Here is a 57671-nt window from a genome sequence, read left to right as displayed (position 1 = left end):
AACTTCTCAGACAGCGCCATTTCCGGGGAATAAGCTCGGCTATAGCCAGGAGTTGGCGGCGGCAGAGATTCAGATGGCGTTTCATTCGGCTGTACAATACCCACCTGTTTGACCGGCCAACCCTCAACCTTCTGCTCCCAGCGATCAAGTGCCCACACACCATAACCGAGCCATACGGCCAACAAACAACAGACCGAAACCTGCACTGGGGTAGATACACTTTTTATCTGTCCAGACGAGCCCGTGCCATAACGCTTGTGCAGCAACATGAAAAAAAACACATTGATTAAGGCAATGACAAAATCCAGGCTTGCAACACCAAAAAACTCAGTCGCCTGCAGCGCTACAAGGAACTGACTCTGACTCTCGCCAAGTTGAACGGTAAACAGCATGGGGAAATAGCTATAGATTACAGCACAGAGCACTGGAAAGACGTACAACCCAGAGATACCAGAGTTGTGACAAATCCAGCGATACAGCATCATTAAGCAGGCCGGCAGCTGCGCACAACACACCCAGAAAACCACAGCCCCCGCAACAAGCCCAACACCGTCCAGACCCTTATACAATTCAATAAAATCAATAATCCAAAACGCTGCGGTTAGGTACATTACCAAACCAGAACACAAGCCCAGCGCATAGGCCTTAGCAGGAGAAGCCTCTCTTGCAACCCAAAGCAGAGGAACAAATGCAATCCAGGTCAGCAGGTATAATGAAGGGTAGTTATACGGCAGCGCCAGAAGGAACCCCGTCAGCACGGCCCCCAGAAAAGATTGAAGCCAACCGGGTACGACAGCAGAGACCCGCGCAGACTGTTTCACTTCAGAAGACTCTAGAACATCAGTACTCACCACGGGTCTCCTGGGCAACCGCCGGCCTGAATTCATTCATCAATTGATCTAATCTGTCTTTCCTTTCTTCCGATGTCAGGCTTTTGTCTGACATGATCTCCCATCGATCAAACATATACCAGGTTAACTTGTCGGACTTCTGAAACAGGCGATCACTGGCCACTTTCCCCATACAAGCTTCTCTGACCGCTATTTGCTCACTGTAATTTTTACGTTGAGCGGACAAATTATTCTTTTGTTTTGAAAATTTCTCATCCAGGATTTCTTTCTCTCGGTTATAGCACAAGTAACCCGGCAGGAGATTTGAAAGTGTTTCACCTCTTTTACCGGGCAAACTCTTCACCAACAAGAACTGAAGTCTTTCAACACTCTGATTAGGAAGATCCACATCAGAATCAGACATGGGCCTCGCGATCGCACTCAATAAATCCAGAAGCTCATCCGAGCTTAAAGATTCAACACCGCCTTCACCCTCACTAGGTAGGTCTCTGTCAAAAGTAAGCTTACTGAGCGATTTACTGACGCTATTAAAATTCGTATGCGTAGCATCGGGAGCAATCTCATCAAAAAAAACGCCATCATAATAGCGCTCACGATAAAACTCATTCGCACTGATTTGAATATGATCAGCCTCTACACTGCCAACAAAGTCATGAAAATTCACTAAAGCACTAACAATGAGCAAAGCAAACATCACGAAGAGAGAAATCAAATTTTTCATAATTAATCTACAGAACTGGAACCTGGAGGGATTCCATTTTTTCTCTCTCCTCCTCAGAAAAATAGGATTCCCACAATTTCATCACTTTCTCTTTCTGGACATCGGATAAACCGCCTTCTCCCGCACCCTCTACTAACTTTTCTTTATCACTGACAAATTTTTTGTACCGGCCATCCCAGCCATTGGCAGCCACAACATTATTGACATATTTCGCGGCAATCTCCGCCTTCTGCTTCTGACGCTCTTCACTCGTCAGGTCTTTATTGGAGGCCAACTCAAAATTATCCCGCATAAACTCGCTTTCGGCATCGGACTGTGAAAACAGCTTTTCTGCTACGTCGGAACCCAAGTAGGACTCTCTCAATGCGTCAATACTCTCTTTTCGCGCGTCATAGTCCTGAACCAGGTGGTTGTCCTGATTGAGTTTTTCATATTCGTCTTTGGCTTTCAGGTATTCATAATAATTACCTACCACCAGAGCCACCTGACTTCCCGCCTTGCCGGGCATTGCCACCTGAATCAGGTCTTTGAGTTGCGCCAGAGACAGGGTATCCATATCCAGCCCCTGCTGACCCAGAGCTTCATTTAGGGCGAGCATGGCATCATGATCAAGAATGACGTTTCCATTTTCATCCACACGAACTTTCTGAGTCGCCTCAAAGATTCCTTCCGCATCAAAAATTGGATTCTCTGAAGTAACTTGATCTTGAGTATCATTCGACTGAGCACCGGACCGGACGCCTGAATCAACCTCGGTTTGTGAGGCCGTCGACATATTATTTTTTGTATCGTCCTTATAAATGTTATAACGAACTTCTGATGGCTCTCGATCTGAGGCCAACACGGGCGTCGGCTTCACCGCAACAGGTTGCATTTCGGCCAGTAAGATTGCACCGGCGAAGGCCGCAACCACAACACCCACAGAAGCAAGAACGATCGCTATAATTTTTTTATTATTCACTGGAGCACCCATATGTAAATCATCAATTGATCTGATTTCTAACACCTAACCTGTAGAAATCAGGCCTCCAATTTAAAAACCCCCGCACATTACCGCAATAACCAGCACCCGCCCTCTCATAATATTGTATGAAATGCGCTTGTCCGTCTGACAGGCCTCAGCCTATCATTAACACTATGCACAACAGCACTTATTCAGTGTTCAATGCCAGCTAAAATGCCTCCCTCTCACACAGAGTAAGATAGGCAACAAACAATAATAAATGCGTACCAAGTCCCAATAAAAGATTAGCCACATTAACGGTAAGACTTCAATTTCAGCCAGATAATAACGCTTTTACAACACCCTATTTTCTGTGTCTGACCTTACTCATCTAACTCAAATAATACGGTAGAACAATGGACGTACACTCAAAAGTCATTCCCTTTGAGCTGCATCCAATGGGATTTATTGAGGTATTCACCCGACTGGGCGCCAACACCGAACTACTGCTAAAAGACACGGGCATCCATCGCAGTTTCTTTGGTCGCCGTGGCGACAAAATATCCTACACTCAACAAACCCAACTGTTGAAGAATGGCATCCGGCTCTGCAACACACCAGGCTTGGGCCTGCTGACGGGAATGAAAATGGATTGGGGCTACAACGGCTCAGTTGGCTCAGTGGTCACCTGCAGTCCCAGCCTGAAAAATGCAGGCGCCGCCATGCGCCGCTTTTTACCCATCGCTCAGCCTCACTACAATATGCTGGCAGGGCAGCCCAGTGTCTACGTCGACAAAGACGGGATTATGATCAATCCTCTGCGCATTCTTGCCCCCAAGCATAACCACCCGGAGCTGGATCTGTTTGAAATCGAATATCGTCTGGCAGTCACTCTCAGAATCTACGACCTGTGTGGCAACAAGCAGGTCGACAACACGGAGGTCAACGCACTACTGGCCTACCCTAAACCGGCACACGCTTACCTGTATGACAACCTGCCTTGCAACAAGGTCACCTTTGGCGCCAAACAGTCCGCCGTCTCCTGCCACTACCAATTCCTCATTGAACCCTGGCGGGAATTGCGCTCAGCCACTTACAAACGCATTATTGAGCAGTGTGAAAACGAACTTAATACCTCACACCTGAATGTCAGCGTAGCGTCCAAAGTTCGCTGGCACATCAGCTACCACTTCAATGAACAGGTCACTCTCGAGCAAATTTCCGAACAACTGGGGCTAAGCCCCCGGGCTCTGACCCGCAAACTGGCCAATGAAAATACCAATTTCCGCCATATTGTTCACCAGGTGAGGATGGAGCTCACCGCGCTTCACCTTCAGGCGTCCTCCCTCAGCGTGGATGAAGTGGCCGAACTGATGGGGTTTTCCAGCTCATCCAGCCTGAGGCGAGCCATCAAAAACTGGAGTGGCAAGACCGCAGGTGCGCTGCGGGAAGACCGCACCATCTCGCCGACTCCCGGCGCCGTCTTTGAAGATTCCCGCGCCCTTCCCGCCTGATCCCTACCTCGGCTTTCCGGCTTCCTGACGTCCAGACTCCAATCGGGGCCTGTTCACACAAGCAACAACTGTCGTGTTCTGGACGAGCAAACTCGAGCGGTTTTCCGGATTAAGCGTTGACAAACCGTACTCAAACGGGACACTAGGAGCTATAAACAGGCCTTTTTGGCCTTTGTCGTTACTTTATTATTGGACGGAATCTATCCCCTATGGAAATGACCAAAACCCTCGGTGAATTTATTATCGACTGCCAGGCCGAGCACCCGCAGGCTACCGGCGCCCTGACTTCTATTTTTTCTTCTATTCGTCTGGCCGCCAAAGTGCTGCATCGCGAAATCAACAAAGCGGGTCTGGTCGATATTACCGGCGCCATGGGTTCTGAGAACGTTCAAGGCGAAGAACAACAAAAACTGGATGTCTACGCCAACGAGAAGTTCAAGACGGCCCTGGCCGCTCGCGGTGTCGTCTGCGGCATCGCCTCGGAAGAAGAGGACAAATACGTCAACTTTGAAGAGGGCAACAGCCAGGAAGGCGAGTATGTGGTCTTGATGGATCCACTGGATGGCTCTTCCAATATTGACGTGAACGTCTCTGTGGGCACCATTTTCTCCATCTACCGCCGAGTCTCCCCTGTGGGAGAGCCGGTCACCCAGGCTGACTTTCTGCAACCGGGCCACAAACAGGTCGCTGCCGGCTATGTGATTTACGGTTCATCCACCATGCTGGTCTACACCACCGGTAACGGAGTGAACGGTTTTACACTGGATCCAAGTCTGGGCGTTTTTTGCCTGTCTCACCCGAACATGAAGATGCCCGAAGAGGGCAAGATCTATTCCGTCAACGAGGGTAATTACATCCACTTCCCTGCGGGCGTCAAAAAATACATTAAATACTGTCAGGAAGAAGATGACGCCACCCAGCGCCCTTACACGTCACGCTACATTGGCTCTCTGGTTTCCGACTTTCACCGCAACCTGATCAAAGGCGGGATTTACCTCTATCCCACGGCCCGTAACTACCCCAGTGGCAAATTGCGCCTGCTGTACGAGTGCAATCCCATTGCGTTTCTGGCAGAACAGGCGGGTGGTAAAGCCGTATGCAATCCAGACGAAGCCATTATGGACATCGCACCCGAGGAGCTGCATCAGCGCACGCCGTTTTTCGTAGGATCAAAGAAGATGGTGGAGAAAGTGGAAGAGTTTTTGGCGGCAGAACAGTAAACGTCTCAGCGATCCGGTCGCGCTAATCCATGAACCAATCAATGCAGCGGAAACTCCTGACCTCCGTCGCATTGACGTTCCCGATCCAACGTCGTCTTACAGGGAGCTGAAATACGCCGCCAGATCGGCAATATCTTCATCGCTCAGTGACGACGACATCCCCGCCATAATGGCAGCCTGGCCAGCTTTACGCTCACCGTTTCTGTAGGCTTTCAATGACAATTCCAGGTACTGCGCATTTTGACCGGCCAGATTCGGGTAAGTTGGGATCATCGCTTTTCCATCGACCCCATGGCATGAGGTGCAAACCACCGCTTTGGATTTACCCGCAGCAGCATCACCTGCAGCCTGGGTGGTAACAGACACACTCAATAACAGAGCAACAGATACACACAGACGTAACATCATCAGTTTTCTCCTAACGGGCTTCAATTTATAATTTCCAATTATACGCACGAACCCCGAGGCAATACGACCCAATGATGACCCTCCAAATGCATATTTCCAGACCGGTTTACCCTGCGATCCGTGATGCCTAAAAACGCCAGAACTCCGCCACGGCTTCTTACCGCTCTGCCGCTCTTGCTCACCGCTCTTCTGCTGGCAGAACCAACCCATGGTCAGGAAATCTCGCCGGAACCACCTCAGAACCTGTCTCTGCATCCCTTTACCAGTGACGGCTGCAGCATTTTTCCCAATGGCACACTGGAAGATCAGAAACTGTGGCTCACCTGCTGCCAAAAGCACGATTACGATTACTGGAAAGGTGGTACCGAAACAGAGAGGCTGGCCAGCGACGAGGCGCTTCGACAATGCGTGGTTGCCCTTGGCGAGCCTCGCATCGCCCAACTGATGCTCACCGGCGTACGCCTTGGCGGGAGCCCTTACCTGCCCACAAATTTTCGCTGGGGCTACGGCTGGCCCTATCTCCGAGGCTACAAAGCACTCACCTCAGACGAACAGGCCCAAGTGCACAAACTCAGCCAGGCCATTGAGTGGTAAGATGGGCCCCTTCTACACAAATCAGCAGACACGCAATACAACCGAGGAACTCACGTGGCAACACAACCAACCCCAAAGGCAACAACTGAAATTGAAACCATCACCCCACGTTTTTGCGAAACGGATGCCCTCGGTCATATCAACAACGTCAGCTATGCAGCCTGGCTGGAGCAGGGACGGATGAGCTACTTTATGGCCCATCTGGATAAAGACCGAAATCCGTTTATGATGGTCAAGATTGAAATCAACTACCGTAACGAGACCTTTCACGGCACCGATGTCGAAGTACACACCCACCTCGCCAGACTAGGCAACAGTTCGCTGACACTGTCGCAGAATATCTATCAGAGCGGCAACCATGTGGTCGAATCAGCAACCACACTGGTGAATTACGACTTCACCAATAAATGCAGCCTGCCTTTTAACGACGAACAACGAGCGCAGCTTAGTGCCTTGATGGGTAATTGATGGATAGCGCATTGACTGCTGGCAAACTGCTGGATGAATAAAAATACGCTGACACGGTCAGTGACGACTCTGATACACCCAATTGCGATGCATGTTGTCACACACCCACAGGTCGCGGCTGAGAGCCTGACACCACGACAAGTCCTCAGGCATAGCCTGATCGTAGCGGGGCTTTACTCCAAGGCTCTTCTTGTCGCGCTTGAGAAATTCAAACACGGTCTCCAAGCGAGCGGCAAAGCTTTGCTTCTGCCTCTTGGTGTCTTCCCAAATGTAATAGAATTTGCTGTAACTCATCGTCGACGCGCCCAGGCCAATGGCCAGCATCTTTTCAATATAATGTCGATAACTGGTCGACAGATACTGCTCTGGCGACTGCAAGCGGGAATCAAACTCCGGCAACCGCAGTCGGTTGGCAGCTGACAAGCTGTTACTTGCCAACTGGTGGTTCGGTCGATTGAGGACAAAGTGAAAGGTTTTTTCCTGGCAGCGGATTAACTCCCCAACCAATTGACAGCTGGCCTGATCCAGTGATTCAACCAAATGCTCTCTGGTGGAAACGGAAGTTTTCTTCTGTTTTTCTGAATGCGCCGGAGAGCGCTCTACGGCTTTCGTATCCTCAGCCGATGCGACTGAACTGACGGGGCTAATGGAGATTCCCTCACGGGCCGCCGGTCGCTTTAACAACAACCACTGGGTTTTGGGATCATTGCGACGAAAATCATTCAAAGCCGGCAGCGCAATGCCTTTCCCTCGTAGCTGACAGTAAACCTCTTCCAGCTCGGTTTGCGGCTGGCAACTCCAGGCCAGCGCCGGTAGCAAGAACCATACACCCACACAACGAAGGATATTACGAACACCGTAAAAGAATAAACGGTCTTGATTGTGCACAGTCACACCCAACTAAACACAGCGGCTAAACTTCTGGCAAACGCAACAGACCTTCTACCATCCGTCGCAAGGTCGACGCAGCCAGAGCCCACTGTTCGTCATCTCCGCCCACCAGCAGCAAATTGTATTCAAGATAAAACAAGGTACCCATCGTCACCTGTGCATCGGCAAGCGGACTGGGGGACCCCAACATCGCAAAAAAATCTCGAATCGCTTCCAACTGAAGCCGGTGGGGAACCGCCACCAATTTTGCCAATTCGGTATTTCGCAGAGCCTCATGACGGAAAGCCACTTCCACATGTCGCTCAGAGGCACTATCCACCTGAGACTTAACATGCGCCAACAGAACATCCACAATGCCCTGCCCCAGGCGCCGACGATTCTCTTCTGTCATATCTGTCGTGCCCGCGCCCAAATTCTCTCCGAGAATTGACTTCAGCAACTCAACGCCCTGTTCCTGCAATCGGGCAGAATCAGTACTTAAGTGGGTTTCAACATAATGAACAAACGCATCGTGCAACAGTGAATGAATATCATCGAAGTAATAGGTAGTCGCCGCCAAGGGGACTTCCGCCTCGGCGGCCACTGCCCGATGCTTAACACCGCGGACGCCATCTCGCTCAATCACCCTGAGCGCTGCCTCCAGAATAGCCTTGCGACGTATCCGGCTGTCACTGCGTAAGGCTGAACGTCCCTGATATTGAAGAATATCGTCAAAACGTCCTGCAGACGTCCGACCGGTTTTTTCTTCTGATTTGATTTGCACTGCAATCCCTTCTCAACGAGCCAGTTTTTTAGAAACTTGTTTTTTGTCAGCTTTACGCCTTTATTGTTCAGCCATCATAACGCAACCCGGACTGCTGGGTGAACACGAAGGACAGGATTATCAGAAATCCGGAGAAATAGAGAGGTAATGTCTGCCTGACTGTCAGGTCAGCAAACAAAAAGACCAAAAGTGAAGCGCGCAGGGTGCTATTTTAAAAATGAGACAAACGAGAGAATTGTGGCCGCAAATATTCCGCCTGATCTTCTCGGATACGACTGCCGTTAATCAGAGCCAGATATTCCGCCGCATTGGGACAATATGGTAACGCAATCAATTCCATATTGATCTCTTCAAGCAGCCAGCTGCCTTTGCGTTGATTGCAGCGTTTGCAGGCTGCCACGACGTTAATCCAGCGATCGCGACCACCGCGACTGCGAGGCTGAACATGATCACGCGATAATTCTTTCGCTGAGAAATAACGTCCGCAATACAAACACTGGTGGTTATCCCGCGCAAACAACGCCGGATTGCTCAGCGGCGGCACCTGACGCATCGGAGCCAAACGCCCACCCCCACACGCCAAAATGGCCGGCACTTCGATATAGCTTTGCCGTCCGGTCATCCGGGAACAACCACCGTAAATTTTTCGCACCACCCCGCCCAGACTCCAGGACACCAGATCACGGGCATAGAGACAAACCGCCACCTGCCAGTCAATCCACTCCAGTGGCTGCCCGGCAGCGTTTAATCTGAGAATACGCGCATCCATCATACTGTTCTCCACTCAGAGCGTATGAATAAATCAGGTGGGTTGCTAAAACACAGAGAGAAAGAGGAGCAGGCAAGGCTCAAAGGCTTGCAGCAGGGGTATCGACTCGAAAAAGCTGCGATACGAAGGAAGAAGACGTTATAACAGGTGAAGGCTGAACCTCCTCTGAAACGAACACACGGTTAAAAAGTAACCTTGCGAATCAGTATCCGACGGAGGGGGCGGGGAGTCAAGCTTATATCATCGCCCAAATCGATTAAATTGTGGCAAATAAACAACAGCTTTTTTACACAGAGATGACAAAACCACTGCAAGAAGAAACGACCGGAAAGGAAAGCCTATTGCCATGGCGGGCTCATCGCAAAACGCTCCCCCTAAAACGAAAAAACCCCGACAGCGTCCTGCCGTCGGGGCACATTCTCACAGGATTTTCTTACCCTAAGTCCTTCAATTTTCAGCAAATTCCCTAATCCGTGCTGATTTATTTCCTATTTCCCTATCGCGCTTCCTTACGCATGCATCCAATGCATGAGTAATAATAGCTGATCCCACCATTTAAAATAGTGGCGAATAACTGCAATGTGTGTGAGATATATCGCACACGGTGATGGCAATATCCTCATAGCGTTTTACACGGACGAAGCGACTCATTTTACTGAATCAATGTTTCCGTATTTTTTCAAAACATTTTCTAGAATATTTCGTCCGGCTTAAGCTCAAACAGGTAACCAGGATCCAGGTCCAGATCGCGCATAATATCCTGCCCTTGCTCTTGTAGCAGTTTAATATCCTGCTCCTCAAGCTCCTGATCCAATCCTTGCTGCACCACAATTTCTACGCGGCGATTGCGCGCGCGATTCTCCGCCGTGGAGTTATCCACTAACGCAATCGTATCCGCATGGCCCGACACGGTGAAGCGCCTCGGATTCATATCGCCTTTCATTAATTCCTGAGCAACGGTGACCGCGCGTGCCGATGACAATTCCCAGTTGGAACGGAAACGAGCGGTATAAATCGGCAGATTATCTGTGTGGCCTTCCACCAGAATCTTACCCTGTTTTTCCCGGAGCACTCCGCGCACTTCATCCAGCACATCATAGTAGCCTTCTTGCAAGTCAGCTGAGGCAGTTTCAAAAGAACCCTTTTCCCGAATTCTGATGATAATTTTTCGCCCGCGAGTTTCGACTTCCACTTCGCCATTTACGATTTGATCGTGCAGGGCGGTGGCAATGTCCGAAGCATCCTGTTGAGTTTCGGCAATCAGCTCTTCCAGCTTTTCTTTCACTCGAGCACGAACACCCGCCTCCAGATTTTTCTCGCCCTGCTCTACATCGAACTCCTCTGTACAATTTACTTCGAGAGAATTTTCTGTGAGGTTTTTGGTTTTTTGCCAAATTTCATTAACCGGCGTCGGCTCGGGAATGGACGGACTGAACTCCTGCGCAATCACACTGGTTCCTTTCGGCACATCCACCACATTCAACTGATTTTGCACTCCGAACGCTTGCGCCATGGAGCCGGCCAGACGTTTAAACTTCATTGCATCCATTTCGGAAAACGACAACAGCAACACAAAGAAGCACATCAACAGCGACATCAAATCCGCAAAGGTTGCCATCCAGGGCGGCAACCCTGCTGGACAATCACATTCTTGCTCTTCCTCAACCATCACAATCACTCTGCCTCAGCGAGCTCACGCTTGCCTTCCGGCAGATAGGTGCGCAGCATGGAATCAATGACTCGGGGGTTTTGTCCTCCTTGAATCGCCAGCAAAGCATCCAGCACCAGTTTCTTGATGGTGGCTTCTTCATTGGCCCGCAGTTTCAGCTTGTCCGCCATCGGCTCAAAAATAGCATTGGCCAGTACCGCACCGTACAACGTGGTCAACAGCGCAACGGCCATGGCTGGACCAATGGCCTTGGGGTCATCCATATTGCCAACATGGCCACCAAACCAATCAGGGTGCCGATCATACCCATGGCTGGAGCAACGGTGGCCAGCGAATAAAAAATACTGGCCGCCGTATTGTGCCGACTTTCTGCCAGCGTACGATCCTTGGAGACCATGGTCTTGACGACGTCCGGCTCATGCCCATCGACCAGCAGTTGAATGCCTTTTTGCAGGAACTCATTGCCCACTTCTTTGCCTTCAAGTGCCAGCAGCCCACCCTTTCGAGCAACATCAGACAACTCAACAATCTCATCGATCAGCTCAGCAGGATCCGTGACATTGGCAAAGAAACTTTTTGCTGCCACCTTGCCAGCCCCCAGAAACTGCCCTAATCCAAATTTGGCCATCACCGCAAACAGACTGCCGCCTATCACAATCACCAAGGAAGGGCCGTTGACGAACATCGTCACATCGCCATTCATCAACATGGCGGTGATAATCTGACCGATCGCCCCCAAACTTCCCACAATGGTTGCTAAATCCACAAATACCCCCGTAACACTCACTCAGTTGACCTGCGTGCATCACTGCACTCAGGCGCATGACAGGGACCAGAGAAAACCTCACCTGGTACCCGCTGAAAAGACATATCTTCCTTATCGGCCGGATTGGAAAAATCCCCACCCTTTCTTTTCTATCTCTTTTGTACGGTGCAACATTTCCCCATGAGTAACCTCTCACGTCACCCAGAGGTTGGTATTTACGGGCCTCCAGATTGACCTGATCAGCCCCCTTCGGTAGGGTTGCGCTTCTGTTTATCTTCCATGAGAACCGCACTGTGGCCGCCAAGAAAAAAGCCGTTGATTTCGAAACCTCCCTGCAACAGTTAGAAGCTCTGGTCACAGACATGGAGAAGGGCGACCTGAGTCTGGAAGAGTCTCTGAAAGCCTTTGAAGCGGGTATCAAGCTCACTCGCGAGTGCCAGACCCGCCTGTCTGAAGCCGAGCAAAAAGTACAACTATTGCTAGAGGAACAGGGACAGCTGGTGGCCCAGCCGTTTCCCGACGCCGATGAGCTGTGAGTGACGACCATGACATCTGTAACGAAGATCCCTCTGGCCGAGTTTCTGAGCGAAAGCCAAACTCGCATTGACCGCACACTCGATGCCGCACTCAGCTCTCTCACGACCGGCAGTGAACCTTCCCTGATCGAGGCCATGCGCTACAGCCTGCTCAACGGCGGCAAACGCATACGTCCGGTACTGGCTTACGCCAGCGCCAGAGCCGTGGGAGGCAGTTTTACCCCCGCCATTGATCAGGTAGCCTGCGCGCTGGAATGCATTCACGCCTACAGTCTGATTCACGACGACTTGCCCGCTATGGACGACGACGACCTGCGCCGCGGCAAACCCACCTGCCACATTGCCTTTAACGAAGCGACGGCCATTCTTGCGGGCGACGCGCTGCAGGCACAGGCCTTTCAAAGCCTGTCCAGCGCTCCGGCTCTCGACAGCGACACCCGCCTGCAACTGGTTCAGCAGCTGGCTCAGGCATCGGGCGCACAGGGTATGGTCGGCGGTCAGGCCATAGATCTGGCCTCGGTCAACAGCGCCCTCACCCTCGAACAACTGCAACACATGCACAACCTGAAGACCGGTGCCCTGATTGCCGCCAGCGTGATCATGGGAGCCACCGCCACCGGGCGCGCCAGTCCCGCGCATCTGGCGTCTCTGAAAACCTATGCCGACGCCATCGGTCTGGCGTTTCAGGTGCAGGATGACATCCTTGACGTCACTGCAGACACCGCAACCCTGGGCAAGCAGCAGGGCGCTGATATCGCACTCAACAAGCCGACCTATGTCTCTCTGCTAGGGCTGGAAGGAGCACAACAGAAAGCTCGCGACCTTCACCAGCAAGCCCTGACGGCGCTGGGCGACTTTGACGAACAGGCGGATACTCTGCGGGAACTGTCGGCCTACATAGTCGAGCGAGACAAATAAACCCACAGCCCTTCCTTCAGCCAGTCAACCAGTGCCGTCGTTAGCGCCCGCTTCTAGCTCTCCAGCTCAGCAAAGCAAGTTGCAATAGATGCCAAAAACAGGTCTTTTGGGGCCCTCGTGCCCCATGCGCCACGCCCATCGCAATAAAACTCCTATGCAAGGCCAGCCTATCCCCCTAAAATCCCCCTTTTAGACCAGAGCAATACAACAGCACTCATGTTTGATGAAATCCCACTGTCCCGTCCCCTGACCCCAATGCTGGATCAGGTGAACTCACCCGCCGAACTGCGCCAACTGGATGAAAAAGAGTTGCCGCAACTGGCGCGGGAGCTGCGGGAATACCTGCTCTACACCGTTGGCCAGACCGGCGGCCATTTCGGAGCCGGCTTGGGCGTGGTGGAACTGACAATCGCTCTGCACTACTGCTACAACACACCGGAAGACCGGCTGGTGTGGGACGTGGGTCATCAAACCTACCCCCACAAGATTCTGACCGGTCGCCGCGAACAGATGCACTCCATGCGTCAGGCCGGCGGTTTATCCGGCTTTCCCAAGCGCACCGAAAGCGAGTTCGACACCTTTGGTGTCGGCCATTCCAGTACCTCCATCAGCGCTGCGTTGGGCATGGCACTGGGGGCAGAAATGGATGATAGCGAGCGCAAGAGCGTCGCCATCATCGGCGATGGCGCCATGACCGCCGGCATGGCGTTTGAAGCTCTGACCCACGCCGCGCACACCGAAACCGATATGCTGGTGGTGCTCAACGACAACAACATGTCGATTTCGCGCAACGTCGGTGGACTGGCCAACTATTTCTCCAAAGTCTGGGCGAGCAAGCTGTACACCAACTTCCGCGAAGGCAGCAAAAAGGTGCTTTCGAAGATCCCTCAGGCTTGGGAATTGGCGCGTAAAACCGAAGAACACATGAAAGGCATGGTGTCACCGGGCACCCTGTTTGAAGAGCTGGGCTTTTATTACATCGGCCCAATCGACGGTCACGATCTCGACCGTCTGACCCACGACCTGACCAATCTGCGCAACCTGCCCGGCCCTAAACTGCTGCACATCATTACCCAAAAAGGCAAAGGCTTTTCACCGGCCGAAGCGGACCCGGTGGGCTATCACGCACTGAACAAAATTGAGCCCAAGCCCAAGGTTCAGGAAGCCGCCCCCGCCCCCAAAGCCCCGAAGAAAAAGAAGTATCAGGACATCTTTGGTGACTGGCTCTGCGATATGGCAGCACAGGACAGCAAGCTGGTCGGCATTACCCCTGCGATGTGCGAAGGCTCCGGCATGGTGGACTTTGCCAAACAATTCCCGGACCGTTTTTACGACGTCGCCATTGCCGAGCAACACGCCGTGACGCTGGGTGCCGGACTGGCCTGCGAAGGGCAAAAGCCGGTGGTGGCCATCTATTCCACGTTTTTACAGCGTGCCTACGACCAGCTAATCCACGATGTGGCCATTCAGAATCTGGACGTCACCTTCGCCATCGACCGCGCCGGTCTGGTGGGTGAGGACGGCCCAACCCACGCGGGAAGTTTCGATCTGAGCTTCCTGCGCTGTGTCCCCAATATGCTGATTGCGGCCCCCAGTGATGAAAACGAGTGTCGTCAGCTGCTGACCACCGCCTATGAATTTAACGGCCCCGGTGCGGTGCGCTATCCACGCGGTACCGGCCCCGGCTACCCGATAGATAAAGCCCTGACCGCGTTACCCATCGGCAAAGGCGCCCTCAAGCGCGAAGGCAAAAAAGTGGCCATTCTCAACTTCGGCACCTTGCTGCCTGCGGCTATCACTGCTGCCGAACAGCTCAACGCCAGTGTCTGTGACATGCGTTTCGTCAAACCACTGGACACCGCTCTGATTCAACAGATGGCCGATGAGCACGATCTGCTGGTGACGCTGGAAGAAAACACCGTCTCTGGCGGTGCAGGCAGTGCGGTAATGGAATGGCTGGCCGAACAGGGAATTACCACCCCCTTGCTACCACTGGGGCTGCCCGACACGTTCATCGATCACGGCAAGCACGATGTGTTGCTGGACGAAGCTGGACTCAGCGCCGACAAAATTCTGAAGCGCATTCAGGAACGCCTGATCCCGGCGAAAACCCGGGCATCAGCCGGTTCCTGATGCTGATCTGAAGAAACCTGCTACGGCCGCCGGCTCCTGATCCCAACGACAGACGCCGGCTAACACCAATACCCTCTTACCACTTCAACCGCTGCTGGAAGTCTTATGCCCTGGTTACAACTCCACGTGAATACTGACCGCGCCCACGCCGAAAACCTCGAAGATGCGTTGCTAGCGGCCGGTGCGGTATCGGTTACCCTGCAGGACAGAGCGGATCAACCTATTCTGGAGCCCGCTCTCGGCGAAACTCCGCTGTGGGACAACACTCTGATCACCGGTCTGTTTGATGCCGACATCGACACCAAAACCACAGCCGACAATGCAGCACAGGCTTTTGGCTCCGAGCTGCCAAGCCACCGCTGGGAATTGCTGGAGGACAAGGACTGGGAGCGGGAGTGGATGAAAAACTACCAACCCATCCACTGCGGTCACGATTTATGGATCTGCCCCAGCTGGATCGACACCCCCGATCCGCAGGCCACTAATTTGATGCTGGATCCGGGGCTCGCATTCGGCACCGGCACTCACCCCACCACATTTATGTGCCTGCAATGGCTGGCAGAACAAGGGCCGTTCAGCGGCGAAACCTTCGTCGATTACGGTTGCGGCTCTGGCATATTGGGCATGGCCGCCCTGTTGCTGGGCGGATCCCACGTCACCGGTACCGATATTGACCCGCAGGCTCTGCTGGCCACCCACGACAACGCCGATCGCAACCGCATTGCCCGCGACAACTTCCCGGTTTACCTGCCCAAAGACTGCCCGGAACTGCAGGTGGATGTCATGTTAGCCAACATTCTCGCAGGCCCTCTGGCAGAATTGGCACCCAACCTGAACGCACTGACACGCTCTGGCGGTAAATTGTGCCTGTCCGGGATCCTCGCCACTCAGGCAGAAACCGTAATGACAGCCTACCGCGACTGGTTCGATTTTGATCCGATTCGTCAGCAGGAGGAATGGGTCTGTCTGACCGCCACCAAACGCTAAATCAGGGGCGGAATTGCCGTTTGAAGAGACCGCTAACCTGCGCCTGCTCTGAGCGAGAGAAACTTGCGCCTCTTCAAACATCCAACATCTAACGCCAACCGCTTATTTACCCCCCTCGCGGGAACGACTAAACTCTCCCGCTACCGAAACGCTCCAGGGAATAACAGACGCCATGGCAGACAGGGTGACATGCTGCCCTCATTGCAGCACCTCCTTCCGCATTACCGACGCCCAGCTGCAAACAGCCAAGGGTGCGGTACGCTGTGGCTCATGCTTGCAAATTTTTCGTGCTAAAGAGCATCTTCTTCCTTTGCCGGAAGAACAAAACACCCCGTCAAACGAGCCGTCAGAAACCGCCGCCAACCCAGCGTCAGAGCCTGAGTCTCAACCGGAAAAGTCTGAAAACGAACCTGTAGCCCACGAAGAGCCGGAATCGGTCTCCGAGACAGAGCCCGCCAGCGCAAAGGAAAGCATCTTTTCCAGTGATGAGGATGACTCGGATCTCGACATCAGCAGCGCCAACTACAACCACTCCCTGTTTGACGATGAAAACAGCACTGACACTTCCGACGAAGACGACCTGACGGACGACTTTGACCTTGAAGATGACATGCTGATTTCAGATGACATGAATCAGGACAAGGCCGCCACAGGCTTCAGTCTGGGAGAGCTGAGTGATGATTTCCGCGGTGGCGACAGCTCCAGCTCAGCCAAGAGCTCACTGTTCGATCGCAAGCAAAAGAAAGCCAAAACGCTGGAATCCGAGGCATCCGACGACGAATCCTGGGCCGAACAACTGCTGCATGAGATGGAATCCGATGTCGACTCTGCACCTTCTGACCCTGCACCTTATGAAGAGCAGCCTGCGACAGAACAGGAAGCAGAATCCGACTTTTTCAAATCCTTTGGCGACCAGGCGCTGGATGATCTGGGCGGCGACTTGTCTGGCCAGAGCACGCTGGACTCAGAGTCCTCTGATCCGCTACTCACCGACACCTCGAAAACCCAGGATTATCACAGCGGTGAATATGACCGCATCTCGACAGGCAGTTTCAACGCCCTGGACGACGATACCCTCGACAGCGAACTGGGTGAATCCTTCTCTTCACGCCGCGAGCCACTGTTCAGCGTAACCGGTGAGCGGGACACAACTGATGATGCTGACAGCGAAAACGCTGACGACCGTGAAACCCAAAACGACACACCTCCGGATTATGCACTGGATGAGGCCTATCAGGACGAGCCGCAACAGAGTGAACACGACCTTCTGCTTCACGGTATCGCCCCCGCCCCGGTGGAAATGGACTGGCATGTCGAAAAGTCTCCCTGGCCCAAGCGCCTGCTGTGGGGCAGTTTGAGCCTGCTGGCCTGCCTGGGCATTGTGACTCAGCTGGCGTACTTTAAATTTGACGAATACAGCCGCACCGAACCCTGGCGACAGGGGTATGCCGCAATCTGCCCCATGCTCGGCTGCAGCTTGCCGTCACTGTCCGATCCGCGCCGCGTAAAAGCGTACAATCTGGTGGTACGGAGCAATCCCGAAACTCCAGGCACGCTCATCATCGACAGTATTCTGCTCAATACCGCCAATTTTGAGCAACCGTTCCCCGATTTCGCCCTCACGTTCAGCAATCTGCAGGGCAAACAGGTGGCGTTCCGCCGCTTTACCCCCAAAGAGTATCTGGGCGGAGAACTGGCCGGAGCTACCCGCATGCCCAGTGGGCAACCGGTTCACATCTCCTTGGAAGTGGTAGATCCAGGCCCGGATGCGGTCAACTACACCGCCACCATACCCAGCCACTGATTCGCAGATCCCGGGGCGCGGATAAGGACATTTAGCCCCATCTGTCAACGCCTATTTTTTCAGCAATCTGTGCAATTTGTGCTTCCAAAACCCCGCCCTTCGCAGGTATGATACTCCCCCTTTTGAAAACGACCGGCGGAGCACGGAAACCGCCTGAAAAGCCGGTCACAAGGGACAGTAAGGCGTGAAACTGCAACAGTTTCCGCAGGTGCAAATTGGGGTGAATCTTGTTTCAAATTGGTCCATACCACATCGACAACCCAGTGGTGTTGGCGCCGATGGCCGGTGTAACTGACCAGCCATTCCGACAGCTTTGTCGTCGGTTGGGCGCAGGGCTGGTTGTCTCGGAAATGGTCACCTCTGACTCGCGTCTATGGAACAGCCGCAAATCTCAAACACGTCTGAACCACAGCGGAGAAGCTGAACCTCGTTCCGTCCAGATTGCCGGTGGCGATCCTGAGATGATGGCGACAGCTGCCCGCATGAATGTGGAACGGGGCGCACAAATTATTGACATCTATATGGGCTGCCCCGCCAAAAAGGTTTGCAAAAAGGCCGCTGGCTCCGCCCTGCTGAAGGACGAACCACTGGTCAAAGACATACTCACAGCCGTCACCGACGCCGTCGATGTGCCCGTCACATTGAAGATCCGCACCGGCTGGAGCAGCGACCATCGCAATGGTATTACCATTGCCAGAATGGCCGAAGACACCGGTATTGCTGCCCTCGCAGTCCACGGGCGCACCCGCGCCTGTGGCTACAGCGGCCATGCCGAATACGACACAATCGCCGCCATTGTCGATGCCGTTTCCATCCCGGTGTTCGCCAATGGTGACATTGATGAACCAATCAAGGCCAAGCAGGTGCTGGAGTATACCGGCGCAGCCGCCGTCATGATTGGTCGCGCAGCGCAGGGGCGCCCCTGGATTTTTCAGGAAATTAACCATTTCCTGAACACCGGTGAGCAATTGCCACCGCCACCGGTACACGAAATCCGGGACATCCTGTGCGGACACCTTAATGAGCTGCATCGCTTTTACGGGGATTATATGGGTCTTCGTATCGCCCGTAAGCACGTGGGCTGGTACCTGAAAACGCACGCAGACAGCGAAGCTTTTCGCAAGACCTTTAACCAGATTGAGAACGCTCAAGAGCAACACACCAGTGTTCGAGACTACTTTGAACAACTGATAACGGAAGAGGATAAAGCAGCATGAACACAGCTGAAGCGCTGATGGCTGACGCGCCAATCGAACTGACCAGCACTGTCAACGAGCCGGCTCCCGTAGCCACTCAAAACCAATCTCTGCGGGATTGTGTCGAACAGGCCATGGACAACTACTTCAAACACCTCGACGGCCAGTCCGTCAGTGCCGTCTATGACCTGGTCATGGCCGAAGTCGAAGCCCCCATGCTTGAAATCGTGATGAAGTACACCCGCCACAACCAAACCAAAGCCGCTCAGGTTTTGGGCTTGAACCGCGGCACTCTGCGCAAAAAGCTGAAGCAATACGGATTACTGTAAATTCGTCGCTATACTTCCCTGAAGGGTGAGCTTGCTCACCCTTCTTTGTTTTAATTGTTTGACCCCAGCCGGACATTGCTCAATTGAGGTACCACTCCTCGGTATTTCACGCTCACCCGGCCTCCAACCCATGTAAAACGGAACCACCCATGACCCAACTCGTCCCCACATCACAACCAGTGAAGGTTCAACGCGCTTTAATCAGCGTGTCCGATAAAACCGGAATCGTTGAATTTGCCCAATCCCTGAATGCTCAGGGCGTGGAAATCCTCTCCACCGGCGGCACCTATCGTCTGCTGCAGGAAAACGGCGTTCCTGCCGTCGAAGTCTCTGACTACACCGGCTTCCCTGAAATGATGGACGGACGCGTAAAAACCCTGCACCCCAAAGTCCACGGCGGTATTTTGGGGCGCCGCGGCACCGACGACGCAGTCATGGCGGAACACGGCATCACCCCCATCGACATGGTGGTTGTGAATCTCTACCCTTTCAAAGCCACTGTGGCAGACCCCAACTGCGACCTGCCGACGGCGATTGAAAACATCGACATCGGCGGCCCGACCATGGTTCGCTCCGCCGCGAAAAACCACAAAGACGTGGCTATTGTGGTCAACGCCCACAGCTACGACACGGTTATCGAAGAAATGAACGCCAATGACGGTGCTCTGGGCTACGAAACCCGTTACGACCTGATGGTGCAGGCGTTTGAGCACACCGCTCAGTACGACGGCATGATTGCCAACCACTTCGGCGCCCGTAACACCAGCAACGAATCGCGCCCGTTCCCGAACACCTATAATGTTCAGTACGAGAAAGCCCAGGACATGCGCTACGGTGAGAACCCGCATCAGCAGGCGGCTTTCTACGTAGAATCTGACGCTCAGGAAGCTTCTGTCTCCACCGCCAGCCAGATTCAGGGCAAAGAACTGTCGTTCAATAACGTGGCCGACACCGACGCTGCACTGGAAACCGTCAAGCTGTTCGACGAGCCAGCCTGCGTCATCGTCAAGCACGCCAACCCCTGTGGTGTGGCTGTGGCTACTGACATCAAGACCGCTTACGAGCTCGCATTCGCCACTGACCCTGAATCCGCCTTCGGCGGCATCATCGCCTTCAACCGCGAGCTGGACGCCGAAACCGCACAGCTGATCGTCGACAAGCAGTTCTCCGAAGTAATTATTGCACCGAAAGTTTCTTCCGCTGCCGCTGAAGCAGTCTCCGCCAAGAAAAACGTCCGTTTGCTGGAATGCGGCGAGTGGGGCACCGAGCGCCCGGTTGCTTTCGACTACAAGCGCGTTAACGGCGGCCTGTTAATTCAGGAAAAAGACAACGGCATGGTCAGCAAAGACGAGCTCAAAGTCGTCACCAAGGTACAACCTTCCGACGAGCAGATGGACGAGCTGCTGTTTGCCTGGAAAGTCGCGAAAATGGTCAAGTCCAACGCCATCATCTACGCCAAAGACGGCCGCACCATCGGTGTGGGCGCAGGCCAAATGAGCCGCGTGAACTCAGCCCGTATTGCTGCCATCAAAGCCGAACACGCCAATCTGGAAGTGAAAGGTGCCGTTATGGCATCCGACGCATTCTTCCCGTTCCGCGACGGCATCGACAATGCCGCTAAAGTAGGCATTTCGGCTGTGATCCAGCCCGGTGGCTCCATGCGCGACGAGGAAGTGATTGCCGCTGCCGACGAACATGGCATGGCGATGGTGTTCACTGGCATGCGCCACTTTAGGCACTGATTAGGCAGGGTATTTACCACCATGGCTGCGTTGCTCCGGTGCTCGGTTGGTCGTGTACTTCAGTACACTCCCGCCCTGTGCTCCGGGGCGCCTTGCCACGACGGCAACTCCCCTACCTCCTCAGCCCCTAAAGCCACATTAAGAATGATGGGAACAAGATAATGAATGTATTAGTAATTGGCAGCGGCGGTCGCGAACACGCCCTGGCCTGGAAAGCAGCCCAGAACCCGAATGTCGAAACCGTGTATGTGGCTCCGGGCAACGCCGGTACTGCTACCGAAGCGGGTCTGGAAAACGTCGCTATCGACGTGATGGATTTCGACAAGCTGGCGGCTTTCGCCAAAGACAACAACTGCGGTTTGACCATTGTCGGTCCGGAAGCGCCGCTGGTTGAAGGTGTGGTGGACTTCTTCGCCGAGAAAGGTCTGCGTGCCTTTGGTCCCAGCAAGGGCGCCGCTCAGCTGGAAGGCTCCAAAGCTTTCACCAAAGACTTTCTGGCTCGCCATAAAATTCCCACTGCGGAATACCAGAACTTCACTGAAGTGGAACCCGCTCTGGCCTACTTAAAAGAGAAAGGCGCACCGATCGTCGTTAAAGCCGACGGTTTGGCAGCAGGTAAAGGCGTCATCGTCGCCGAAACTCTGGAACAGGCCGAAGAAGCCGTGAAGGACATGCTGTCTGGTAACGCGTTCGGGGATGCCGGTTGTCGCGTGGTGATTGAAGAGTTCCTCGACGGTGAAGAGGCCAGCTTTATTGTCATGGTCGACGGCAAAAACGTCGTACCTATGGCCAGCAGCCAGGATCACAAACGTGTAGGCGACAAGGATACCGGCCCGAACACCGGCGGCATGGGCGCTTACTCACCTGCTCCCGTGGTTACGCCTGAGATTCATCAGCGCGCCATGGAAGAAGTTATCTACCCCACCGTGAAAGGCATGGCCGCCGAAGGCAATGACTACACAGGCTTCCTGTACGCTGGCCTGATGATCATGGCCGATGGCACTCCCAAAGTGATTGAGTACAACTGTCGCTTTGGCGATCCGGAGACACAACCCATCATGCTGCGCATGAAATCCGACATGGTGGACCTGTGCGAAGCCGCCATCGATGGCGAATTGGCCGGCAAAACCACTGAGTGGGATGAGCGCTGCGCCGTTGGTGTGGTACTGGCAGCCGGCGGCTACCCGGCAAGCTACGACAAGGGCGACGAGATCAGCGGCCTGCCCAGCGAAGAAGTGGAAGGCGAAAAAGTCTTCCACGCTGGCACCGCGCTGAACGACGGCAAGGTTGTCACCAGTGGTGGTCGTGTACTCTGCGCCACAGCACTGGGGAACACCGTCACCGAAGCTCAAGAGCGTGCCTACGAGCTGACTCGCAAGATCGATTGGAAAGACGTCTACTTCCGCAACGACATCGCCTACCGCGCCATCGCCCGCGAACAGCAGTCCTGATCTAGCCTCCTTCATGGCGTCCGAACCACCTCTCATTGAGTGATTCGGACGCCATATTCAGATTTTATCTAAGTTCCTCGCTTCACTTCCCTATTCCTCCGCGTTAGCATCGGCTATCGACGCGTAACACTGCTTCATAGCAGTGACTCATCTCGACGCTCCACAACAACGTATGATGAACGTGTCGTAGCTAACAACGTTTTATAAAAACGATAACGAAAAACAACAATAGCGAACAACTTTATGCTGGAGTCTACAGTCGCGTCCAGTCTCTTCTCGACACCTTATATCACTGCGTTTTTGCTCGGTGCTACGGCACTGCTCGTGTTGATCAATCTGGGACAGGCCTGGGTGCGACGCGAAAGCCTGAACCTGTGGATGGCGGTGTATGTCATGGCTCTTTCGGTGGCCTTACTCTGTTTGTGGCAACTGACTTACCCATCGAACACTTCCTTCTCGCCTTTAACCCGCGATCAAAACCCGCTGAGCCTGCAAATCTACTGCAAGGTGTTACTGGTTATTGCCATGATCGCTCAATGTCGACTGGTCTGGCGTTTTGCGTCACTCCCAGATACCTTTCAACGCTGGAACCGCTTATTTATCGGCAGCAACATCTGCCTGATATTGCTGGCCTCCGTCGTTAGTGCCATCTCAACAACCACTAGCGTCGTATCAACACCCACCCCGCTGGTCAGCGCCACATTAAAATTCGCCTTTCTGTTCAGCTCGGTGCTGTGCCTGGTTCACCTGCTATTACTGACCCGCGAACAGGAACCCAATGCCGTTTTTCTTTTGATCGCGAAAGCTGTTTCCCTGTGCGCTTTCGGCAGCGCCTGGTGGCTGACACTCATGGTCACAGGCCGCCCGGTTTCTCACTGGCTGGCTCAGGCAACCGTGATTATTGAAGGCATGCTCATCACCTACGCACTGGTCATGAACAGCGTCGAACATTGGCAGCACCGCATTCGCACCCACTACGAACGCAGCCTGAGACTCAAACTGAAGCAGCAGTACAACACCACACTCAAACTGGTGGATCACGAACTGCGCACCCCATTGAGCGGTGTGGTTGGCATAGCCGAGTTGCTATTGGATACGTCGCTAAGTAAAACCCAACGCGATCAGGTCAGCACCATGCGCCGGGCCAGCGAGGCGCTATTGAAATGGCTAAACCGGCTGAACGACTGGCGCGCACTGCAAATCGGCCGGCTGCACTTTGATGCCATTCCGTTTGATTTTTCTCAACTGCTGCAAACTCTCTTCGAAGACACCCGGGTCAAGGCTGAAGATCGCAAGATTCGTCTGACCTACGCCCCGGACACCAACATACCCACCCTGATTAAAGGCGATCCGGCGCGTCTAAAACAAATCATTTCCGGCACACTGGAGATGGCGTTGTTCTACAGCGAGCAAGGCGAAGTATCCATCGAGCTCAATCCAATGACGGAACGCAATCGCTGGCAACTGGTGATTACCGATACCCAGAGCGGGCTGCAGACCGAAGACATACAGATTGCCCTGGACAATCAGTTCGAACTGGACGCAGAACACTACAGCAGCGTGCAGCGCAACTGGTTAATCGCCAAAGCCCTGGTAAAACATATCGATGGCACACTCATTGCCGAGCTGGAGGACGGGCACGCCCGCTTCACTTGCGAGCTGCAACTAACCCGCTATTCGCTATTGCAACACCACGAGAATCAGTACGATCAGCTGCTGCACAAGAAACGATTACTGGTGGTGGATGACAGCAGCTCCAGTCGCAAACTGGTGGCCAAACGCGCAGACAGCTGGGGGATGACCACCACCTGTGTTCCCGCAGGCAAAGATGCAGTGGCCATGATCAACACCATGAATCAGGTGGGCGCCGGTTTTGACGCAATCATTCTCGACTATGATCTGCCCGACATCACCGGACTCGAGCTGGCCAGACAGATCAACCGCAATCCCAGACTGAAACCGACACCGGTGATGATCATGCTCAGCGGGGACAATGTGTTTCCCTACGAAGAGCAGGCCCGGGACTTGCTGATTCGACGGGTCCTGACCAAACCCATCAGTTCGCAAAGCCTGAAAATCACTCTGGCGGAAGAGCTGACCCTGCAGGAAGCCCGCAACAAAACCTCATCGCCCGACAATCCGGACACGACCGAATCCTACACCCCGGCTAAATGAGCAACTCAACGAAACGTCATATCTTTAGACGCTAGGCGGATACTGCACGGCCCTCAGCCCAGTGGCGCAAGGCCGTAATCTGCTCCGCCATCACCACCGACAGCGGTGTGGTACTGACAATCGCCTTGATCAAATCGTTTTCAGTCAGCCTCTGATCGTCATCCAGTGAATAGAGCGCCGACACCACGGCCTGTTCGATTTCCGCCCCGGAGAAGCCTTCGGCGACCGCAGCCACCCGCCCAAGATCAAAACCTTCAGCCGCGATGCCGCGTTTTTTCAGGTGAATGTCGAAAATGATTTCGCGAACCTCCTCTGACGGCAGATCCACAAAGAAGATTTCATCAAAGCGTCCCTTGCGTACCAGCTCAGCCGGCAACTTCTGGATGTCGTTACTGGTGGCGACCAAAAACACTGGCTTTTTGCGCTCGGCCATCCACGTCAGAAAATACCCCAGCAAACGCCGCCCCAACCCATCATCGGCGCCACCCTGAGCCATGGCTTTTTCCAGTTCATCCAGCCACAGAACACAGGGCGCCATCTGATCCGCCTGCTGCAAAGCCTCGCGCAGATTCTTTTCACTCTCGCCGATAAACTTGTTGTACAGCGAACCCATATCCAGCCGTAGCAAGGGCAACTGCCACAAGCCCGCCACGGCCTTGGCCGCGAGGCTCTTGCCGCCGCCCTGCACACCCAACAGCAAGACGCCCTTTGGCGGATCCAGCGGCGACTCATCCTCCGGCGACGTCAATCCGGAAAAAACTTTCTGCCTCTGCTGCAGCCAACCCTTAAAGTTATCCAGCCCACCTACATCGGCAAACGACTCGGTGTCGTATTCGTAGCTGAGTAGCCCCTGCTGATTGAGAATGGCAAACTTGGCGCTGTTGACCTCCGGCAAATCACTGTCACTGATCGCCCCGTCATCGGCGATGGCGTGGTAGGCAAGACGGGTGACGTCTTGATGGGTCATACCCCGCAAACTGGCAACCAACAACTTCAACGCCGCCGCATCGGTGCGAATCCGCTGCTGGCCGGACTGTTTGGCATAGCGTTTGGCTTCCTGACGAATGATGTTGAGTATTTCGTCATCGGAAGGCAGTGATAACTGCGCCCGCGACGCGAAGGGCAATAGCTCCGGCGGCAGCTCAATGCGGTGACTCAAGAAAACAATGCGCTTGGGCAGCACGTCAAAGTTGAGGGCAATATCCTTAAGCAGGCGAATCACCTTCGCCTCCCCTTCCATATGACTGTGGAAGTCACACAGCACAAACACGCCGCTGTCATTGCGCGCCTTGATCGCTTGTAAAGCCTGCACCGGGGTCTGTTCAGAGTCTTCTTTCTGCAATCGGGGACCAAACCCCAGAGTGTCCAGCCCCTCGGTCAAGGTCCAGCGGTAGAGGGTTTGCCCCTGTTGCTGACACTGGCGCTGCAGCAACTCGAGGGCATACTTTTCCTGACTGCTTTCCAGCGCGATTAACGGCACCCGCTGCTTCAGCAAACAGGCGATGTCTTCACTGACGGTCACTTGCATAACTCAGTCCTTGTCGTCTTCTCAAGTTCGTTAATGCGCCATATTACCCTTTAACCCCGCAAATCCGAAAATATGCGTTTTCCCACTCTATCCATTACAATAACCACGTCTTTTCCACAATCACGACGGTTTTTCCCTGTTCAGACGGGAATCACCCGCGAGGTATCTGCCATGTCCGCCCGCCACCTATCAATGACTGATCAACTGCTCAGCCAAATGGACAAAGCCTTGCGCACGCTTGCCCCGGGCAAGGTCAGCCATCAGCGTCCCTCGCCCGCCAACACCATCAACGAAGCGGAAATGAGCGACGCCGAGCGCAAACACGCCGCGGGTCTGATGCGGGTCAATCACTCCGGTGAAGTCTGCGCTCAGGCGCTGTATCAGGGACAGGCGCTGACCGCCAAGCTGCCAACCGTACGGGAAGAAATGGAACACGCCGCCGAGGAAGAAGTGGATCATCTGGCCTGGTGTCAGGAGCGCATCGAAAGTCTTGGTAGCCATACGTCCATACTGAATCCGCTGTGGTACGGCATGTCTTTTGGGATTGGCGCCACGGCCGGACTGGTCAGCGACAAAGTCAGCCTGGGTTTTGTGGCGGCCACCGAAGATCAGGTCTGTAAACACCTGCAGAGCCACCTGCACGACCTACCCGCTCAGGATGAACGCAGCCGCGCGGTAGTTGAAGTTATGCTGGACGACGAGGCTAAACACGGCCACGCCGCCCTCGCCGCCGGCGGTTATCGCTTTCCGGCACCAGTGAAAGGCGTGATGTCACTGCTATCCAAGGCGATGACGAAAACCAGTTATAAAGTGTAGTCGGCTGCCGGGGCTTCCCTAAGCTCTGGCTACCCATTACTCAAGGACGTGACATGGAAAAACATACGGAAGATAACACTCAGCCAACCACCACTTCCCCTCACTACGCCGGTTTCTGGATACGTGTCGCAGCCTCCCTTATCGATACACTTTTGTTCATCGCCATCATTGCCCCACTGCTGACGCTGATTTACGGCACCGCCTACTGGGACAGCGGAACCTACCTCAAAGGCAACTGGGATCTGGTACTCAACTATATCTTTCCCGCCGTTGCCGTCACCCTGTTCTGGGTTTACAAATCCGCCACACCGGGCAAGATGATCTTCAAACTGAAAATTGTCGACGCCAACACCCTCGGCAAGGCCTCAACCGGACAAATGATAGGACGCTATCTGGGGTATTACGTATCCATCATACCGCTGATGCTGGGGATTATTTGGGTGGGATTTGATCGTCGCAAACAGGGATTTCACGATAAGCTGGCAAAGACCGTGGTGATAAAACAGTCTTGAACTATAACCAACAGTCTTGAACTATCAAAAAATAGTCTTGAACCATCAACAAACAATCTTGAACCTTCAAAATAGTCTTGAACCATCAACAAACAGCCTTAGACCATAAAAAGACCGCCCCAACCTAGAGTTGAGACGGTTTTCTATTTAGGTTCTTTAGTCAGACCCTCTATTCAGAATGGGTCTTCTCAGCGGTTCAAACTTCGGCTTCTACAATCTCATAACCGTGGCTCACTTCAACCCCAGCCGCTTCCATCATGATTGAGGCAGAGCAGTATTTAGTCGCAGACAACTCAACCGCTCGTTTTACCTGGGCTTCTTTCAGACCAACGCCGGTGACGATGAAGTTCATTTTGATTTTGGTGAAGGGCGAAGGCACGCCATCGGCACGCTCTGCATCCAGCTCCACACGGCAATCCTGCACCTTTTGACGGGTTTTCTTCAGGATGCTCATCACATCAAACGTGGCGCAGCCACCCATACCCAACAGCAACATCTCCATGGGACGCACGCCCATATTGCGGCCGCCGTGGTCTTCGGGACCATCCATGACAACCGAGTGGCCACTGCCCGACTCACCCAGGAACATTGCGCCATCTACCCACTTTACCGTTGCCTTCATGAATTTATCCTCTCAACTCGACCCCTGGGGTCGCTCATCAGCTTGAATCACTACATTACGTCTAAACTGGTCGTATATGTACTGCACGCCAGAATCCGGGTCGCAAGAGTACCACAAACTCCCCATCTGGTGCGGCTTCACAGACATCCAGAAGAAATTCGAAAGGAGATAAAAGATGAATAATCACGAGCAAGGAACTAACCGCACCCGGTCGAAGTCCTATGAAGGGCAAAAGCGTCTGAAACGTCTATAATCGAGGCTTGCCGTGGAGACCCATCGACACAACTGGCGCTTCAAGGCTTCGGCCTGGCTCGTACCGTATCGGTTTAACCGGTACTCTTGGTTCACCTCTGCCGCAGATCGCGTATTTCAACATATTGCCGCCACCGTTTTCTGTGTGATCTATAAGATAACCCGTTCACAAAGACGGTGAAGAGACGTAGACACCACTGGCCAGAGTTGACGATTATGGACATAATCAGCCTTACACTAAGTAGAGAGACCTGAAATCAGGCGTCACACCACTGATGAATTGCGTGCTACCGGAAAGTAGAACGCCACAGTGGCGTACATAGACATATATAGGTGACTATATAGGTGCCAAAGGAGATCCAGATCCGGCAATTTTCCGGCAACGGATTCACCAATGGAACCGTCCCTCTCTTCTGCAAGACTAACGAGGACATTGAATTGGTTGCTGTTTCATTAACTCCCCACATCGATAATGTGGACGAATTTCTAAGCCATTGCCATCGCCGTCGCTACCCCGCCAAAAGCACACTGATTTACGCGGGCGATAAAAGCGACTCCCTCTATTACATTATCAAGGGCTCTGTCACCGTCATTATTGAGGACGATGAAGGCCGGGAGATGATCGTTGCCTATCTGAACGATGGCGACTTCTTTGGTGAAATGGGCCTCTTCGATGAGCAGGACTCTCGCAGCGCCTGGGTCCGCGCCAAAACCGAATGTGAGGTTGCCGAGATCAGTTATGGCAAGTTTCAGGAATTAGGTGCCAAGCACCCGGAATTTCTGTTTGCCCTGGGTACCCAAATGGCTCGCCGCCTGCGCAACACCACCCGCAAGGTTGGGGATCTGGCATTTTTGGATGTCACCGGTCGCGTTGCTCGTACACTGCTGGATCTGTGTAAAGAGCCTGATGCTATGACCCATCCGGATGGCATGCAGATCAAGATTACCCGTCAGGAGATCGGCCGCATTGTCGGCTGCTCCCGCGAGATGGTTGGTCGGGTACTGAAGACTCTGGAAGATCAGGGACTGGTCTCGGTGAAAGGTAAAACCATGGTGGTGTTTGGCACTCGCTGACGCTATTCATCTCAACCTGGTCTCCATACCGACCCAGACTCCATACCTACCAAGCATAAAAAAGCCGGCGATTGCCGGCTTTTTTATTGCGTGTCCAAATTGGAATACGCGAAGCAGTGAGTTAATAACCGTCGGATCAGTTAAACATCTCCAGCAACTTCACACCCGGATCGTCAGAACGCATAAAGGTTTCACCCACCAGGAAGGCATTGACGTTGTGACCGCGCATGGCCATCACATCGTCGATGGTCAGAATGCCGGACTCGGTCACCACGATACGGTCTTCACCGATACGGCCCAACAGGGCAAAGGTGTGATCCAGAGACACCTCAAAGGTGTGCAGGTTACGGTTATTGATACCGATCAGTTTGTTCGGCAGCTTCAGAGCCAACTCCAGTTCTTCAGCGTTGTGCACTTCCACCAGCACATCCATGCTCAATTCGTGCGCCAGCGTGTTCAAGCGTTCCATCTGCTCAAATTCCAACACCGCCACAATCAGCAAGATGCAGTCGGCACCAATGGCGCGGGCTTCATACACCTGATACTCATCGACGATAAAATCCTTGCGGATTACCGGCAGCGACGACGCGCTGCGAGCCTCCTGCAAATAGCAATCGGCCCCCTGAAAGAAATCCACATCCGTCAGTACAGACAAACAAGCCGCACCGCCTTTTTCGTAACTGATGGCGATCTCGGCTGGGTAGAAATCCTCACGGATAACGCCTTTGCTGGGTGATGCCTTCTTGATCTCGGCAATCACTGCAGCCTGGCCGGCGTTGATTTTGTTTTCGATGGAGCGCACAAAACCTCGAGCCGGCGGCTGCACAGCAGCGAGTTGCTTTAACTCTTCGAGAGAGCGATTCTGCTGGCGCTCAAGGATTTCCTCGCGCTTACGCACGATGATTTTTTCTAATACCGTTGGAATCTTGCTCATACACTCTACCGAACACTGTCGTGCCGGCCTCTTCTTTCTTTTGGCTGTCTTAAAAAGCGTCTACCCAGATAGGTTACGCGTTGTCTTTCTGATAGCGGGTAAACGCCGCCAGCTCGCTCATTTTCTCTTTCGCCAGACCACTGCCAATAGCGTCTTCGGCCATACTGACGCCTTCTTTCAAAGTGTCGGCAATACCGCTGACGTAGATGGCCGCACCGGCATTCAGCGCGATGATCGCCGCAGCTTTTTGAGCCCGGTTATCACTGCGCTTACCCAATGCATCCTGAATCAAAGCCAGGGACTCATCGGCACTCTCTACCGTCAAACCAACCAGCGATTGTGATTCGATGTCAAAATCTTCCGGCTGGATGCGATACTCCTCGACCTTGCCATCTTTCAGTTCGGCCACCGTGGTGGAGGTCGCCAGACTGATTTCGTCCAGACCATCGTCAGCATGAACCACCAGCACGTGCTCACTGCCCAAACGCCCCATCACTTCCGCCAGAGGCTTGCAGAGTGCACCGTTAAAGACACCGATCACTTGACGCTTCACGCCAGCGGGATTGGTCAGTGGTCCGAGAATGTTAAACAGTGTGCGCTGACCAATCTCCTTGCGCGGCCCAATGGCGTGCTTCATGGCACTGTGATGGGAGGGGGCAAACATAAAACCGACACCCAGCGCATTCACACAGCTGGCCACCTGCTCCGGAGAAATATCCAACTGCACGCCCGCGGCCTCCAACACATCAGCACTGCCGGTGGAGCTGGAAACCGAACGATTGCCGTGCTTGGCCACTTTTGCGCCGGCAGCCGCAGCCACAAACGTCGAGGCCGTGGAAACGTTAAACAAGTTGGCGCCATCGCCACCGGTTCCCACCAGATCAATCAGATGATCACAGCCGAGGTCTACCTTGGTGGCCAATTCGCGCATGACGATGGCCGCACCGGTGATTTCATCAATGCTTTCGCTTTTCATCCGCAATGCCACCAGCAACGCCCCGATTTGTGCATCGGTGGCTTCGCCGGTCATTACCTGACGCATAACCTGAGTCATTTCTTCCTGAGTCAGATCCTGACGCTCAATGATTTTGCCGAGAGCTTCTTTAATGTCCATATCGTCTTAACCCTCTAAAAAGTTGCGCAGCAAATCGTGGCCGTGCTCAGTCAGAATGGATTCCGGATGAAACTGCACACCTTCCACGTCCAGCGTCTTGTGGCGCACGCCCATAATCTCGTCGATTTCGCCGTCTTCGGTCTGTGTCCAGGCGGTGATTTCCAGACAGTCTGGCAGACTTTCTTTTTCAATCACCAGCGAATGGTAACGGGTCGCACGATAGGGATTGGCCAGACCGCGGAACACACCTTTGTCGGCGTGATAAATGGGCGAGGTCTTGCCATGCATCACTTCGCGAGCCCGTACCACCTTGCCACCAAAAGCCTGACCGATACTCTGATGACCCAGACAGATGCCCAACAGCGGAATACGGCCGGCAAAGGTCTCGATGGCAGCAACAGAAATACCGGCTTCGTTGGGCGTGCAGGGACCGGGGGAGACCACGATCTTCTCCGGTGCCATGGCCTCAATGTCGGCGATGGTCAGTTCGTCATTGCGCACCACTTTCACATCAGCGTTCAGTTCGCCAAGGTACTGCACCACGTTGTAGGTAAAGGAATCGTAGTTATCAATCATTAAAATCATGTCGGCGTTTCCTTTACTGGGCAGACTGTTCAGCCAGAGCAACAGCTCTGAACATGGCGCGGCGTTTATTGATGGTCTCTTCCCACTCAAGCGCGGGAACGGAGTCGGCCACAATGCCACCACCGGCCTGTACATGCAGTTCGCCGTCTTTAATCACGGCGGTGCGGATGGCAATGGCGGTATCCATATTGCCGTTCCACGCCCAGTAACCCACGGCTCCGCCGTAGACGCCGCGCTTCACGGGCTCCAGCTCGTCGATAATTTCCATAGCGCGAATCTTGGGGGCGCCGGACAAAGTACCCGCAGGCAGGATCGCGCGCAGAGCGTCCATGGCATTCAGCTCGGGCTTTAGATGCCCCTGTACATTGGACACAATGTGCATCACGTTGGAGTAGCGCTCGATAACCATCTCTTCGGTCACCTGCACCTTGCCGATTTCAGCTACACGGCCCACATCGTTGCGACCCAGATCGATCAGCATCAGATGCTCCGCAATCTCTTTGGCGTCGGACAGCAGGTCTTTTTCCAGCGCCAGATCTTCTTCCTCGGTGGCGCCACGCGGACGGGTGCCAGCAATCGGTCGCACAGTGACTTCGCCCTCTTCCAGACGCACCAGCACTTCCGGCGAACTGCCCACCACGTGGAAATCGCCGAAATTGAACATGTACATATAGGGGGTCGGGTTCTGACTGCGCAGCGCGCGGTACAAATCGATGGGCTCCGCTTTGAAATCGACGCTCATGCGCTGAGACGGCACCACCTGCATGCAGTCGCCGGCGAGGATGTACTCCTTCACCGAATCCACAGCGGCTTCGTAATCTTCGCGAGTAAAACTCGCTCGGTAGTCCAGATCCATTTCCACGGGGGCGGTCAGATCCAGCAGCTTGCGTGGCGACAGCGGCTGACGCAGTTGCTCCAGCAAACTATCCAAACGGGTATTGGCGCTATTCAGTGCATCGCTTTGCGCAGGATCGGCCAGAACCACCGCGTGGAGCTTGCCTGCCAGATTGTCGAACACCACCACCTCTTCGGACACCATCAGCAGGATATCAGGGGTGCCCAGCACGTCCGGATTGACGGTTTTGGCCAGACGCGGCTCCACATAACGCACACAGTCGTAGCCAAAATAGCCGACCAAACCGCCATTAAAGCGGGGCAGATTGGGGATATCCGGTATTTGATAGCGGCCTTTAAATTCCTCCACAAAGGCTAGCGGGTCTTCACATTCGTGGCGTTCGGTCTCGACACCGTCCACCAAAATGGTCGCTGTATGGCCATCCACTCGCAGCACGGTGCGGGCAGGAAGCCCGATAATAGAATAACGCCCCCACTTTTCGCCGCCCTGCACGGATTCCAGCAGGTAGGAATAGGCACCATCGGCCAGTTTCAGATACGTGGATAACGGGGTTTCGAGATCGGCCAGTACTTCGCGTACCAGCGGAATAAAGTTGTAGCCTTGCTTGGCCAACTCACGGAATTGCTCGGGAGACATGGTCAGTCCTTACGGGTAATCGGTCACAAATTGGGTCTGTTTTTCAGACGTTGGCCCTGTATTGAGTGATCTGGAGCTGAGTCATCAATAGTAGCCAATCGGCAGCAGCTCGGATGTGAAAACACCTGAGCTATCTATGAACTACGGACGCCATCGTCCCCAGCGGAGGTTTGATAAGGTAACTGAGGATGGTTTGTTCACGAAAACACCTAAGTCTGCGCTGTCTGCGGGGCTCTTGATGGAAGACCAGAGCCTCACCGCAGGTTATCTTAAAAGTCGAATAAAAATCAGGCGCTAGTTTAGCCCTTGACCCGCGTCCTGTACAGGCTCGGCGACCGACTCCTCAAACACCACTTCCCACTACACTTCGACGCCAGAGGTCTTCACGGCCGACGAAAAGAAATCCGCCAGATTATCGGTGGCCCAGTCCGGAGTCTCTTCGGCAATGGATTTGCCATGGTTATAACCGTAAGTGACACCCAGAGTGGGCACGCCTGCCGCTTTGCCGGCCTGCATATCACTGCGGGAGTCTCCCACCATCAGCGAGCGAGCCGGATTGGCCTTCAGTTTTTTGAGCAGGTGGAGCAAAGGCGCGGGGTCGGGCTTTTTCTGCGGCAGGGAATCACCACCCAGCCAATCATCAAAGTAGCCATCAATCCCCAGATCAGTCAGCAAATGAGGCACAAATTGGCTGGGTTTGTTGGTGACCAGCGCCATGGGCACGCCGGCATCGGCCAGCTGTTGCAGGGCGCACTTAACACCCGGGTAGAGTTTGGAATAATGCCCGCTCAGGCGACCGTAGTGATGCATGAAACGTTTGAGAGAGGCTTTATGGAGGGCGTCGGCGACGGCTGACTCTTCAATACCATCGGTATCCGCCAGCGCGCGGCGAACCAGAATCGACGCACCGTTGCCCACCCACAGACGGACTTTTTCTTCGCCGGCAACAGGGCAGTGCTGCTCGGTCAGCATGGCATCTACGGCAGCGGTGAGATCCGGCACACTGTCCACCAGCGTGCCATCCAGATCGAACATCACCAGTTCGGGCAGGCGACCGCCGAAGCAATCGGGGAAACGGCTTGTGGTCATACCGGCTTACAACGCTTTCGCCAGCTCAGCTCGCATGGCTGCAACCGCCGCCGCATAGTCGTCTTTGCCAAAGATGGCGGAACCCGCCACAAAAGTGTCGGCACCGGCAGCGGCAATTTCGCGGATATTGTCAGCGGTGACGCCACCATCAATTTCCAGACGAATAGGAAGGCCCAGTGCATCAATGGCCGCACGAGCTTCACGCAATTTGTCCAGCGTGTAAGGAATAAACTTCTGACCGCCAAAACCGGGGTTTACAGACATCAGCAACAGCATATCCAGCTGCGGCAGTACATGCTTGACGGTTTCCAGTGGGGTGGCAGGGTTGAGCACCAGTCCGGCTTCACAGCCAGCCTGCTTAATCAGCTGAATGGAGCGATCCACGTGACGGGAAGCTTCCGGGTGGAAGGTAATGATACTGGCACCGGCATCGGCAAACTGGCCAATCATATCGTCCACCGGCTCGACCATCAGATGGACATCGATGGGGGCGGTAATACCGTGCTTGCGCAGGGCTTTACACACCATCGGCCCAATGGTCAGGTTCGGCACATAGTGATTGTCCATCACATCGAAGTGGACAATATCGGCACCCGCGGCCAGCACCGCCTCAACTTCTTCACCTAAACGGGCGAAATCCGCCGCTAATATCGAGGGCGCTATTTTAAATTCCTGCTGCATGGGGTACCTGCCACTAAAGATTGAAAGATTCAGACGGTAAGTATCGACGACTCCCGGCAAAAGGACACCCGCTCGACGGGCAAATTGGCACATCTGGCTGAGTTGGCACAGTTGGCACAGAGAGAGGCGCGATAAAGAGCGCGCATTGTACTGAAAGTTTTCCGCGACGCCCACCGGCAAATACCGGCAGGAGCAAGTGTCAGTGCAGGTTACTGGCTGGTCAGTCTCTCGTCCAAGGCCTGCAGGCGCTCAGGCGTGCCGATATCCCACCACTCACCGTCATACACTTCACCGCTGAGACGATTGGCAGCAATACCTTCAGCCAGAGCCTCACGCAGAGGAAATATCTGCCGGCGCTCGGAATAGGCACCGATCAACTCCGGCCGCAACAGGCTGATGCCACTGTAGGTAAACCCTTCATCCACCTCAGTATTGTGCAGCAACATGCTGTCGTGCAGGGCGAAATCTCCACGGCGGTTATGGCGGGGGTTGGGCACCAAAACCAGGTGTCCCAGGCAATCTTCCGCAAGATGGACGTCGAACAGACGCTCAAAGGGATAATCGGTCCAGACATCACCGTTAACCAACAGGAAAGGCTCATCGCCTAACAGCGGCAAAGCCTGCAGAAGCGCACCGCCGGTTTCCAGAGGCTCATGCTCCTCAGAATACTGAATCGACACACCCAGGGCATGACCATCGCCCAAAGCCGCTTCGATCTGCTCCCCCAGGTAGGCAATATTAATCACGAATTCCCGCACGCCCAGCGCTTTGAGCCGCTCGATGTGGTACATAATCAGAGGTTTCCCGCCCACGGGAAGTAGAGGCTTGGGCGTGGTATCGGTCAGTGGCCGCATGCGTTTACCCAAACCCGCCGCGAGAATCATTGCCTTCATAACACCCTATCCTACTGCTTGATCGGTCATTCCCGACCTTTTATTCCATTGCTGCTAATTGGCCAGCGTCTCGATCTGCCCGAATTGCGTACTAGAGTCCGAGTAGAATCAGCTCAGCTGACTGGCGTCCAACTCGGTTTGCGCGGTATTTCTGCCATCGCCTGCAATCTGAAAGTCCTCATACCAGTTCTGCTGTTCACACAGCGGCAAAATTTTCTCCCGGAACCAGTAAGTGAAATCCGCAAACTCAGGATAGGCGCTCGCCACTTCCAGGGTGTAGCGGATCACCAGAGGGATATCTTCCAGATAACCGGTTTTACCATCCCGAAGAGACAGACGCGAAAAGATCCCCAACACTTTCAGATGACGCTGCAACCCCATCCAGTCAAACCAGCGCATGAAGCCTTTCTGGGTCACTGGCGCCATCAAGCCGCACTCTACCGCCATATCGCCGTATGCGAGCGCCCACTGACGAACCTGAGCCGGTGGCCAGCGCAGATAACAATCGCGCAACAGGGACACCAGATCGTAGGTGATTGGACCGCGTACCGCGTCCTGAAAATCAATCACACCCGGCGGCTGGCCGTCGCGATAGATGAGGTTGCGGCTGTGGTAATCCCGGTGAACCCACACCTGAGGCTGCTGCAAGGCAGCACCTTCCAGCTGAAGATAGACCGCGTCCAGCAAATTCCGTTCATCGTCACTGATCGAATAACCCAACAACTGGGGCAGGAACCACTCATCAAACAGTGACATTTCTTCTCTAAGACGTGACTGGTTGTACTGCGGCAGGGTCAACATGGACTCGCCATCGGCCGCGGGAATGGTCATGACCGGGCATTGTTGCAAACGCAACAGGGTCATCATCGCTTCGCTGTAAAGCTCATTGGCGCAACTGTCGTCCAACTGCACCTGGTCACTGAACAAGCGATCACCAAAATCTTCCACCAGCAGATAGCCGCGTTCAAAGTCTACCGCCACCACATTCGGCGTGTGCACGCCCTGATCGCGCAGATAGCGGGCAATGGCCACAAACGACTTACTGTCCTCGTGCTCAACGGGGGCAAAAACGGCCAACAGGGAAGGCTCACTGTTAAGCCGGTAATAGCGGCGAAATCCGGCATCGCCACTTAGCGGTTGCAACTTCGGAGCCGCTGGCAGCGACCAGGACTTGCCCGCCAACTGCTCCATGCTCCACGTCAAAATCCCTTGTTCCAGTTTCTCTTCTTCCATATTGACCACTCAAACCCCTCACGGAATCTATTTTTTTCGATTCTACCCGAACCCCAACCACCTTTGTTAAGCCTTTTCTCCCATTTGGTGAAATCGTCAGGGCAGTAGCCTAATGAGTGCATCCCAAGTAGAATCGGCCTCTTATTTTTCCCAAAAGAACGCTAAAAACAAATTAAAAGCACTTAGACACACAGGATTGTCCCAATAATGGCCTTACGGAAATCGCTGTTACGGCAGCACATACAGCGCGCCCTGACACCATCACAGTCTCCCTGGTTACTGGCTTTGGGGGTTCTTGCCAGCCAACCGATCACTCCGCTTCACGCTGCCGAGAACCACTTCGAATGGCACTGCGGTGCAGATAGCAGCGGTCAGGGTTGGGTGTGCCGGGAGCAAGCTGCTCCAGGGCCTGCTTACAAGCGTCCGGTGCACGCCACTCGATCCGCCACCGTTGCCGCAGCCACAACTGCCGCCGTGGCTGCCAGCAAACCACGCTATCTGCCTGCCGGCCAGGTGGACTGGGTCGATGAAGAACAGATGACCGAAGAACAACGGGAAGCCATGGCAGCCGGCTGCTGTGGTAGCTACATCGAGCCAGTGCGCACCGATGAAGATGCCAATCTCGATCCTGAAAAAGCCCCCTTGCGCGCCACCGCCGACAGTTCCGAATGGCTGCAGGAAACCACCGCAGTTCTCACCGGTGACGTCAACCTGACTCAGGGCTATCGTCAAATCCAATCCGACAAGGCGACTCTGAACCAGGCCGACAACACGGCCGAACTGGAAGGCAATGTCCGAATCCGCGAGCCCGGCTTGCTGGTCACCGGCTCCCGTGCTGACATGGACCTCGACACCAATGAAGCCAAGGTCGCAAACGCCAGCTATCTGATACACGAAGCCCAGGCGCGCGGCGACTCCGATGCCATTTCCATCGCCAAAGACAAGGTCGTGACACTGGACAGCGGCACCTTCACCCGCTGCGAACCAGACAGCAACACCTGGTACCTGAAAGGCAGCGAGATCACCATCGACCCGAACACCCAACAGGGCGTCGGCAAGCATGTGCGTCTGAACATCAAGGGCGTACCGGTGTTTTACACCCCTTACATCCGCTTCCCGGCGGGCCCCGATCGCCAATCCGGTTTTCTGTTTCCATCCATCAGTTCCTCCGACAGCGGCGGCTTTGATATTGCTGTGCCCTACTATTTCAACCTGGCACCCAATTACGACATGACGCTCACTCCGCGCTACATCAGCGATCGCGGCGAGATGCTGGAGGCGGAGTTCCGTCACCTGTCGGAAAGCTTTAAAACCACGGTCAGCGGTGCTTATTTGGCCGACGACGAAGGCGGCGATGATCCGGATCGTCAGGATCTGATCGACGACGGCATTCTCACTGAAGATCAAGCCTTCCCATACCGCGGCGAAGACCGCTGGTTATTCAATCTTGATCAGGTGGGCGGCATGAGCGCCCGCTGGTATTCGCGCATTGACTACACCACCGTCAGCGACGTCGATTACTTCCGCGACATGGATAACGCCAGCCTGCAGGTCAACAGCGCTACCCACCTGCGCAAACTGGGCACTCTGGGTTACCGCAGCGACCACTGGCTCTACGAAGTGCGCGCCGAAGAGTTTGAAACCCTGTCCGACACCGTGGCCAAGCAGTACAAACAATTGCCCCGCATCAGCGTCGATGGCAACTACCGTCTGGGCGGTGACTGGGTTGTGGAACTGGATAACGAATACGTCTATTTCGACCATCCGGAAAAAGACGATCGCGCAGTCATTACCGGACAGCGGGCACGCTTGGATTACAGCCTGACCTGGGACAAAAACTGGCTCTGGGGCTTCTTTAAACCCGGCGCCGCGGTCAAGGCTCTGGGTTATCAGCTGGATGACGAATACCTGAACGCCGATGCCGACGACGCCCCTAACTTCGCGGCGCCCCAGTTCAGCCTGGATACCGGCCTGTTCTTCGAGCGCGAAGGCTCCCTCATGGGCAATCGCTACTTACAAACCTTTGAACCTCGCCTGTTCTACTTCTACAGCGAACAGGAAAATCAGGACGACCTGATCAATATTTCGGGCAACCGAGATGTGGATTTCGACACCGACGAGCTGACCTTCAGCTACAACCAGTTGTTCCGCGATTCGCGCTTCTCCGGCGGCGACCGCATCGACGATGACAACCGCCTGTCTGTCGGCCTGACCTCGCGCTTTATCGATCCGGAAAGCGGCATCGAGCGCTTCAGCGCCAGTCTGGGTCAGATTTTCTACTACGAAGACCGCGGCATCACCATTACCGACACACTGGAAGATTCTCTGGACGACGAGGAAAACCAGCGCTCCGATTCGGAATTTGCCGCCCAACTCACCGCCCAACTGGGTGACTACTGGCGCCTGCGCTCTGATGTCGCCTGGGATGCCAAAGCAAACGACAAGGTCAGTCGCGGCAGCGCCAGCGTCCGCTATCAGGACGATGACTACCGCCTGCTCAACCTGAGCTATCGCTATACTCGCCAAGACCCATTGACCAGCGATCCAAACGACCTGGATGGCGATGGCGATCTGACCGACGAAATCCAGCGCACCATTGAGCAGGGCGACGTGTCGTTCTCCTGGCCGCTATTTGGCAACTGGAGCGCCGTGGGTCGTCACAACTACGATTTCACCAACAGTCGTGAACTCGAATCGCTATTCGGCGTCGAATATAACGATTGCTGTTATCGCGTGCGTCTGATTGCCCGCCGCTGGATCGATAACGAACTCTATAACGACGTTCAAAACCTGGACATGGAAGAAGATCAGGGTATTTTCCTGGAATTCCAGCTCAAGGGTCTGGGCAGTATAGGCAGTAAAGTCAGCGGTATTCTCAACGATGGCATTTACGGCTACGAAGAACGCGAACAAAACTTCAGATAAAAGTGACTATGACATTACCTACATTGAAAACCGGGATTTTAAACCACGCCAAAACCGGCCTTAAGCTGCTGGCTCTGGGCGCCGCCCTGACCTGCAGCAACCTGGGCTTCGCCCAAACAGTACCGCTGGACGAGGTGGTCGCCGTTGTCGACGACGACGTGGTCATGGCCAGCGAGCTGAATCAGCGTATGCGCATGGTGGTCTCTCAGCTGCGCGCCAATAACACACAACTGCCGCCGCTGGACGTCCTGCGCGGGCAGATTCTCGAACAACTGATCACCGAATCCCTTGAGCTGCAAATGGGTCGACGTGCCGGCGTCGAGATCAGTGACAGGCAGATCGACGACACCATCAACCGCATGCGTCAAGCCAACAACCTCAGCCAAGCGGAATTTGAACAAAAGCTGGCTCAGGACGGCATCAGCGTCAACGATTTGCGCGACCAAATTCGCCGCGACATGATCATCGAGCAAGTGCAGCGCGGCAGCGTGAACCGTCGCATCCAGGTTTCTGAGCAGGAAGTGAAAAACTTCCTCAAGTCGAAACAAGGGCGCTTCTGGTCATCACCGGACTACAACCTGGGGCACATTATGATCGGTGTCTCCTCGACCGCCGACAATGCCGCTCTCAAACAAGCACAAGATCAGGCTGACGCCCTCTACCAACAGCTGAAAAACGGCGCCGATTTCCGTCAACTGGCGGTGGCTCAATCTCAGGGGCAAAACGCTCTGAAGGGTGGCGATCTGGGCTGGAGAAAATCGGCGCAACTGCCCGACCTGTTCGCAGATAACATTGTCGACCTGCCCGTCGGCGACGTGACCGAACCACTGCGCAGCGGCGCAGGCTTTCACATCCTGAAGCTGTACGACAAACGCGGCCCCAAAGAACAGGTGATTGAGCAGTCCAAGGTTCGTCACATCCTGATCAAGCCTTCCGCGATCCTCACTGACGAGCAGGCCAGACAGCAACTGGCTGATATTCGCCAGCAGATTCTGGACGGCGCCGATTTCGGCGAGATGGCTCGTCAACATTCAGAAGACGTAGGCTCTATGCTCAGTGGCGGCGATCTGGGCTGGTCCCTGCCGGGCAAATTTGTGCCCGAGTTTGAGCGCACCATCGACAACACCGCCATTGGCGATATCAGCGAGCCTTTCCGCAGCCAGTTCGGCTGGCACATTCTGCAGGTGGAAGAACGTCGTCAACAGGACATGAGCGAAACCGTTCGTATGAACCAGGCCCAGCAACTGCTGCGCAAACAGCGTTTTGAAGAAGAGCGCATCAACTGGCTGCGGGAAATTCGCGACAAAGCCTACGTGGAAATCAAAGGTCAGCCAGACTCAGACAGCGAAGCGTCTGAAGACAACTAATTGGTTAAAAACAGCTAATCGGTTCAAAACCACTGGTCGGTTAAAAACCACTGATCGGCTGAAGACAGCTGACCAGAAGCCTGGCGTGTAGCCTCCTCACACGCCAGGCTTTGATTATTAGACTGCCACTTTTCACCGGCGGGAAATCCACTCTCGCCACACACCTTCAGGCTCGACTATGACATTGCGCCTAGCCCTCACCCCCGGAGAACCTGCCGGTATCGGCCCTGACCTCACCATCGCGCTGGCCCAACAGGGCTCAGACGACGAAGTGGTGGTAATCGCCGATCCGCAGTTGCTGCATGACCGCGCCGCACAGCTGGGTTTACCGCTGACACTGCGTCCATTTGATGCCGACAAAAAGCCTGAACCACTGGCCAAGGGTGAACTCTGCGTCAGGCCACTGGCACTGGCCGAGCCCTGTCAGGCCGGACAGCTCAACACCGCTAACGCACCCTACGTACTCGACAGCCTTCGAATCGCCATTGACGGCTGCCAGGACGGGACGTTCGACGCCTACATAACCGCCCCCGTGCACAAAGGCGTCATCAATGACGCCGGCATTGCGTTCAGTGGCCACACCGAGTTTCTGGCGGAGCGCACCCACACCGACAAGGTCGTGATGATGCTGGCCACCGAAGGCCTCAGAGTCGCTCTGGCCACCACGCACCTGCCCTTGAAAGATGTGCCGGCCGCCATCACGCCGGAGGGTCTGTCTCGGGTGATTCGGATTCTGCATCACGATCTGCAGCACCACTTTGGTATTCCTCAGCCTAAAATTCTGGTGTGCGGCCTCAATCCTCACGCTGGGGAAGGCGGCCACATGGGACGAGAAGAGATAGACGTTATAGAACCGACACTGGAACAACTGCGCCAGCAGGGCATGCAGCTGATCGGCCCTCTGCCCGCCGACACCCTGTTCACTCCCAAGGTACTGGATAATGCCGACGCAGTGCTGGCCATGTACCACGATCAGGGCTTGCCGGTGTTAAAATTCAAAGGCTTTGGACAGGCGGTGAACATCACCCTGGGACTCCCAATCATTCGCACCTCCGTGGATCACGGCACTGCACTGGATATCGCCGGACAGGGGAAAGCCGATCTGGGCAGCCTGCTCACCGCGCTGGAATACGCCCGCGCCATGGCCATCGCGTCACAACGCTGATGCAACACCTTACTGAGTACAGATAACACCGATGAGCAAATCAAAACCCGGAACGGAACATCGCGCCCGCAAGCGCTTCGGCCAGAACTTTCTCGAATACGACAACATCATTCGTCGTATCGTTAAGTCCATCAGCCCCAAGGCTGAAGACAATCTGGTGGAGATCGGCCCCGGTAAAGGCGCCATCACCGAGCAGCTGCTCGCGGCCTGCCCGACCCTGAACGTGGTGGAGCTCGATCGCGATCTGATCCCGATTTTGCTGTCGCAATTTATTGCCCGCTACCCGGATTTCCGCATCCATCAAACCGATGCCCTGAAATTCGACTTTGGCACTCTGTTGCAAGACACCCGCGGCGACAGTCAGGGCCCTCTGCGCATTGTCGGCAACCTGCCCTACAACATCTCCACCCCGCTGATTTTTCATCTGCTGACCTACCAGGCAGACGTAAAAGACATGCACTTTATGCTGCAGAAAGAAGTGGTGGATCGCATGGCGGCTCAACCCGGCCAGAAAGCCTACGGCCGACTTGGGGTGATGGTGCAATACTTCTGCAAAGTGGAAAACCTGTTCGATGTGCCACCGGAATGCTTTAACCCGCGTCCCAAAGTGGACTCAGCCATCGTGCGTCTGACACCACACACACAACTGCCGCATCCGGCCAAAGACGTTAAGCTGCTGTCCCGGCTGGTGAACACCGCGTTTCAGCAGCGCCGCAAAACCCTGCGCAACTCTCTCAAACAGCTGCTGACCGTGGACGCCATTGAATCGCTCAACATCGACACCAGCGTGCGGCCGGAAAATATCACACTGCCAGAGTATGTTGCCCTAAGCGACAAGCTGGCCGAGATATTAGATACCGGCGAATAATTACGACATAATTCGCCGTACAGACGACATAAAGATTTAGCAGATAAGAACTAAAACACCCGTTGTTACAGTTCTGACACTTCAACACTCTGTTCGACATCTTATTCGGCACCACGTTTTTGATACGGCACCACGTTCAATCAAACGGTTAAGCACACCTGCAATGACGTTGCGATTGAAACAACTCCATGAATTGAAGTAGTACTATGACGGAAGAACGCGACAGTATTCGGATCACAATACAAACACGGTATTTACCCGAACAATCACAACCCAGCCAGAAAAAATTTGTCTTTGCCTACACCATTACCATCCTCAATGAAGGCGACGAAACGGCTCAACTGATCAGCCGCCGCTGGAAAATTACTGACGCCAACAGCGAGATCCAGGAAGTAGCCGGCATTGGCGTCGTGGGCGAACAACCGATACTGGCACCGGGCGAGGAGTATACTTACACCAGCGGTTCGGTTCTGGAAACAGAAACCGGCACCATGGAGGGCTCTTACCAGATGCGCAATGACAGTGGCGATCTCTTTGATGTTGCCATCCCTGCATTCGCCCTGGTTCCGCCTCACCGCCTGCACTGAGCACTGGAATTAACTATGGCAACCTACGCTGTTGGAGACCTGCAAGGCTGTCTGGAGCCACTGCAGTGCCTGATGAAGAAGGTTCAGTTCAACCCGGACAAGGATACCTTGTGGCTGGTGGGCGACCTGATCAACCGCGGCCCTCAGTCTCTGGAAACCCTGCAGTATCTCTACGACATGCGGGACAACGTGGTGGCTGTGCTGGGCAACCACGATCTGCACCTGCTGGCCGTGGCCTACGGCCACCGCCTGCCCTCAGACAGCGATACTCTGGATGACATCCTGATCACCAAACACAGCGAAACCCTGTTCGACTGGCTGCGCCAGTGTCCGCTGGTGCATCACGACAGCAAGCTCGGTTTTACCATGGTTCACGCCGGCATCCCGCCACAGTGGAGCCTGCGCAAAGCGCTGAAACGCGCCAAAGAGGTTGAAACAGTCCTGCAAAGCGATCAATTCGACCTCTTTCTGTCAAAGATGTACGGCAACCAGCCAGCCATCTGGAGCCGCTACCTGACAGGGCCGGATCGCCTGCGGGTCATCACCAACTACTTTACCCGGATGCGCTTTTGCGACAGCAAGGGACGCCTGGAGCTGCAAGCCAAAAGCGGCCTCAACAATGCCCCCAAAGGCTATGCGCCCTGGTTTACTCACCCCAAGCGCAAGACCCTCAAGGATAAAATCATTTTTGGCCACTGGGCCGCACTGGAAGGCTACACCGGTGTCGACAATGTCTACGCACTGGACTCCGGCTGCGTCTGGGGCGGGCATATGACCATGTTCTGCCTGGAAGATGAGCAGTATTTTTACTGCGATTGCTAGACACAACTCACCCGCTTTTCGCCCAAACTGCACCACAGAACAACAGGCTTCACCCGCCACTCAATTGAGCTGCCGCCGGATTGTGGTAGAATCTCGGCCAAATTTACTCACCAGTGGAATCCAGATCATGAGCTACGATCAAGTCTCAGCCGGTAAAGACCTGCCAAACGACATCAACGTTATTATTGAAATCCCCCTCAACGGCGACCCCATCAAGTACGAAGTGGACAAGGATTCCGGTGAAATCTTTGTAGACCGCATGCTGGGTACCGCCATGCACTACCCTGCCAACTACGGCTATGTGCCTCACACCCTGTGCGGTGATGGCGATCCAGTTGATGTGATGGTGGTCATGCCTCTGGCCGTTGTGCCTGGCGCCGTTATCCGCTGTCGCCCGGTTGGCGTTCTGAAAATGACTGACGACGGTGGTGAAGACGCAAAAATCATCGCAGTACCACACGAAAAAGTGACGCCACTGTACAAAGACGTGCAAGACATCTCTGATCTGCCAGAGCTGACCCTGAACCAGATCTCTCACTTCTTCCAGCACTACAAAGACCTGGAACCGGGCAAGTGGGTGAAAATCGAAGGTTGGGGCAATGCTGAAGAAGCTCGCAAAGAGATTACTGACTCAGTCGCCAACTATCAAAAGGGCTAATTGCCAGAAAGATCACCGGCGAAAATAAAAAATGCCGCTTTTAAAGCGGCATTTTTTTGTTCTGAACTTTTAACTTAAGCTTTTGTCCTGAACCGGGTCTTCAAAAGCTGTCCTGGACCAGGTCTTCAACAGCAGTCCCTGCAATCAATCCGTCTTGATCGACAGGCCGCTGGTGTCCGGCGGCGGTGGCGGCTCTGCACCTTTCAGCTGTCCCAGATCGCTGCCCACCGGTGACAAATCAACCTCCGGCACATCCACTTCCACCAGAGGCAAGCTCTGCCTTTCATCGTCATTGAGCAAATCGTCACCCAATTCGCTCAATCCATAATCTTCCACCCGTACATCGACCGGCTCAACCACAAAGCGCTCGCTGTCGTCGACCAAATCCCCTTCCTGTGGACGCAGGGTAATCTGACTGATATCCACCACGACATCGGGCAACGCCTCTTTTTCAACCCCTTCGAGCAATTCGGCCCCCACTGGAGCCAGGCTGAATCCGGAGGTATCTTTCTGGGCAGTACCTTTACTCTCTCCAGCTTCAGTTTCAGTTTCTCGCTGAGTACTGTCAGACTCCGGCGCAGTCGCGGCTTGTTTTTCCCGCTCAGCTTCCTGTTTTTCCCGCTCGGCTTCCTGAGCCGCCAACCGTTGAGCCATAGTCATCGGTTGTTCAGCAGAAACAGCCCGAGGTGCCTCCGGCGCAATTTCTCCCTGGACGACTTTTTTCTGAGGGACTGCCTTTTTCTTAGCGGTTTTGTTCTGACCAACCTTACCCGCTTCCGCCAGCTGTACGTCGGCGCCCGCGCTCTTCAATACCGCCTGATACTTTTCCGCCGTCGCGCGGTCCAGATTTTTCTTTAACGGTACTGCCCCGCCCACAAACAGGGCATCGATCTTGGCCAGATCCGCTTTGAACAGCTTGGCCATTTTTGCTTTCACCTCTGGCAGCTGGTGTCCCGGAGCAATATCACCGCGAAAAATCACATCAAAAAGAGGCTGATCAGTCTGAGTCATAGGTTTTAAGAGTTTCGGCCTAAGAAGGTTGGTTTTATTTGGTACTTTTGCAGTATGGCGCAATTATCATTGCAGCACACACATTCGGATCATAGCACCGCCTGTCGGCAATATCCTACACACAAATCAGCGATTGACTACTGGCGCAAAGGAAATAACTCACTCATAATATAGGGGTATAGGATACACATACCACTGCACATAACTCTCACGGAATGAATCAAGTTATGAGAAGCTCAAACTGCACCACCCTGGTCATTGGCGACCAGCGCGTCAAGATCACCGCCATTTCACAAAAGATCGCACAGGACATCAGCTTTTTAGAAGCTCGAATTGCCGACCTTATGGCACACGCCACGCCCAACACCGTTATTCTGAAGACCTACGAAGAGATGCTCGACAGCCGCCTCTCCGTACTTGGCTGGCTCTCCAGCTATCAGGACACGATCTCCAGCTATCAGGACACGAGAAGCCACACCGCAAGCCAAGCCCATTGATAGAGTACCCTTATTAACGTGCCTTCAGGACAATAGTTAACGCGCCTGAAGGACAAGCGAGGACAGGAAGTCTTATGAAAAAGAGTAGAATTCACCAACGCAGCCTGGGGCTCTCGGATCAGGAAGCCACCAGCCTGCACATGGTCAATCAGCTTCGCACCGAAATCCAGTCACTGGACAAGCGCATCGCGCAATTGCAACAGGAAACCCAGCCGGATCTGGATATGGTGAAACATCTGGGTGGCATCATGCAAAATCGACAGTCTGTCCTGAACTGGATGCAACTGCGAAACGCCCAACTGTAAATTCAGTCGGGCATCAGGTCTGGGAAGCTGACGAGAGACTGAACGACGTCAGATCAGTCTCCCAGCTGATGATCCATATTCAGCGCCGGCTCCTGGCACTGAGGCCTACCGACAATCTTTGCAGGCACACCGGCCACCGTGGTATGAGGCGGCACAGATTCCAGCACCACACTGCCAGCGCCGATTTTTGCACCTTCACCAATAGTGATGCCTCCCAGGATTTTAGCCCCGGCACTGATCAGCACACCGCGTCCGATTTTCGGGTGACGATCGCCGCCCTGGCAACCAGAACCGCCCAGTGTAACGGCATGCAACATCGAAACGTCGTCACCAATCACCGCCGTCTCGCCAACAACCACACCGGTGGCGTGATCAATCATAATCCCCTGCCCAATCGTCGCACCGGGATGAATATCCACCCCAAACGCCTGAGAGATCTGATTCTGTAAATACAGCGCCAGGGACTTGCGGTTGTTCTGCCACAACCAGTGGCTGACACGCTGAGCCTGCAGCGCGTGATAGCCTTTGAAATAGAGGAAGGGCATAGTGAACTTGTCACAGGCTGCGTCGCGATCCTTGTATGCCTTGATGTCGGCACGCATCGCCTGACCAATGGCCGGATCGGATTTCAACGCTTCTTCGAACACTTCACGAACCGTCATCGCCTGAACAGCGGAACTGTCGAGTTTGTTGGCCATGTGAAAGCTGATGGCCGCCTCAAAGCTGTCATGCTTCAGGATCGAAGAGTGATAATAACTGGCCAGCATCGGCTCATGACGGCTTGAAGCCTCGGCTTCGGCGCGAATCGCCTGCCAGATAAAGTCTTCCGCCTCGCTGGCCGCATGATTTGCCACGAATACATCCTGAGCCATTACTGCACTCTCCTCTCACGAGTAAATAGCTAATAGCTTAACACACTGCTATCAGGCAGGCTCCAGCCGGACGAAACGACGGAAGATAAGATCAGCATGCTGCGCGATTTCTTCCGACAGCGGCCAGGCTTCGCTGTCCATCAGCCGCTGAAAAAACGCAAAATCACATTGCTGCCAATAGCGTTCCGCTACCGGACGATAACTGATATGCCAAGGCTCCGGAGCCACGCCCCCCGTATCCTGCGCATAGGGGTGAAAAAATCCTTCCGCCTCATCGTTGGCGATCAACCCATCCAGCCACTGGCGAAAATCGGCAAACGGACCTCCGGGTTCGTACTCTTGCGGCACCAGCTGCAAACGGTAATCGGTCGGCACGGCAGCCGCGTCGTAAACATCCAGATCCGATCCCCAATGGTGACGGGACGTTCCGGGCAATGCTGACCAGCGCAGGATAGACCACAACAGCTCCTCATCACTGAGATCAGCCGTATCCAGCAACCGGTTATCCACGCTGTACACCGGACGCTTGCCCGCAGCCTTTTCCTGCCAGATCCGCTGCTGACGATCAAAATTGCGAAAACTGCTGGCAATGGCCAATTCAAAACCGGCCTCACTTGCCTTGTTTCGCAGGCGCTCCAGCGGTTCAAAGGCATCTTTGTGGATCAGCAATTCCGCAGCGCCACTGCTCGCCCGACTGCGACAGGACACCAGGTGAGCTTCCGTCTGCCCGGTCATTTCAGCAAATAACCTGTCGTCCACGCAGGCTGACTTGTTTCTCATAGACTTCTCTCAACTCGTTCACAGAGGCCGGCCGGATTTGCCATCAAGAAGGAAGCATGTATTATAACGGTACGACCTTTGAGTCGAAGAGTGAATAAATACAATAAATACTCAACCTTTGGGGACTCGCCGTTGTGACCGAACGTCATAGTGATTTGCTCCAGCTGAAGAATCTCGGAGCCGCCTCCGTTAATATCCTGCACGCCATTGGCGTCAATTCTTACGCTGACCTGAACAACATGGGGCCTGTTGAGGCCTACATTCGCATAAAAAACCGGGGAATACACGTTTCGAAAGTGATGCTCTACGCACTTCAGGGCGCGTTACTGGACGTCCACTGGAATGATTTGGATCCCGGAGTAAAACAACGTCTGCTGGAAGACGCCGCCACCCAGGAAGAAAACCACTCACAGTTATCCTGAATTCCGCCTATCCCGCCTCAACTGCGCACCAGGGGCGGACGTCACTGCCACGGGTATAGCCAAGCCGCTATACCCACGTTGACCTCGGGTTTTAGCCAAATTACCGCCAAAATCGACTGACCGAAGATTTGTGCGCCACTATTTTCACAAATGATAATCATTATTGTTGACGAGATAAATGAGAGAGATTATTATTCTCACATCGCTTCTTCGGAGGCGGTTGGGTTTAGGTCTCATGACCTTCTCTCCTAAACAGGCTAATCACGGTTGTTAGGCCACCCTTTGGGTGGCCTTTTTTTTGGCTGCTCGACAGGTATTGAGCCTGAGTTTTCACTTCTTTACCTCGCGGCCGCCTGAGCTCCATTGAATTTTCCCGTCACCGCACAGATCTTAGAAAGCGTTACTTCCCCTATCTTATCGGAGCATCATCTGTGTTGCGGATTGGTTTATTTTTACTGACGAACCTGGCGGTTATCTTTGTTGCCAGTATCACCCTCAACCTGCTCGGTGTCGGTTCCTACCTGGACAGCAGCGGCAGCGGTCTCGACCTCACAAATCTGTTGGTATTTTGTGCCGTATTTGGCTTCAGCGGCTCACTGATTTCGCTATTTCTGTCCAAATTCATGGCCAAAAGAGGGACCCGCACCCAAATCATCGAGCGTCCACAAACGCCTGAAGAAATCTGGCTGATGAAAACCGTGGCCGAATTATCCGAGAAAGCGGGCATCAAAATGCCGGAAGTGGGTATTTTTCCCGCCCGGGAATCCAATGCCTTTGCCACCGGCTGGAGCCGCAACAAGGCCTTGGTGGCGGTCAGCGCTGGATTGATGCAACGCTTTAACCGCGACGAAGTCCGTGCAGTACTGGCCCACGAAATCGGCCACGTTGCCAATGGCGACATGGTGACCCTGTCTCTGATCCAAGGGGTCATCAATACCTTCGTAATGTTCTTCGCCCGCATTATCGGCCACACCGTCGATCGCGCGGTTTTCAAAAACGAAGGGGGACACGGCATCGGGTTCTATATCGTGACGTTCGTCTCTGAAATGATTCTGGCGGTACTGGCGTCCATTATTGTGATGAAATTTTCCCGCTACCGGGAATTCCGCGCAGACGAGGCAGGTGCCAGTCTGGCCGGTCGCGAGCCCATGATTAACGCCCTGCGCCGCCTGCAAATGGAGGTGGAAGCTCAGCTGCCCAGCTCCATGCCGGACAGTATTTACGCCTTCGGTATCAGCGGCGGCTTTAAACAGCGCATGTCGAAACTGTTTTCCAGCCACCCGCCTCTGTCTGAGCGCATTGCCGCACTGCAAGCAGGTTAAGAATGATTGCTCTCTGCGCTCTGGACGAGCTGACCAACTATTACAGCAAGGGCTTCATCCTCGGCGAAGCGTCGATCTTCGTGGTGCGACAGCATCAAGAGGTCTACGCCTACCGCAACCGCTGCCCTCACCTGGGCATCCAGCTGGAGTGGCAGGCGGACCGGTTTCTCGACATCGAGGGAGAATTGATCCAGTGCTCAACCCACGGGGCGCTGTTTACTATTCAGGAGGGGTTCTGCGTCTCCGGCCCCTGCAGCGGTCAGTCCCTCGAAGCTGTTGAAGTGGAGATTCGCGACGGTCAGGTCTGGGTCGACATCTGAACGGGCCAGATAGACTAGATAATCACCGGTAAAGCGCGTCGCAAGACAATCTCTTCGGCGCTCAGATCCGCCTGATAGGCGTAGACCTCAACCCCTTTTGCAGCCACCTCTTTCAGAGTCTTGGCGTAAACCGGATCAATCTCGGCCGCCGGCGACACGGTTTCGATACCGCTGTGCTGGACGCAGAATAGCAACACCGCCCGATGCCCCTGTTCCACCATCAGTGCCAACTCCCGCAGATGCTTGGTGCCACGGGTGCTGACAGAGTCCGGGAACAGTCCCTGACCGCCCTCTTCCCACAGCGTGACGTTTTTCACTTCCACGTAACAATCCGGCTCACCGTCTTTACCGGACAGAAAAAGATCAATCCGACTGCGCTCGTCACCATAGCGAACTTCGGTTTTCAGCTGAGGATAGCCCTGCAATTCCGCAATGACTCCGGTTTCAATCGCCTCCTTCACCAAGCCGTTGGCGCGCCCGGTATTCACACCAGCCAGGTGCCCCGCCGGTGTAGTGGCGATCTCCCAGGTATTGGGGTATTTGCGCTTCTTGTTATCAGAAGTGGAAAACCAACAGGGGCTACCCTCCGCCAGACAGGCCTTCATGGATCCCGTGTTGGGACAATGGATGGTGATTTCCTTCCCATCCGGCAGGCGCACATCCGCCAAAAACCGCTTATAGCGCTTCAGCAGGACCCCCTGCTCCAGTTTTGGCTGACACTGCATTCTATTTCTCCTCGTTCGGACTCTTGAAAGCTGGCAATTTGTGGCGGATTTTGAATTCTAAGTCTGAGATTTTAAACTCTAAGCCTGACTGAGCGCCCCGGCCCAACGCCCCCCTTTGCCAGCTCCACAGTGTATGAATCGGGAGCGAAACTGCAATTAGGTTGAAACAAATGACAGGAACACCGCCATGTCATTAAAATCAAGTTGACAGGATCACTTGGGAGTAGCAGTATCCGCGCCCGATCAAGTCAGTATCCCATAAGGTCTCCAAGCGCTAAAAACCGCTGGCGAGCTTTGTGGATATCTGCTAGCTTGCTCGGTCTGGCTGGAATGGCCATCGGATCTGGGTTCAATACCCAAGTAAAAATAATTGGACGTTACCACGAGGCGCACAAACGATGCCTAAGAGCTCTAAAACCACCGAAAGCATTACTCTGAGAGGGTTTACCCCCTATAAAGAGAAAAAAGGTGAGGAGTACATGAATGAGGCCCAGAAGACTCACTTCCGGGGCTTATTGCAAACATGGAAAACCGAGTTAATGGAAGAAGTCGACCGCACCGTGTCTCACATGAAAGACGAAGCGGCGAACTTTCCCGACCCAGCAGATCGCGCCAGCCAGGAAGAGGAGTTCAGCCTGGAACTGAGAACCCGCGACCGCGAGCGCAAGCTGATCAAGAAGATCGACAGCACCATGCAGCTGATTGACGATGACGAGTACGGCTACTGCGATACCTGCGGTGTCGAAATCGGCATCCGTCGCCTGGAAGCCCGCCCCACGGCAACCCAGTGCATCGACTGCAAAACCTTGGATGAAATCAAGGAAAGGCAAGTCGGCGGCTAATCCCGCGGAATAAAAAGGCGCTTATGGCGCCTTTTTTGTGTCTGCGATTTGTGCCTAACCTTACGCTGTCACCCCATGACTTCAGACTCCTTGCCCCCCCACACACCGTCTTCCAGCAACGATTACCTAGACCTGGGTGATACTGGCCATGGCTACATTGGCCGTTTTGCCCCGTCGCCCACCGGCGAACTGCATCGCGGCTCTCTGCTGACTGCAGTGGCTTCGTATCTGGATGCCCGCCAACAACAGGGACAGTGGCTGGTGCGCATGGAAGATCTCGACCCGCCCCGCGAACAACCGGGCGCCGCCGACAGCATTCTGCGCAGTCTCGAAGCTCACCAGTTGTACTGGGACGGCGAGGTGATGCTTCAAAGCCAGCGTCTTGAGGCTTACCAGCAGGCACTGGAACAGCTGGAACAACAAGGTCTGACCTATCCCTGTAACTGCACCCGTCAGCGCCTCAAATCCCTGCCACAGACTCCGGCCTACGATGGCCACTGCCGTCGACACCCTCCCCATAAACCGCCTTACGCCATCCGTGTCGAGGTTCCCGATGGCCAAGCTGGTCTAATGAGTTTTGAAGACGGCTTTCAGGGATGGCAGGAAGAACAGTTGTCAGACAGCGTGGGTGACTTCGTGATCCTGCGCAAAGACGGGCTGTTTGCCTACCAACTGGCCGTGGTCGTGGACGACATCGCCCAGGGCATCACCCATATCCTGCGCGGCAGCGATCTGCTGGACTCCAGCGGTCGCCAGTTGTATTTGTTTAAGCAGCTGGGCCAGACACCTCCGCAAATGGCTCACCTGCCCGTGATCGTCAACAGCGACGGACAGAAACTCAGTAAACAAACCTTTGCCGAACCGCTGGACTCCCGACACGCGCCAGACAACCTGTTTCTCGCGTTACAGCAGTTGGGACAGAACCCTCCGGCAGAACTGCGGGGCGATTGCGCCGAGTTGCTTGAATGGAGCATCCCGCGCTGGGATCGCAATCAGGTACCCAAAGGCATGGCGATTCAGCAGGAGGCCTCAAACCCTCAACAACCGCTTTCCTGATGATCTTTGATGACCTGAACCTTATCTTTCATTGCCTGCGTCAGGCAGCCTTGCCATAATTGCCCTGCCTGAGGCCGCCCAAAGACACCCGCGAAATAAGATACAGAAAATAACATACGGCACTAATGCGCCAACAGGGCTCGGCACGCACATTCAAGATCCGCACGGCCATCGCGGTTTCAGTCCTCAATACGGTGACGACTTTCACTTATGCACAATCAACGACTGCTGGTTCTTTTTCTCCTGATTGCGTACATCTTCTCGCCGACGTTGTTCACCTGGATGATTAACCCCGAAGGCGCATGGTATCGACCCTACATTATCTGGGCCATGGTCATCCTGACGGCGTATATTGTCCACAAGCGAAAGCACACCAATGACGTTTAATATCTTCGAAATTGCCCTGATCAGTATTGCCTATCTGGTGGTGCTGTTTGGGATCGCCTTCAGTGCCGACAAGGGCCTGATTCCGCAAAAGCTGGTTCGCCACCCCATTATCTACATCCTCGCACTGGGGATTTTTGCCAGTGCCTGGGCCTACTACGGCGTGATCGATCTGGCGTTCCAGTTTGGTTACGGCGCGCTGGCGTACTATTTGGGAACCGGCGCCCTGTTTCTGTTTGCCCCCGTCGCAATTGCGCCTCTGGTCCAACTGGCGCGGCGCTTTCAGATTGGCAGTCTGGCCGACCTGTTGGTGTTCCGCTACCACAATCAGGCCGTTGGGGTGATGACCACTGCCTGTATGCTGTTGGCTTCACTGCCACTGCTGGCGTTACAAATTCAGGCCATCGCCGACACCCTGCAAATTCTGACCTTCAGCAGCTCCGAGCCTCTGCCGGCTGTGTTCAGCAACTGGAGCTTCCGCGAGGTGATGGCGCTGGCGTATTGCATCGTGCTGGTGATCTTTACCATCTTGTTTGGCTCCAGCCGTGAAAATCATCCCGGGTTGATCGTCGCCATGGCCTTTGAAACGCTGATCAAAGTTGTGGCCCTGTTTGCCGTTGGCCTGTTTGCCGTCTACGGGGTCTTTGGCGGTATTGAAGGGCTGGATCAATGGCTGTTCGACTATCCGGAAAACCTGGAACTGCTGCACTCCCCGATCAAGGACGGCTCCTCCCACACCCTGCTGCTGGTGTTCCTGGCCACCGCCGTGGCCATGCCTCACATTTTCCATATGAGTGTGGTGGAGAGCCCGCTGCACCAGATTACCTCGACGCTGAGCTGGGCATTCCCGCTGTTTCTGCTGTTGATGGCGCTGCCGATTTTCCCCATCCTGTGGGCGGGCTTTGAGCTGGGCGTGCCGCTACCGGCGCAGTACTTCACCATTGGTATTCCCATGGCGGCGGAATCGGCGTCACTGACCATTCTGGCGTTTTTAGGGGGGCTCTCGGCGGCGACCGGCGCCATGATCTCTCTGGGCCTGGCGTTGAGCACGATGCTGCTCAACCAGTGGATTCTGCCCGCCAGCCGTCTGGAGCGGGGAGACAAGCTCTACCGCCAGCTGCTGTGGTTGCGACGCATCATCATTTTTACGGTGTTTGCTCTGGGCTACGCCTTTTACCAGATCCTCGACAACGAGCTGAGTCTGACGCATCTGGCGCTGATGGCGTTTATCGAGACCCTGCAGTTTCTGCCCGGTATCTTTGCCGTGGCCTACTGGCCTACCGCCAACAGCCGCGGCTTTCTCACCGGTTTAAGTCTCGGCAGTCTGGTGTGGCTGGTGGCGCTGTTTATCCCGGCGCTGACGGACATCAGCCAACTGCCAATCCCGGGCACTGAATACATACTGCCGGTGGGTATCGAGCACTGGAGCAACATCACACTGATCTCACTGGGACTGAACGTCGTCGCCTTTGTGTTCCTGTCGGTGTTCACCAAAACCAGTGTCGAAGAGCACTACAGTGCCGAGCTCTGCGCGGAAGACGAACTCAGTCATCCATTACGGATGATTCTGGACGTGCACAGCGCCGGCGAGTTCACCGAGCGACTCTCTTCCAGCCTGGGCAAAACCACCGCCCGCAAAGAGGTCAACAAAGCCCTGGAAGAACTTAACATCAGCGGTCACGATCGCCGCCCTTACGCTCTGCGCCGACTGCGCAACAGGCTGGAGGCCAACTTGTCCGGGCTCATGGGGACGGCCATGGCCACCGACATTCTCAATCGCCACATTCCGTACCACCTGCCGGAAGCCAAAGGCACCGCCGACATCAACCTGATAGAAAACCGCCTCACTCAATACCGCAGTCACCTGACCGGTCTGGCGGCCGAACTGAATAACCTGCGGCTGTATCACCGCAACACGCTGGAAGAGCTGCCCATGGCGGTCTGCTCGCTCGGGCAGGACATGGAAATCCTGATGTGGAACCACGCCATGCAGCAACTCACCGGCATCTCGGCGGAGTCGGTGGCAGGCTCTCATCTGGAAGACCTGAAAATGCCCTGGCGGCAAGTACTGAAAAGCTTCTCCGAAAGCCCCATTCCCCACCTGCACAAACAGCAGCTGAATCTGGACGACGGTCCTCACTGGATCAGCCTGCACAAGGCTAACATTGCCGGCCCCGTCGCCAACATTGCCGATGGCCAGGTGATCCTGCTGGAAGACATGACCGAAACCCAACTGTTGGAACAAGAGCTGGTACACAGCGAACGGCTGGCCTCGGTGGGCCGACTGGCGGCGGGCGTCGCCCACGAGATCGGCAACCCGATCACAGGCATTGCCTGCCTCGCCCAAAACCTGAAATACGAGACCGACGACCCCGATGCCGCCCAGGAAACCGCCGAGCAGATACTCAGCCAGACCAACCGGGTCAGCCGCATCGTGCAATCTCTGGTGAGTTTTTCCCACACCGGGCAACAGGAAAAGGCCGAGTTCATGGACATCAGCCTGCGCGATTGCGCCGAAGAGGCCACTCAGCTGCTGTCGCTGCAAAAAGAAAAAACACAGGTGCAGTTTACCAATCTGTTACCAGACAATCTGACTCTGCGAGCCGATTCCCAGCGTTTGATTCAGGTGTTTATCAACCTGCTGTCCAACGCCCGTGACGCCAGCCCGCAGGACAGCGAAATCCGCATCGAAGGGGAGTTGCAGGGCGACTCTGTCCTCTTTACCGTGACGGACGAAGGCAGCGGTATTCCGCCGGAACATCAGGCGCGGGTCCTTGAGCCGTTCTTTACCAGCAAAGATCCCGGCGAAGGTACCGGCCTTGGCCTGGCCATGGTCTACAGTATTGTCGAAGAGCACGAAGGCCAGCTGGAACTGGTCAGTCCCGTGCCGGGGCAAACCAATGGCACACAAATTCGCATAAAATTACCACGACAACTTGAAACTGAAGGCTAGTAAGGTAACACTAGTCAGTCTGTGGTCATTCTAGTAACAAATTGGGTAACAATGCGCCTATGAGTAACATCCTGGTTGTTGAAGATGAAGTCATTATCCGTACCGCCCTGCGGAAGC

Annotated in this window: 55 protein-coding genes and 1 pseudogene (1 of these 56 running past the window's edge); 33 read left to right on the top strand and 23 right to left on the bottom strand. The window is 54.5% G+C overall.

Annotated elements, in window-relative coordinates:
* The 3 genes in view from lnt to ACTG33_RS00905 are tightly spaced (at most 7 nt apart) and all read right to left on the bottom strand, a layout consistent with a single transcriptional unit that may run on beyond the window.
* Window positions 1-851, bottom strand: partial view of an apolipoprotein N-acyltransferase gene (gene lnt / locus ACTG33_RS00915; RefSeq protein ID WP_439133279.1) — the 5' portion only. Its footprint begins 775 nt before the window's first position; the window shows 851 of its 1626 coding nt (coding positions 1-851); the start codon lies at window positions 849-851; the stop codon falls past the left edge of the window.
* On the bottom strand, window positions 841-1572 hold the full coding sequence (locus ACTG33_RS00910) for a lipase secretion chaperone (RefSeq protein WP_439133278.1): 732 nt from the start codon (window positions 1570-1572) through the stop codon (window positions 841-843). Before ACTG33_RS00910 ends, lnt begins: the two co-directional genes overlap by 11 nt.
* A 7-nt stretch (window positions 1573-1579) precedes the next feature.
* Window positions 1580-2533 carry a lipase secretion chaperone gene (locus ACTG33_RS00905; protein WP_439133277.1) on the bottom strand — a complete coding sequence of 318 codons (954 nt, stop codon included), beginning with the start codon at window positions 2531-2533 and terminating at the stop codon, window positions 1580-1582.
* Window positions 2534-2931: 398 nt separating this feature from the next.
* Here ACTG33_RS00905 and ACTG33_RS00900 point away from each other — a divergent pair, with 398 nt between their 5' ends.
* Window positions 2932-4029, top strand: coding sequence for a helix-turn-helix domain-containing protein (locus ACTG33_RS00900; protein ID WP_439133276.1), 1098 nt, complete (start codon window positions 2932-2934; stop codon window positions 4027-4029).
* Between the two features lie 209 nt (window positions 4030-4238).
* Window positions 4239-5249 carry a class 1 fructose-bisphosphatase gene (fbp, locus tag ACTG33_RS00895; protein ID WP_439133275.1) on the top strand — a complete coding sequence of 337 codons (1011 nt, stop codon included), beginning with the start codon at window positions 4239-4241 and terminating at the stop codon, window positions 5247-5249.
* 96 nt (window positions 5250-5345) lie between these two features.
* Here fbp and ACTG33_RS00890 read toward each other — a convergent pair whose 3' ends face one another.
* Window positions 5346-5657 carry a c-type cytochrome gene (locus ACTG33_RS00890; RefSeq protein ID WP_439133274.1) on the bottom strand — a complete coding sequence of 104 codons (312 nt, stop codon included), beginning with the start codon at window positions 5655-5657 and terminating at the stop codon, window positions 5346-5348.
* Window positions 5658-5780: 123 nt separating this feature from the next.
* Here ACTG33_RS00890 and ACTG33_RS00885 point away from each other — a divergent pair, with 123 nt between their 5' ends.
* Both ACTG33_RS00885 and ACTG33_RS00880 read left to right on the top strand, forming a co-directional pair.
* Window positions 5781-6251: an FAD-binding oxidoreductase gene (locus ACTG33_RS00885; protein ID WP_439133273.1), complete on the top strand. Its 471-nt coding sequence runs from the start codon at window positions 5781-5783 to the stop codon at window positions 6249-6251.
* A 54-nt stretch (window positions 6252-6305) separates the two neighbouring features.
* Window positions 6306-6719, top strand: coding sequence for an acyl-CoA thioesterase (locus ACTG33_RS00880; protein WP_439133272.1), 414 nt, complete (start codon window positions 6306-6308; stop codon window positions 6717-6719).
* 57 nt (window positions 6720-6776) lie between these two features.
* Here ACTG33_RS00880 and ACTG33_RS00875 read toward each other — a convergent pair whose 3' ends face one another.
* From ACTG33_RS00875 to pomA, 5 genes and pseudogenes are all read right to left on the bottom strand, one after another.
* Window positions 6777-7607, bottom strand: coding sequence for a hypothetical protein (locus ACTG33_RS00875; protein WP_439133271.1), 831 nt, complete (start codon window positions 7605-7607; stop codon window positions 6777-6779).
* Window positions 7608-7632: 25 nt separating this feature from the next.
* Window positions 7633-8373 carry a TetR/AcrR family transcriptional regulator gene (locus ACTG33_RS00870; RefSeq protein WP_439133270.1) on the bottom strand — a complete coding sequence of 247 codons (741 nt, stop codon included), beginning with the start codon at window positions 8371-8373 and terminating at the stop codon, window positions 7633-7635.
* 211 nt (window positions 8374-8584) lie between these two features.
* Window positions 8585-9142, bottom strand: coding sequence for an HNH endonuclease (locus tag ACTG33_RS00865; protein WP_439133287.1), 558 nt, complete (start codon window positions 9140-9142; stop codon window positions 8585-8587).
* A gap of 691 nt (window positions 9143-9833) precedes the next feature.
* The gene (locus ACTG33_RS00860; RefSeq protein ID WP_439133286.1) at window positions 9834-10811 is read right to left on the bottom strand and encodes a flagellar motor protein MotB; all 978 of its coding nucleotides are present in this window, start codon (window positions 10809-10811) and stop codon (window positions 9834-9836) included.
* A 5-nt stretch (window positions 10812-10816) separates the two neighbouring features.
* Window positions 10817-11577: pseudogene (gene pomA, locus ACTG33_RS00855) on the bottom strand (flagellar motor protein PomA).
* A 293-nt stretch (window positions 11578-11870) separates the two neighbouring features.
* Here pomA and ACTG33_RS00850 point away from each other — a divergent pair.
* From ACTG33_RS00850 to ACTG33_RS00805, 10 genes are all read left to right on the top strand, one after another.
* Window positions 11871-12113 carry an exodeoxyribonuclease VII small subunit gene (locus ACTG33_RS00850; protein ID WP_439133269.1) on the top strand — a complete coding sequence of 81 codons (243 nt, stop codon included), beginning with the start codon at window positions 11871-11873 and terminating at the stop codon, window positions 12111-12113.
* Between the two features lie 9 nt (window positions 12114-12122).
* A complete protein-coding gene (ispA, locus tag ACTG33_RS00845; protein ID WP_439133285.1) occupies window positions 12123-13031 on the top strand; it encodes a (2E,6E)-farnesyl diphosphate synthase in 909 nt (302 codons plus the stop codon).
* A gap of 216 nt (window positions 13032-13247) precedes the next feature.
* Window positions 13248-15164, top strand: coding sequence for a 1-deoxy-D-xylulose-5-phosphate synthase (dxs, locus tag ACTG33_RS00840; RefSeq protein WP_439133268.1), 1917 nt, complete (start codon window positions 13248-13250; stop codon window positions 15162-15164).
* A 105-nt stretch (window positions 15165-15269) separates the two neighbouring features.
* Window positions 15270-16151: a 50S ribosomal protein L11 methyltransferase gene (gene prmA / locus ACTG33_RS00835; protein WP_439133267.1), complete on the top strand. Its 882-nt coding sequence runs from the start codon at window positions 15270-15272 to the stop codon at window positions 16149-16151.
* Between the two features lie 172 nt (window positions 16152-16323).
* Window positions 16324-17955, top strand: a complete 1632-nt coding sequence (locus tag ACTG33_RS00830) for a DUF3426 domain-containing protein (protein WP_439133266.1) — start codon at window positions 16324-16326, stop codon at window positions 17953-17955.
* A 227-nt stretch (window positions 17956-18182) separates the two neighbouring features.
* Complete coding sequence (dusB, locus tag ACTG33_RS00825; RefSeq protein WP_439133265.1) at window positions 18183-19172, top strand: tRNA dihydrouridine synthase DusB; 990 nt, start codon at window positions 18183-18185, stop codon at window positions 19170-19172.
* Window positions 19169-19480 carry a DNA-binding transcriptional regulator Fis gene (gene fis / locus ACTG33_RS00820; RefSeq protein WP_439133264.1) on the top strand — a complete coding sequence of 104 codons (312 nt, stop codon included), beginning with the start codon at window positions 19169-19171 and terminating at the stop codon, window positions 19478-19480. The genes dusB and fis overlap by 4 nt, the downstream gene beginning before the upstream one ends.
* A 149-nt stretch (window positions 19481-19629) precedes the next feature.
* On the top strand, window positions 19630-21222 hold the full coding sequence (purH, locus tag ACTG33_RS00815) for a bifunctional phosphoribosylaminoimidazolecarboxamide formyltransferase/IMP cyclohydrolase (RefSeq protein ID WP_439133263.1): 1593 nt from the start codon (window positions 19630-19632) through the stop codon (window positions 21220-21222).
* Between the two features lie 161 nt (window positions 21223-21383).
* Window positions 21384-22673 (top strand): phosphoribosylamine--glycine ligase, encoded by a 1290-nt coding sequence (purD, locus tag ACTG33_RS00810; RefSeq protein WP_439133262.1) that lies wholly within the window; start codon window positions 21384-21386, stop codon window positions 22671-22673.
* 243 nt (window positions 22674-22916) lie between these two features.
* Window positions 22917-24848: a response regulator gene (locus ACTG33_RS00805; protein ID WP_439133261.1), complete on the top strand. Its 1932-nt coding sequence runs from the start codon at window positions 22917-22919 to the stop codon at window positions 24846-24848.
* Between the two features lie 31 nt (window positions 24849-24879).
* Here the strand turns inward: ACTG33_RS00805 and ACTG33_RS00800 are convergent, their stop codons facing one another.
* The gene (locus ACTG33_RS00800; protein ID WP_439133260.1) at window positions 24880-26376 is read right to left on the bottom strand and encodes an AAA family ATPase; all 1497 of its coding nucleotides are present in this window, start codon (window positions 26374-26376) and stop codon (window positions 24880-24882) included.
* A gap of 171 nt (window positions 26377-26547) precedes the next feature.
* Here ACTG33_RS00800 and coq7 point away from each other — a divergent pair, with 171 nt between their 5' ends.
* The gene (gene coq7 / locus ACTG33_RS00795; protein WP_439133258.1) at window positions 26548-27192 is read left to right on the top strand and encodes a 2-polyprenyl-3-methyl-6-methoxy-1,4-benzoquinone monooxygenase; all 645 of its coding nucleotides are present in this window, start codon (window positions 26548-26550) and stop codon (window positions 27190-27192) included.
* A 53-nt stretch (window positions 27193-27245) separates the two neighbouring features.
* Window positions 27246-27704, top strand: coding sequence for an RDD family protein (locus tag ACTG33_RS00790; RefSeq protein WP_439133257.1), 459 nt, complete (start codon window positions 27246-27248; stop codon window positions 27702-27704).
* A 196-nt stretch (window positions 27705-27900) separates the two neighbouring features.
* On the opposite strand, the gene ACTG33_RS00785 is transcribed toward ACTG33_RS00790, so the two are convergent.
* Window positions 27901-28326 carry an OsmC family protein gene (locus tag ACTG33_RS00785; protein WP_439133256.1) on the bottom strand — a complete coding sequence of 142 codons (426 nt, stop codon included), beginning with the start codon at window positions 28324-28326 and terminating at the stop codon, window positions 27901-27903.
* Between the two features lie 690 nt (window positions 28327-29016).
* Here ACTG33_RS00785 and crp point away from each other — a divergent pair.
* Window positions 29017-29652: a cAMP-activated global transcriptional regulator CRP gene (gene crp / locus ACTG33_RS00780; RefSeq protein ID WP_216096279.1), complete on the top strand. Its 636-nt coding sequence runs from the start codon at window positions 29017-29019 to the stop codon at window positions 29650-29652.
* A gap of 136 nt (window positions 29653-29788) precedes the next feature.
* Here crp and trpC read toward each other — a convergent pair whose 3' ends face one another.
* From trpC to ACTG33_RS00740, 8 genes are all read right to left on the bottom strand, one after another.
* Complete coding sequence (gene trpC / locus ACTG33_RS00775; RefSeq protein ID WP_439133255.1) at window positions 29789-30586, bottom strand: indole-3-glycerol phosphate synthase TrpC; 798 nt, start codon at window positions 30584-30586, stop codon at window positions 29789-29791.
* A 73-nt stretch (window positions 30587-30659) separates the two neighbouring features.
* Window positions 30660-31700, bottom strand: a complete 1041-nt coding sequence (gene trpD / locus ACTG33_RS00770) for an anthranilate phosphoribosyltransferase (protein WP_439133254.1) — start codon at window positions 31698-31700, stop codon at window positions 30660-30662.
* A gap of 6 nt (window positions 31701-31706) precedes the next feature.
* The gene (locus ACTG33_RS00765; RefSeq protein WP_439133253.1) at window positions 31707-32285 is read right to left on the bottom strand and encodes an aminodeoxychorismate/anthranilate synthase component II; all 579 of its coding nucleotides are present in this window, start codon (window positions 32283-32285) and stop codon (window positions 31707-31709) included.
* Between the two features lie 13 nt (window positions 32286-32298).
* Entirely contained in the window at window positions 32299-33777 is a 1479-nt protein-coding gene (trpE, locus tag ACTG33_RS00760) for an anthranilate synthase component I (RefSeq protein ID WP_439133252.1), read from the bottom strand.
* Window positions 33778-34137: 360 nt separating this feature from the next.
* Complete coding sequence (locus ACTG33_RS00755) at window positions 34138-34866, bottom strand: phosphoglycolate phosphatase (RefSeq protein ID WP_439133251.1); 729 nt, start codon at window positions 34864-34866, stop codon at window positions 34138-34140.
* 6 nt (window positions 34867-34872) lie between these two features.
* On the bottom strand, window positions 34873-35547 hold the full coding sequence (gene rpe, locus ACTG33_RS00750; RefSeq protein ID WP_439133250.1) for a ribulose-phosphate 3-epimerase: 675 nt from the start codon (window positions 35545-35547) through the stop codon (window positions 34873-34875).
* A 209-nt stretch (window positions 35548-35756) separates the two neighbouring features.
* Window positions 35757-36440, bottom strand: coding sequence for an N-acetylmuramate alpha-1-phosphate uridylyltransferase MurU (gene murU, locus ACTG33_RS00745; RefSeq protein ID WP_439133249.1), 684 nt, complete (start codon window positions 36438-36440; stop codon window positions 35757-35759).
* A gap of 108 nt (window positions 36441-36548) precedes the next feature.
* Window positions 36549-37673 carry an aminoglycoside phosphotransferase family protein gene (locus ACTG33_RS00740; RefSeq protein WP_439133284.1) on the bottom strand — a complete coding sequence of 375 codons (1125 nt, stop codon included), beginning with the start codon at window positions 37671-37673 and terminating at the stop codon, window positions 36549-36551.
* A gap of 207 nt (window positions 37674-37880) precedes the next feature.
* On the opposite strand from ACTG33_RS00740, the gene ACTG33_RS00735 reads away from it, so the two are divergent.
* The 7 genes from ACTG33_RS00735 (at window position 37881) to ppa (ending at window position 46065) form a co-directional block, all read left to right on the top strand.
* The gene (locus ACTG33_RS00735; protein ID WP_439133248.1) at window positions 37881-40598 is read left to right on the top strand and encodes an LPS-assembly protein LptD; all 2718 of its coding nucleotides are present in this window, start codon (window positions 37881-37883) and stop codon (window positions 40596-40598) included.
* Between the two features lie 8 nt (window positions 40599-40606).
* The gene (locus ACTG33_RS00730; RefSeq protein ID WP_439133247.1) at window positions 40607-41965 is read left to right on the top strand and encodes a peptidylprolyl isomerase; all 1359 of its coding nucleotides are present in this window, start codon (window positions 40607-40609) and stop codon (window positions 41963-41965) included.
* A 178-nt stretch (window positions 41966-42143) separates the two neighbouring features.
* Window positions 42144-43130, top strand: coding sequence for a 4-hydroxythreonine-4-phosphate dehydrogenase PdxA (gene pdxA, locus ACTG33_RS00725; RefSeq protein ID WP_439133246.1), 987 nt, complete (start codon window positions 42144-42146; stop codon window positions 43128-43130).
* 31 nt (window positions 43131-43161) lie between these two features.
* Window positions 43162-43998, top strand: a complete 837-nt coding sequence (gene rsmA, locus ACTG33_RS00720; protein WP_439133245.1) for a 16S rRNA (adenine(1518)-N(6)/adenine(1519)-N(6))-dimethyltransferase RsmA — start codon at window positions 43162-43164, stop codon at window positions 43996-43998.
* A 206-nt stretch (window positions 43999-44204) separates the two neighbouring features.
* A complete protein-coding gene (apaG, locus tag ACTG33_RS00715; RefSeq protein ID WP_439133244.1) occupies window positions 44205-44585 on the top strand; it encodes a Co2+/Mg2+ efflux protein ApaG in 381 nt (126 codons plus the stop codon).
* A gap of 15 nt (window positions 44586-44600) precedes the next feature.
* Window positions 44601-45407, top strand: a complete 807-nt coding sequence (locus ACTG33_RS00710) for a symmetrical bis(5'-nucleosyl)-tetraphosphatase (RefSeq protein WP_439133243.1) — start codon at window positions 44601-44603, stop codon at window positions 45405-45407.
* Window positions 45408-45534: 127 nt separating this feature from the next.
* On the top strand, window positions 45535-46065 hold the full coding sequence (ppa, locus tag ACTG33_RS00705; RefSeq protein WP_439133242.1) for an inorganic diphosphatase: 531 nt from the start codon (window positions 45535-45537) through the stop codon (window positions 46063-46065).
* 144 nt (window positions 46066-46209) lie between these two features.
* On the opposite strand, the gene ACTG33_RS00700 is transcribed toward ppa, so the two are convergent.
* Window positions 46210-47076 (bottom strand): hypothetical protein, encoded by an 867-nt coding sequence (locus tag ACTG33_RS00700; RefSeq protein ID WP_439133241.1) that lies wholly within the window; start codon window positions 47074-47076, stop codon window positions 46210-46212.
* A 227-nt stretch (window positions 47077-47303) separates the two neighbouring features.
* On the opposite strand from ACTG33_RS00700, the gene ACTG33_RS00695 reads away from it, so the two are divergent.
* Complete coding sequence (locus ACTG33_RS00695; protein WP_439133240.1) at window positions 47304-47573, top strand: hypothetical protein; 270 nt, start codon at window positions 47304-47306, stop codon at window positions 47571-47573.
* A 74-nt stretch (window positions 47574-47647) separates the two neighbouring features.
* Window positions 47648-47878, top strand: a complete 231-nt coding sequence (locus ACTG33_RS00690) for a hypothetical protein (RefSeq protein ID WP_439133239.1) — start codon at window positions 47648-47650, stop codon at window positions 47876-47878.
* Between the two features lie 53 nt (window positions 47879-47931).
* Here the strand turns inward: ACTG33_RS00690 and cysE are convergent, their stop codons facing one another.
* The gene (gene cysE, locus ACTG33_RS00685; RefSeq protein ID WP_439133238.1) at window positions 47932-48750 is read right to left on the bottom strand and encodes a serine O-acetyltransferase; all 819 of its coding nucleotides are present in this window, start codon (window positions 48748-48750) and stop codon (window positions 47932-47934) included.
* A 51-nt stretch (window positions 48751-48801) separates the two neighbouring features.
* Window positions 48802-49530, bottom strand: a complete 729-nt coding sequence (locus ACTG33_RS00680; protein WP_439133237.1) for a M15 family metallopeptidase — start codon at window positions 49528-49530, stop codon at window positions 48802-48804.
* Between the two features lie 134 nt (window positions 49531-49664).
* On the opposite strand from ACTG33_RS00680, the gene ACTG33_RS00675 reads away from it, so the two are divergent.
* From ACTG33_RS00675 to ACTG33_RS00665, 3 genes are all read left to right on the top strand, one after another.
* On the top strand, window positions 49665-49952 hold the full coding sequence (locus ACTG33_RS00675) for a TfoX/Sxy family protein (RefSeq protein WP_439133236.1): 288 nt from the start codon (window positions 49665-49667) through the stop codon (window positions 49950-49952).
* Between the two features lie 431 nt (window positions 49953-50383).
* Window positions 50384-51274, top strand: a complete 891-nt coding sequence (htpX, locus tag ACTG33_RS00670) for a protease HtpX (protein ID WP_439133235.1) — start codon at window positions 50384-50386, stop codon at window positions 51272-51274.
* Window positions 51275-51276: 2 nt separating this feature from the next.
* Entirely contained in the window at window positions 51277-51594 is a 318-nt protein-coding gene (locus ACTG33_RS00665) for a Rieske (2Fe-2S) protein (RefSeq protein ID WP_439133234.1), read from the top strand.
* A 14-nt stretch (window positions 51595-51608) separates the two neighbouring features.
* On the opposite strand, the gene sfsA is transcribed toward ACTG33_RS00665, so the two are convergent.
* Entirely contained in the window at window positions 51609-52319 is a 711-nt protein-coding gene (sfsA, locus tag ACTG33_RS00660; protein WP_439133233.1) for a DNA/RNA nuclease SfsA, read from the bottom strand.
* 398 nt (window positions 52320-52717) lie between these two features.
* On the opposite strand from sfsA, the gene dksA reads away from it, so the two are divergent.
* From dksA to ACTG33_RS00640, 4 genes are all read left to right on the top strand, one after another.
* Window positions 52718-53161, top strand: a complete 444-nt coding sequence (dksA, locus tag ACTG33_RS00655) for an RNA polymerase-binding protein DksA (RefSeq protein WP_439133232.1) — start codon at window positions 52718-52720, stop codon at window positions 53159-53161.
* A 75-nt stretch (window positions 53162-53236) separates the two neighbouring features.
* Window positions 53237-54217, top strand: coding sequence for a tRNA glutamyl-Q(34) synthetase GluQRS (gluQRS, locus tag ACTG33_RS00650; RefSeq protein WP_439133231.1), 981 nt, complete (start codon window positions 53237-53239; stop codon window positions 54215-54217).
* Window positions 54218-54427: 210 nt separating this feature from the next.
* The gene (locus tag ACTG33_RS00645) at window positions 54428-54604 is read left to right on the top strand and encodes a hypothetical protein (protein WP_439133230.1); all 177 of its coding nucleotides are present in this window, start codon (window positions 54428-54430) and stop codon (window positions 54602-54604) included.
* Window positions 54594-57554 (top strand): ATP-binding protein, encoded by a 2961-nt coding sequence (locus ACTG33_RS00640; protein ID WP_439133229.1) that lies wholly within the window; start codon window positions 54594-54596, stop codon window positions 57552-57554. The genes ACTG33_RS00645 and ACTG33_RS00640 overlap by 11 nt, the downstream gene beginning before the upstream one ends.
* The last annotated feature ends 117 nt before the right edge of the window (window positions 57555-57671 follow it).

The sequence above is a fragment of the Pseudomaricurvus sp. genome, from assembly GCF_965662505.1.
In the GTDB taxonomy this organism is placed as follows: domain Bacteria; phylum Pseudomonadota; class Gammaproteobacteria; order Pseudomonadales; family Cellvibrionaceae; genus Pseudomaricurvus.
The sequence above is the reverse complement of the archived record's forward strand: the minus strand, read 5'-3'. Positions and strand labels throughout refer to the sequence as shown.

What these genes read in the sequence shown, in the direction of transcription:
- ACTG33_RS00910 (WP_439133278.1), bottom strand. Translation starts at nt 1,572, where the DNA reads ATGAAAAATTTGATTTCTCTCTTCGTGATGTTTGCTTTGCTCATTGTT.
- ACTG33_RS00900 (WP_439133276.1), top strand. Translation starts at nt 2,932, where the DNA reads ATGGACGTACACTCAAAAGTCATTCCCTTTGAGCTGCATCCAATGGGA.
- fbp (WP_439133275.1), top strand. Translation starts at nt 4,239, where the DNA reads ATGGAAATGACCAAAACCCTCGGTGAATTTATTATCGACTGCCAGGCC.
- ACTG33_RS00890 (WP_439133274.1), bottom strand. Translation starts at nt 5,657, where the DNA reads ATGATGTTACGTCTGTGTGTATCTGTTGCTCTGTTATTGAGTGTGTCT.
- ACTG33_RS00885 (WP_439133273.1), top strand. Translation starts at nt 5,781, where the DNA reads ATGCCTAAAAACGCCAGAACTCCGCCACGGCTTCTTACCGCTCTGCCG.
- ACTG33_RS00865 (WP_439133287.1), bottom strand. Translation starts at nt 9,142, where the DNA reads ATGGATGCGCGTATTCTCAGATTAAACGCTGCCGGGCAGCCACTGGAG.
- ACTG33_RS00860 (WP_439133286.1), bottom strand. Translation starts at nt 10,811, where the DNA reads ATGGTTGAGGAAGAGCAAGAATGTGATTGTCCAGCAGGGTTGCCGCCC.
- ispA (WP_439133285.1), top strand. Translation starts at nt 12,123, where the DNA reads ATGACATCTGTAACGAAGATCCCTCTGGCCGAGTTTCTGAGCGAAAGC.
- dxs (WP_439133268.1), top strand. Translation starts at nt 13,248, where the DNA reads ATGTTTGATGAAATCCCACTGTCCCGTCCCCTGACCCCAATGCTGGAT.
- prmA (WP_439133267.1), top strand. Translation starts at nt 15,270, where the DNA reads ATGCCCTGGTTACAACTCCACGTGAATACTGACCGCGCCCACGCCGAA.
- ACTG33_RS00830 (WP_439133266.1), top strand. Translation starts at nt 16,324, where the DNA reads ATGGCAGACAGGGTGACATGCTGCCCTCATTGCAGCACCTCCTTCCGC.
- fis (WP_439133264.1), top strand. Translation starts at nt 19,169, where the DNA reads ATGAACACAGCTGAAGCGCTGATGGCTGACGCGCCAATCGAACTGACC.
- purH (WP_439133263.1), top strand. Translation starts at nt 19,630, where the DNA reads ATGACCCAACTCGTCCCCACATCACAACCAGTGAAGGTTCAACGCGCT.
- purD (WP_439133262.1), top strand. Translation starts at nt 21,384, where the DNA reads ATGAATGTATTAGTAATTGGCAGCGGCGGTCGCGAACACGCCCTGGCC.
- ACTG33_RS00805 (WP_439133261.1), top strand. Translation starts at nt 22,917, where the DNA reads ATGCTGGAGTCTACAGTCGCGTCCAGTCTCTTCTCGACACCTTATATC.
- ACTG33_RS00800 (WP_439133260.1), bottom strand. Translation starts at nt 26,376, where the DNA reads ATGCAAGTGACCGTCAGTGAAGACATCGCCTGTTTGCTGAAGCAGCGG.
- coq7 (WP_439133258.1), top strand. Translation starts at nt 26,548, where the DNA reads ATGTCCGCCCGCCACCTATCAATGACTGATCAACTGCTCAGCCAAATG.
- ACTG33_RS00790 (WP_439133257.1), top strand. Translation starts at nt 27,246, where the DNA reads ATGGAAAAACATACGGAAGATAACACTCAGCCAACCACCACTTCCCCT.
- ACTG33_RS00785 (WP_439133256.1), bottom strand. Translation starts at nt 28,326, where the DNA reads ATGAAGGCAACGGTAAAGTGGGTAGATGGCGCAATGTTCCTGGGTGAG.
- trpC (WP_439133255.1), bottom strand. Translation starts at nt 30,586, where the DNA reads ATGAGCAAGATTCCAACGGTATTAGAAAAAATCATCGTGCGTAAGCGC.
- trpD (WP_439133254.1), bottom strand. Translation starts at nt 31,700, where the DNA reads ATGGACATTAAAGAAGCTCTCGGCAAAATCATTGAGCGTCAGGATCTG.
- ACTG33_RS00765 (WP_439133253.1), bottom strand. Translation starts at nt 32,285, where the DNA reads ATGATTTTAATGATTGATAACTACGATTCCTTTACCTACAACGTGGTG.
- trpE (WP_439133252.1), bottom strand. Translation starts at nt 33,777, where the DNA reads ATGTCTCCCGAGCAATTCCGTGAGTTGGCCAAGCAAGGCTACAACTTT.
- ACTG33_RS00755 (WP_439133251.1), bottom strand. Translation starts at nt 34,866, where the DNA reads ATGACCACAAGCCGTTTCCCCGATTGCTTCGGCGGTCGCCTGCCCGAA.
- rpe (WP_439133250.1), bottom strand. Translation starts at nt 35,547, where the DNA reads ATGCAGCAGGAATTTAAAATAGCGCCCTCGATATTAGCGGCGGATTTC.
- murU (WP_439133249.1), bottom strand. Translation starts at nt 36,440, where the DNA reads ATGAAGGCAATGATTCTCGCGGCGGGTTTGGGTAAACGCATGCGGCCA.
- ACTG33_RS00740 (WP_439133284.1), bottom strand. Translation starts at nt 37,673, where the DNA reads ATGGAAGAAGAGAAACTGGAACAAGGGATTTTGACGTGGAGCATGGAG.
- ACTG33_RS00735 (WP_439133248.1), top strand. Translation starts at nt 37,881, where the DNA reads ATGGCCTTACGGAAATCGCTGTTACGGCAGCACATACAGCGCGCCCTG.
- ACTG33_RS00730 (WP_439133247.1), top strand. Translation starts at nt 40,607, where the DNA reads ATGACATTACCTACATTGAAAACCGGGATTTTAAACCACGCCAAAACC.
- pdxA (WP_439133246.1), top strand. Translation starts at nt 42,144, where the DNA reads ATGACATTGCGCCTAGCCCTCACCCCCGGAGAACCTGCCGGTATCGGC.
- rsmA (WP_439133245.1), top strand. Translation starts at nt 43,162, where the DNA reads ATGAGCAAATCAAAACCCGGAACGGAACATCGCGCCCGCAAGCGCTTC.
- apaG (WP_439133244.1), top strand. Translation starts at nt 44,205, where the DNA reads ATGACGGAAGAACGCGACAGTATTCGGATCACAATACAAACACGGTAT.
- ACTG33_RS00710 (WP_439133243.1), top strand. Translation starts at nt 44,601, where the DNA reads ATGGCAACCTACGCTGTTGGAGACCTGCAAGGCTGTCTGGAGCCACTG.
- ppa (WP_439133242.1), top strand. Translation starts at nt 45,535, where the DNA reads ATGAGCTACGATCAAGTCTCAGCCGGTAAAGACCTGCCAAACGACATC.
- ACTG33_RS00700 (WP_439133241.1), bottom strand. Translation starts at nt 47,076, where the DNA reads ATGACTCAGACTGATCAGCCTCTTTTTGATGTGATTTTTCGCGGTGAT.
- ACTG33_RS00695 (WP_439133240.1), top strand. Translation starts at nt 47,304, where the DNA reads ATGAGAAGCTCAAACTGCACCACCCTGGTCATTGGCGACCAGCGCGTC.
- ACTG33_RS00690 (WP_439133239.1), top strand. Translation starts at nt 47,648, where the DNA reads ATGAAAAAGAGTAGAATTCACCAACGCAGCCTGGGGCTCTCGGATCAG.
- cysE (WP_439133238.1), bottom strand. Translation starts at nt 48,750, where the DNA reads ATGGCTCAGGATGTATTCGTGGCAAATCATGCGGCCAGCGAGGCGGAA.
- ACTG33_RS00680 (WP_439133237.1), bottom strand. Translation starts at nt 49,530, where the DNA reads ATGAGAAACAAGTCAGCCTGCGTGGACGACAGGTTATTTGCTGAAATG.
- ACTG33_RS00665 (WP_439133234.1), top strand. Translation starts at nt 51,277, where the DNA reads ATGATTGCTCTCTGCGCTCTGGACGAGCTGACCAACTATTACAGCAAG.
- sfsA (WP_439133233.1), bottom strand. Translation starts at nt 52,319, where the DNA reads ATGCAGTGTCAGCCAAAACTGGAGCAGGGGGTCCTGCTGAAGCGCTAT.
- dksA (WP_439133232.1), top strand. Translation starts at nt 52,718, where the DNA reads ATGCCTAAGAGCTCTAAAACCACCGAAAGCATTACTCTGAGAGGGTTT.
- gluQRS (WP_439133231.1), top strand. Translation starts at nt 53,237, where the DNA reads ATGACTTCAGACTCCTTGCCCCCCCACACACCGTCTTCCAGCAACGAT.
- ACTG33_RS00645 (WP_439133230.1), top strand. Translation starts at nt 54,428, where the DNA reads ATGCACAATCAACGACTGCTGGTTCTTTTTCTCCTGATTGCGTACATC.
- ACTG33_RS00640 (WP_439133229.1), top strand. Translation starts at nt 54,594, where the DNA reads ATGACGTTTAATATCTTCGAAATTGCCCTGATCAGTATTGCCTATCTG.